At 46.1% G+C, this 57519-nt stretch carries 54 protein-coding genes, 1 tRNA gene and 2 pseudogenes (1 of these 57 only partly in view); 36 read left to right on the top strand and 21 right to left on the bottom strand.

Going from position 1 to position 57519, the window contains the following annotated elements:
* Window positions 1-2986 carry the 3' portion of a PAS domain S-box protein gene (locus QUA88_RS02290; protein ID WP_333270003.1) on the top strand. The gene continues 599 nt to the left of window position 1, outside the view, so only the last 2986 of its 3585 coding nucleotides appear in the window; its start codon lies beyond the left edge, outside the window; it ends in the stop codon at window positions 2984-2986.
* Between the two features lie 283 nt (window positions 2987-3269).
* On the opposite strand, the gene QUA88_RS02285 is transcribed toward QUA88_RS02290, so the two are convergent.
* Window positions 3270-4373: a site-2 protease family protein gene (locus QUA88_RS02285; RefSeq protein ID WP_333208807.1), complete on the bottom strand. Its 1104-nt coding sequence runs from the start codon at window positions 4371-4373 to the stop codon at window positions 3270-3272.
* Window positions 4374-5642: 1269 nt separating this feature from the next.
* On the opposite strand from QUA88_RS02285, the gene ggt reads away from it, so the two are divergent.
* Window positions 5643-7370 carry a gamma-glutamyltransferase gene (gene ggt / locus QUA88_RS02280; RefSeq protein WP_333055038.1) on the top strand — a complete coding sequence of 576 codons (1728 nt, stop codon included), beginning with the start codon at window positions 5643-5645 and terminating at the stop codon, window positions 7368-7370.
* A 527-nt stretch (window positions 7371-7897) separates the two neighbouring features.
* Window positions 7898-8779: a choice-of-anchor L family PEP-CTERM protein gene (locus QUA88_RS02275; RefSeq protein ID WP_333055039.1), complete on the top strand. Its 882-nt coding sequence runs from the start codon at window positions 7898-7900 to the stop codon at window positions 8777-8779.
* A 508-nt stretch (window positions 8780-9287) separates the two neighbouring features.
* On the opposite strand, the gene QUA88_RS02270 is transcribed toward QUA88_RS02275, so the two are convergent.
* The 4 genes from QUA88_RS02270 to QUA88_RS02255 all read right to left on the bottom strand — a co-directional run bounded on the left by QUA88_RS02270 (window position 9288) and on the right by QUA88_RS02255 (window position 12945).
* Complete coding sequence (locus QUA88_RS02270; protein ID WP_333055041.1) at window positions 9288-10490, bottom strand: pentapeptide repeat-containing protein; 1203 nt, start codon at window positions 10488-10490, stop codon at window positions 9288-9290.
* A 108-nt stretch (window positions 10491-10598) separates the two neighbouring features.
* Window positions 10599-11447, bottom strand: a complete 849-nt coding sequence (locus QUA88_RS02265; protein WP_333055042.1) for an alpha/beta hydrolase — start codon at window positions 11445-11447, stop codon at window positions 10599-10601.
* Window positions 11448-11642: 195 nt separating this feature from the next.
* The gene (locus tag QUA88_RS02260; protein WP_333055043.1) at window positions 11643-12368 is read right to left on the bottom strand and encodes a DUF3120 domain-containing protein; all 726 of its coding nucleotides are present in this window, start codon (window positions 12366-12368) and stop codon (window positions 11643-11645) included.
* On the bottom strand, window positions 12361-12945 hold the full coding sequence (locus tag QUA88_RS02255; RefSeq protein WP_333231875.1) for a hypothetical protein: 585 nt from the start codon (window positions 12943-12945) through the stop codon (window positions 12361-12363). Before QUA88_RS02255 ends, QUA88_RS02260 begins: the two co-directional genes overlap by 8 nt.
* Before the next feature lie 302 nt (window positions 12946-13247).
* Between QUA88_RS02255 and QUA88_RS02250 the strand changes: the two genes are divergently transcribed.
* From QUA88_RS02250 to QUA88_RS02225, 6 genes are all read left to right on the top strand, one after another.
* Window positions 13248-13403 (top strand): hypothetical protein, encoded by a 156-nt coding sequence (locus QUA88_RS02250; RefSeq protein WP_333231873.1) that lies wholly within the window; start codon window positions 13248-13250, stop codon window positions 13401-13403.
* A gap of 20 nt (window positions 13404-13423) precedes the next feature.
* The gene (locus QUA88_RS02245; RefSeq protein WP_333055046.1) at window positions 13424-14662 is read left to right on the top strand and encodes a ferrochelatase; all 1239 of its coding nucleotides are present in this window, start codon (window positions 13424-13426) and stop codon (window positions 14660-14662) included.
* Window positions 14663-14954: 292 nt separating this feature from the next.
* Entirely contained in the window at window positions 14955-15197 is a 243-nt protein-coding gene (locus tag QUA88_RS02240; protein WP_333055047.1) for an AbrB/MazE/SpoVT family DNA-binding domain-containing protein, read from the top strand.
* Window positions 15194-15538 (top strand): endoribonuclease MazF, encoded by a 345-nt coding sequence (mazF, locus tag QUA88_RS02235; RefSeq protein WP_333055049.1) that lies wholly within the window; start codon window positions 15194-15196, stop codon window positions 15536-15538. The genes QUA88_RS02240 and mazF overlap by 4 nt, the downstream gene beginning before the upstream one ends.
* 4 nt (window positions 15539-15542) lie before the next feature.
* Window positions 15543-15830: a DUF433 domain-containing protein gene (locus tag QUA88_RS02230; RefSeq protein WP_333055050.1), complete on the top strand. Its 288-nt coding sequence runs from the start codon at window positions 15543-15545 to the stop codon at window positions 15828-15830.
* Between the two features lie 26 nt (window positions 15831-15856).
* Entirely contained in the window at window positions 15857-16168 is a 312-nt protein-coding gene (locus QUA88_RS02225; protein WP_333055051.1) for a DUF433 domain-containing protein, read from the top strand.
* 109 nt (window positions 16169-16277) lie between these two features.
* On the opposite strand, the gene QUA88_RS02220 is transcribed toward QUA88_RS02225, so the two are convergent.
* From QUA88_RS02220 to QUA88_RS02210, 3 genes are all read right to left on the bottom strand, one after another.
* Window positions 16278-16682, bottom strand: coding sequence for a type II toxin-antitoxin system VapC family toxin (locus tag QUA88_RS02220; RefSeq protein ID WP_333055052.1), 405 nt, complete (start codon window positions 16680-16682; stop codon window positions 16278-16280).
* On the bottom strand, window positions 16682-16906 hold the full coding sequence (locus QUA88_RS02215) for a DUF2281 domain-containing protein (RefSeq protein ID WP_333055053.1): 225 nt from the start codon (window positions 16904-16906) through the stop codon (window positions 16682-16684). The genes QUA88_RS02220 and QUA88_RS02215 overlap by 1 nt, the downstream gene beginning before the upstream one ends.
* Before the next feature lie 144 nt (window positions 16907-17050).
* On the bottom strand, window positions 17051-18208 hold the full coding sequence (locus tag QUA88_RS02210; RefSeq protein WP_333269992.1) for an aminotransferase class V-fold PLP-dependent enzyme: 1158 nt from the start codon (window positions 18206-18208) through the stop codon (window positions 17051-17053).
* 160 nt (window positions 18209-18368) lie between these two features.
* On the opposite strand from QUA88_RS02210, the gene QUA88_RS02205 reads away from it, so the two are divergent.
* From QUA88_RS02205 to QUA88_RS02190, 4 genes are all read left to right on the top strand, one after another.
* On the top strand, window positions 18369-20219 hold the full coding sequence (locus QUA88_RS02205) for a TM0106 family RecB-like putative nuclease (protein ID WP_333269989.1): 1851 nt from the start codon (window positions 18369-18371) through the stop codon (window positions 20217-20219).
* Between the two features lie 213 nt (window positions 20220-20432).
* A complete protein-coding gene (locus QUA88_RS02200; protein ID WP_333269986.1) occupies window positions 20433-21560 on the top strand; it encodes an esterase-like activity of phytase family protein in 1128 nt (375 codons plus the stop codon).
* A gap of 56 nt (window positions 21561-21616) precedes the next feature.
* Window positions 21617-21690: transfer RNA gene (locus QUA88_RS02195), tRNA-Asp, on the top strand.
* Between the two features lie 78 nt (window positions 21691-21768).
* Window positions 21769-22431 carry a Uma2 family endonuclease gene (locus QUA88_RS02190; protein WP_333269983.1) on the top strand — a complete coding sequence of 221 codons (663 nt, stop codon included), beginning with the start codon at window positions 21769-21771 and terminating at the stop codon, window positions 22429-22431.
* 58 nt (window positions 22432-22489) lie between these two features.
* Here the strand turns inward: QUA88_RS02190 and QUA88_RS02185 are convergent, their stop codons facing one another.
* Window positions 22490-22699 carry a hypothetical protein gene (locus tag QUA88_RS02185; protein WP_006632034.1) on the bottom strand — a complete coding sequence of 70 codons (210 nt, stop codon included), beginning with the start codon at window positions 22697-22699 and terminating at the stop codon, window positions 22490-22492.
* A 97-nt stretch (window positions 22700-22796) separates the two neighbouring features.
* Window positions 22797-23345, bottom strand: coding sequence for a DUF393 domain-containing protein (locus QUA88_RS02180; RefSeq protein WP_333055059.1), 549 nt, complete (start codon window positions 23343-23345; stop codon window positions 22797-22799).
* A 297-nt stretch (window positions 23346-23642) separates the two neighbouring features.
* Between QUA88_RS02180 and gltX the strand changes: the two are divergent.
* Window positions 23643-25085: pseudogene (gene gltX / locus QUA88_RS02175) on the top strand (glutamate--tRNA ligase); the annotation flags it as partial.
* Between the two features lie 366 nt (window positions 25086-25451).
* Window positions 25452-25886 carry a CAAD domain-containing protein gene (locus QUA88_RS02170; protein WP_333055098.1) on the top strand — a complete coding sequence of 145 codons (435 nt, stop codon included), beginning with the start codon at window positions 25452-25454 and terminating at the stop codon, window positions 25884-25886.
* 135 nt (window positions 25887-26021) lie between these two features.
* Here the strand turns inward: QUA88_RS02170 and QUA88_RS02165 are convergent, their stop codons facing one another.
* Both QUA88_RS02165 and QUA88_RS02160 read right to left on the bottom strand, forming a co-directional pair.
* Window positions 26022-29678: a CHAT domain-containing tetratricopeptide repeat protein gene (locus QUA88_RS02165; RefSeq protein WP_333269978.1), complete on the bottom strand. Its 3657-nt coding sequence runs from the start codon at window positions 29676-29678 to the stop codon at window positions 26022-26024.
* A 620-nt stretch (window positions 29679-30298) separates the two neighbouring features.
* Window positions 30299-31570, bottom strand: coding sequence for an aspartate aminotransferase family protein (locus QUA88_RS02160; protein ID WP_333055062.1), 1272 nt, complete (start codon window positions 31568-31570; stop codon window positions 30299-30301).
* A gap of 128 nt (window positions 31571-31698) precedes the next feature.
* Here QUA88_RS02160 and QUA88_RS02155 point away from each other — a divergent pair, with 128 nt between their 5' ends.
* On the top strand, window positions 31699-32976 hold the full coding sequence (locus tag QUA88_RS02155) for a ribulose bisphosphate carboxylase small subunit (protein ID WP_333055063.1): 1278 nt from the start codon (window positions 31699-31701) through the stop codon (window positions 32974-32976).
* A gap of 419 nt (window positions 32977-33395) precedes the next feature.
* Here QUA88_RS02155 and rbsK read toward each other — a convergent pair whose 3' ends face one another.
* Window positions 33396-34316 (bottom strand): ribokinase, encoded by a 921-nt coding sequence (gene rbsK, locus QUA88_RS02150; protein WP_333055064.1) that lies wholly within the window; start codon window positions 34314-34316, stop codon window positions 33396-33398.
* 208 nt (window positions 34317-34524) lie between these two features.
* Here rbsK and nblR point away from each other — a divergent pair, with 208 nt between their 5' ends.
* The 3 genes from nblR to QUA88_RS02135 all read left to right on the top strand — a co-directional run bounded on the left by nblR (window position 34525) and on the right by QUA88_RS02135 (window position 37229).
* Window positions 34525-35220 carry a response regulator transcription factor NblR gene (gene nblR, locus QUA88_RS02145; protein ID WP_333269973.1) on the top strand — a complete coding sequence of 232 codons (696 nt, stop codon included), beginning with the start codon at window positions 34525-34527 and terminating at the stop codon, window positions 35218-35220.
* A gap of 478 nt (window positions 35221-35698) precedes the next feature.
* Complete coding sequence (locus QUA88_RS02140) at window positions 35699-36229, top strand: DUF192 domain-containing protein (RefSeq protein ID WP_333231918.1); 531 nt, start codon at window positions 35699-35701, stop codon at window positions 36227-36229.
* 784 nt (window positions 36230-37013) lie between these two features.
* Window positions 37014-37229 (top strand): DUF2949 domain-containing protein, encoded by a 216-nt coding sequence (locus QUA88_RS02135; RefSeq protein ID WP_015179531.1) that lies wholly within the window; start codon window positions 37014-37016, stop codon window positions 37227-37229.
* Between the two features lie 55 nt (window positions 37230-37284).
* Here the strand turns inward: QUA88_RS02135 and QUA88_RS02130 are convergent, their stop codons facing one another.
* The 3 genes from QUA88_RS02130 to trpC form a co-directional block, all read right to left on the bottom strand.
* Window positions 37285-38442 (bottom strand): alanine--glyoxylate aminotransferase family protein, encoded by a 1158-nt coding sequence (locus tag QUA88_RS02130; RefSeq protein WP_333055068.1) that lies wholly within the window; start codon window positions 38440-38442, stop codon window positions 37285-37287.
* An 83-nt stretch (window positions 38443-38525) separates the two neighbouring features.
* Complete coding sequence (locus QUA88_RS02125; RefSeq protein ID WP_333055069.1) at window positions 38526-38771, bottom strand: DUF5340 domain-containing protein; 246 nt, start codon at window positions 38769-38771, stop codon at window positions 38526-38528.
* Window positions 38772-39120: 349 nt separating this feature from the next.
* Window positions 39121-40020: an indole-3-glycerol phosphate synthase TrpC gene (gene trpC, locus QUA88_RS02120; protein WP_333055070.1), complete on the bottom strand. Its 900-nt coding sequence runs from the start codon at window positions 40018-40020 to the stop codon at window positions 39121-39123.
* Between the two features lie 154 nt (window positions 40021-40174).
* Here trpC and QUA88_RS02115 point away from each other — a divergent pair, with 154 nt between their 5' ends.
* The 4 genes from QUA88_RS02115 to QUA88_RS02100 all read left to right on the top strand — a co-directional run bounded on the left by QUA88_RS02115 (window position 40175) and on the right by QUA88_RS02100 (window position 41817).
* Complete coding sequence (locus tag QUA88_RS02115) at window positions 40175-40594, top strand: element excision factor XisH family protein (RefSeq protein WP_333055071.1); 420 nt, start codon at window positions 40175-40177, stop codon at window positions 40592-40594.
* The gene (locus QUA88_RS02110; protein ID WP_333055072.1) at window positions 40579-40971 is read left to right on the top strand and encodes a XisI protein; all 393 of its coding nucleotides are present in this window, start codon (window positions 40579-40581) and stop codon (window positions 40969-40971) included. The genes QUA88_RS02115 and QUA88_RS02110 overlap by 16 nt, the downstream gene beginning before the upstream one ends.
* 157 nt (window positions 40972-41128) lie before the next feature.
* Window positions 41129-41461 (top strand): DUF433 domain-containing protein, encoded by a 333-nt coding sequence (locus QUA88_RS02105; protein WP_333231853.1) that lies wholly within the window; start codon window positions 41129-41131, stop codon window positions 41459-41461.
* On the top strand, window positions 41458-41817 hold the full coding sequence (locus QUA88_RS02100) for a DUF5615 family PIN-like protein (protein WP_333055074.1): 360 nt from the start codon (window positions 41458-41460) through the stop codon (window positions 41815-41817). The genes QUA88_RS02105 and QUA88_RS02100 overlap by 4 nt, the downstream gene beginning before the upstream one ends.
* Before the next feature lie 215 nt (window positions 41818-42032).
* Here the strand turns inward: QUA88_RS02100 and QUA88_RS02095 are convergent, their stop codons facing one another.
* Window positions 42033-42308, bottom strand: coding sequence for a type II toxin-antitoxin system Phd/YefM family antitoxin (locus QUA88_RS02095; RefSeq protein WP_333208845.1), 276 nt, complete (start codon window positions 42306-42308; stop codon window positions 42033-42035).
* Window positions 42309-42336: 28 nt separating this feature from the next.
* Complete coding sequence (locus QUA88_RS02090) at window positions 42337-42486, bottom strand: hypothetical protein (RefSeq protein ID WP_333269966.1); 150 nt, start codon at window positions 42484-42486, stop codon at window positions 42337-42339.
* A gap of 190 nt (window positions 42487-42676) precedes the next feature.
* Between QUA88_RS02090 and QUA88_RS02085 the strand changes: the two genes are divergently transcribed.
* From QUA88_RS02085 to QUA88_RS02035, 11 genes and pseudogenes are all read left to right on the top strand, one after another.
* Window positions 42677-43438: a lecithin retinol acyltransferase family protein gene (locus tag QUA88_RS02085; RefSeq protein WP_333231851.1), complete on the top strand. Its 762-nt coding sequence runs from the start codon at window positions 42677-42679 to the stop codon at window positions 43436-43438.
* Window positions 43439-43667: 229 nt separating this feature from the next.
* Window positions 43668-44916 (top strand): annotated as a pseudogene (locus QUA88_RS02080) (ISL3 family transposase).
* A gap of 252 nt (window positions 44917-45168) precedes the next feature.
* Window positions 45169-45903, top strand: a complete 735-nt coding sequence (locus QUA88_RS02075; protein ID WP_333055077.1) for a glutathione peroxidase — start codon at window positions 45169-45171, stop codon at window positions 45901-45903.
* A 203-nt stretch (window positions 45904-46106) separates the two neighbouring features.
* Window positions 46107-47078 (top strand): sodium-dependent bicarbonate transport family permease, encoded by a 972-nt coding sequence (locus tag QUA88_RS02070; RefSeq protein ID WP_333055078.1) that lies wholly within the window; start codon window positions 46107-46109, stop codon window positions 47076-47078.
* Window position 47079: 1 nt separating this feature from the next.
* Window positions 47080-47391, top strand: a complete 312-nt coding sequence (locus QUA88_RS02065) for a P-II family nitrogen regulator (RefSeq protein ID WP_223300725.1) — start codon at window positions 47080-47082, stop codon at window positions 47389-47391.
* A 625-nt stretch (window positions 47392-48016) separates the two neighbouring features.
* A complete protein-coding gene (gene gap, locus QUA88_RS02060) occupies window positions 48017-49048 on the top strand; it encodes a type I glyceraldehyde-3-phosphate dehydrogenase (protein ID WP_333055080.1) in 1032 nt (343 codons plus the stop codon).
* 159 nt (window positions 49049-49207) lie between these two features.
* Window positions 49208-49573, top strand: coding sequence for a DUF1823 family protein (locus QUA88_RS02055; protein ID WP_333055081.1), 366 nt, complete (start codon window positions 49208-49210; stop codon window positions 49571-49573).
* A gap of 262 nt (window positions 49574-49835) precedes the next feature.
* Window positions 49836-50075, top strand: coding sequence for a helix-turn-helix domain-containing protein (locus QUA88_RS02050; protein WP_333055082.1), 240 nt, complete (start codon window positions 49836-49838; stop codon window positions 50073-50075).
* Window positions 50076-50091: 16 nt separating this feature from the next.
* A complete protein-coding gene (locus tag QUA88_RS02045) occupies window positions 50092-50829 on the top strand; it encodes a transposase (RefSeq protein WP_333269962.1) in 738 nt (245 codons plus the stop codon).
* Window positions 50801-51010: a zinc ribbon domain-containing protein gene (locus QUA88_RS02040; protein WP_333264283.1), complete on the top strand. Its 210-nt coding sequence runs from the start codon at window positions 50801-50803 to the stop codon at window positions 51008-51010. Before QUA88_RS02045 ends, QUA88_RS02040 begins: the two co-directional genes overlap by 29 nt.
* Before the next feature lie 117 nt (window positions 51011-51127).
* Window positions 51128-51394 carry a hypothetical protein gene (locus tag QUA88_RS02035; protein WP_333264273.1) on the top strand — a complete coding sequence of 89 codons (267 nt, stop codon included), beginning with the start codon at window positions 51128-51130 and terminating at the stop codon, window positions 51392-51394.
* 22 nt (window positions 51395-51416) lie between these two features.
* Here QUA88_RS02035 and QUA88_RS02030 read toward each other — a convergent pair whose 3' ends face one another.
* Window positions 51417-52571 (bottom strand): transposase, encoded by a 1155-nt coding sequence (locus QUA88_RS02030; RefSeq protein ID WP_333055086.1) that lies wholly within the window; start codon window positions 52569-52571, stop codon window positions 51417-51419.
* A gap of 56 nt (window positions 52572-52627) precedes the next feature.
* Between QUA88_RS02030 and QUA88_RS02025 the strand changes: the two genes are divergently transcribed.
* Both QUA88_RS02025 and QUA88_RS02020 read left to right on the top strand, forming a co-directional pair.
* The gene (locus QUA88_RS02025; RefSeq protein ID WP_333269959.1) at window positions 52628-52789 is read left to right on the top strand and encodes a plasmid mobilization protein; all 162 of its coding nucleotides are present in this window, start codon (window positions 52628-52630) and stop codon (window positions 52787-52789) included.
* A 12-nt stretch (window positions 52790-52801) separates the two neighbouring features.
* A complete protein-coding gene (locus QUA88_RS02020) occupies window positions 52802-53254 on the top strand; it encodes a CsgG/HfaB family protein (protein ID WP_333055087.1) in 453 nt (150 codons plus the stop codon).
* Between the two features lie 249 nt (window positions 53255-53503).
* Here the strand turns inward: QUA88_RS02020 and QUA88_RS02015 are convergent, their stop codons facing one another.
* Together QUA88_RS02015 and QUA88_RS02010 are read right to left on the bottom strand one after the other, a co-directional pair.
* Window positions 53504-54226, bottom strand: a complete 723-nt coding sequence (locus QUA88_RS02015; protein ID WP_333231847.1) for a glycosyltransferase family 25 protein — start codon at window positions 54224-54226, stop codon at window positions 53504-53506.
* A 162-nt stretch (window positions 54227-54388) separates the two neighbouring features.
* Window positions 54389-56704 carry a protein phosphatase 2C domain-containing protein gene (locus tag QUA88_RS02010; RefSeq protein ID WP_333231845.1) on the bottom strand — a complete coding sequence of 772 codons (2316 nt, stop codon included), beginning with the start codon at window positions 56702-56704 and terminating at the stop codon, window positions 54389-54391.
* Window positions 56705-57519: the final 815 nt, after the last annotated feature.

Here is a 57519-nt window from a genome sequence, read left to right as displayed (position 1 = left end):
TGCCGTAGACTTTTCGCTCTCGGAGCTTCAGCAATATCTCCATCGCATCAAGCTTAGCAAAACGGGACAAATTTTCGCGATCGAACGATCGGGCTTGCTGATTGCCAGTTCAAGTCAAGAATCACCCTTTAGAAAGATGTCGGGAAACCCGCAACTGCAGCGGCTGAATGTTTTAGACAGCCAAACTCCTATCATTCGCACCGCAGCTAAATATTTGTACGAACACTTCGGGGGCTTTGGCGACATTAAGCAGCGACAGCAATTGCAATTTAGCCGAGACGGGCAGGAATATTTTGTGGAAGTGCTGCCGTTTTCTGATGTTTACGGTTTGAACTGGCTGATTGCGATCGCAGTGCCCGAATCCGATTTCATGGGGCAAATTAACAAAAATACGCGCACTACAATTTTACTTTGTTGGGCGGCGCTACTGCTATCGACAATTGCTGGAGTGCTGACAGCTAGGTGGGTAACGCTGCCGCTGTTGCGGCTCAATGAAGCAGCTAAAGATATTGCCGCCAGAGAGTTCGATCGCGCTGTGGCTGTCAGTAGGCTTGAGGAAGTCGGCGAATTAGCCCAGTCTTTCAACGAGATGGCTGCTCAACTGAAAAAGTCTTTTCAAGCTTTGGCAGAAAGTGAAGAAAAATTTGCCCAACTGGTAGAAAATTTGCCTGTTGGAGTCTCGGCGATGACTCCGGGTGGCGCAGTTATTTTCATGAATTCGGCGGGTGAGCAGATATTGGGTAGGGGAGAAATGCCCGATGCTACCGCAACAGAGCTAGCAGAAGCTTATCAAACTTATATAACAGGAACCGATCAACTTTACCCGGCAGATCAAATGCCGTTTGCACGGGCGTTGAGTGGCTTCGAGGTGATTGCTGAAGATATGGATATTCGCCTGGATGGGAAAAATATTCGTTTGGAAGTGCGAGCGCTGCCGGTGTTTGACGGTGGGGGGAATATCCTTTATGTTCTTAATGTTTTTAAAGATATTACGGCTCGCAAACACGCAGAGCAAATATTGGCTGACTACAACCGTACCCTGGAAATTGAAGTAGTCGATCGCACGATCGAGCTAGCCTCGATCAATGCCCGCTTGCAGCTCGAAATTGAGGAGCGCCAGCAAGCTGAAAAAATTATCCGTCAAGAGCGCGACTTTAACTTAAAGATTATCGAAAATTCTCCGATTTTTTTTGTGGCGATCGACTCTGAGGGTAAAATCCTGCTGGCGAATAACTGTATGCTGGAAGCGGTGGGCTATACTGCCACAGAAGTTGCAGGCAAAGATTACTTAGCGACATTTGTACCCCCAAGCGATCGAGCCGGATTGCATTCGATTTTTACGGGCGTAACAGCGCGGGAGCAAACGGTTAACGAACATCGCATTCTCACTTCGGACGATCGGACTTTGTTAGTGGAGTGGCACGGCACACCGGTGCTCGACGAAGGTGGCAACCTGGATTTCTTGTTTGGATTTGGGATTGATATTGGCGATCGCAAACAAGCACAATTAGCCCTGCAAAAAAGCGAAGCTCTGTTTCACAAATTAGCGAACACTGTTCCGGGAGAACTTTACATATTCGTGCAGCATCCCGACGGATCAGTCAAGATGGAATATATCAGTCCTCGATGCCGAGAGATTCAAGAATTAGAGCCGGAGGAAATCCAGAACAACTCTGCTTTACTCTACGAACAAATGCACCCGGACGATCGATCCAGTCACTTCGAGGCAATTGTCAAAAGTGCCACTGTTCTAGAACTATTTTCCCACGAGTGGCGGATTGTGACAGCATCGGGAAAACTCAAATGGCTGCAAGGTTATTCTCGACCAGAATTGCGCGAAAATGGAGATATTGTCTGGCACGGCATAATTATTGATACGAGCGATCGCAAACAAGCAGAACAAGAACTTCAACAAGCCAAAGAAGCCGCAGAAGCTGCCAACAAAACTAAAAGCCTCTTTCTCGCCAACATGAGCCACGAATTGCGAACCCCCCTCAACGCCATTCTCGGCTTCGCTCAATTAATGGAACCCAGCACTAATTTAACTTTGCCGGAAAAAGAAAATATCAAAATTATTCGCCGCAGCGGAGAACACCTGCTCCAAGTGATCAATCAAGTCTTAGACTTATCTAAAATAGAAGCTGGCCGCATGACACTCAACGCCAAAACTTTTGACTTGTACCGCTTGCTGGGGGACGTGAAAAATATGTTTCAAATTCCGGCAAAAAATAAAGGATTGCAATTAATTATTGACTGCTCTTCCGATGTTCCCCAATACGTGCAAACTGATGATGTTAAGTTGCGACAAGTGCTAATTAACTTATTAGATAATGCGGTTAAATTTACCCCTTCCGGTTCAGTTTCAGTTACTGTGGAGCCGAATAAAAAACAAATAATTAAGCCTATATTGAACGAAGCTTTTGATTTTGTGGAAACTCAAAAGACAGTCATTATTTCCTTTGCCATAGCAGATACAGGAGTTGGTATTTTCCCGGACAAATTAGAAAGCATATTTGAATTATTGGTGCAAACTGCATCTGAAAAAAAAGTTCAAACAGGTACGGGTTTAGGATTAAATATCAGCCGCGAGTTCATAAGATTAATGGGGGGCGACATTACCGTCGAGAGCGAAGTGGGACAAGGGACTGTCTTCAAGTTTGATATTCAAGTTGTTACCGCAACGGGTGCTGGTGAAGTCATCAATAAATATGTTGAAGTCAAGGATTTATCGCCGAGTTCAAGTATGGTACAAGAAAAAATATCTGATAGTGCTGCAATATTTACGCTGGACTCCAAGCCGAAAGTTTCCCCAGAATGGGCGAGAACTCTAAAACAGGCAGTCCGTGAGGCTGACTTCGATTTGATTGCCACAACTATTGAGGAAATCGGCAGCGATAATGATGTTTTTGCGGAAGTTCTGAGGAATCATCTATATAATTTTGATTATCAAAAAATACTAGATTTGATGGCTGAAATTGAGCGATAGGGGGCTGAGCTTTCGAGTGCGCCGAAGCCCACCTTATCTATAAAGTAGCTGTTCTGCATAGATGCTCCCCGAACAGTTATTTTAGCTGCTGCCACAAGAGTCATGAGATGGCATAAGGTGTTCGTTCAGACTCTCAATACACTATGATAATCATGTTTGATTTACTGCTAATAATTGAGTGGTTGACTTGACTTTTTTGAAGCTAAAGTTAACCCCCCCGATCGCCCTTTTGGTAAGGGTAAATCGAGGGGGTTAACTCTTATTTGTCAAGTATCTGAGGATATCAAGCAGGGTTCGCTTCGGCTCGTCTTTGTAACAGGCGGGCAATTTCAGCTTTTTCTACAAGTCCTACTAGGACACCGTTTTCGCGAATGACGGGGAGTTCTTGTACTTTGAGTTGTTCTAGGAGGGTGACGACTTCAAGAAGGGATAATTCTGGTTTGACGGTGGTGGAAAATTCGATCGGCTTCAGGAGTTCTTTGACTAAAACTTCGGGCCAGCGTCCGGTAGGAATGGTTTTGAGGTCATCAAGGTCGATCGCCCCTACCAATTGTCCGGCATCATCTGTTGCCAGGAACCTGCGCCAGGTTTGAGCGCTACCGATAACGTAGTTGTTGGCAAATTCTCTGAGGGACAAGTCTTGGGAGACGATCGGACTTTCGGGGGTAACAGCATCTGCGGCTGTCAGGCCTGCCAGTTGATTTTGGACTGTGGCATATTGGGCCGATTGACCGGCATTTTGCAGTAAGAACCAACCGATTACTAAATTCCAAATATTGCCGAACACGCCTGTAGCAATGGCAATCCAACCAATTATTTGACCGACGCGGCTAGCAAAAATTACACCTTTGTAAGGGTTGCCAGTAATTTTCCAGACAATTGCTTTGAGGATGTTGCCACCGTCGAGGGGCAAACCGGGAATTAAGTTAAATAAGGCTAGAACTAAGTTGATGGAAGCTAAAAGTCCCACGATGGCTGCTGCGGGGCCTGTGAGTCCAGCACCGATGCCTATGGCTGTTAACAAACCGGATAAAAATAAGCTAACCAACGGGCCTGCAATGGCTACCCAAAATGCTTCGGCTGGGGTTTTGGATTCTCTTTCTAAATTAGCCAGTCCGCCAAACAGAAATAGCGAAATCGATTTCACGCCAATTCCCTGTTTAATGGCTACCCAACTGTGTCCTAATTCGTGGGCTAAGACGGAAGCAAATAACAGTAACGCTGTGAATAATCCCAGCATCCAGGGCGCTACGGGGCCCAATGTGGGAAACAGGGCAGCTAATGCGCCGCCGTACTGCCAGGTTACTAAACCCAGAACTAAAAACCAAGATGCGTTGACAAAGAAGGGAATCCCAAACAGGTTGCCGACGCGAAATGTACCGTTCATAATGGCTACCTCTGATTTTACGAAGGAGAGGTTTTTCTCTCTGTCTCCTTATCGTAACGAAACGTAACGGCGATGTTAATGCTTCCATTAGGGTGTTATCCGTCTGTGGAGGTTCGGTTTGCGGAATCATCATTGGCAAATGCGGTTGAGTCCGCCTGGGGTTAAAAATCCCTGTCTGAAAGCGGAAGTCCTCGCTATGAGGGCTGATGAGGATATTTTCTTTTATTTTCTGTTTGAGTTTTGAGTCGGTTTTAACTCAATAAGCTGTGGAGCATTTAAACCACTAACGAGTTTGTATGGTGCGTCAGGAGTGAACACTTACGCTTACAAGGGAAACACTTCTGTACGCTGGGCACCCTACTATCGTCTTTTAAATGCCGAACAGCTTACGCTTGGGTTAAAACTGTTTATTCCGGGCGAGATCCTCCTCGCATCCCCCTTGCTAATCAGGGTGAATTAATTTTCGGAAAAATCAACTAAGCTGATTGGAGTAATTGCTGACGTTACCTGAAGGATTGAACTGGTTTATCTCGGCACTGAAAACCGAAAAGCAACTCACTGATATTTTCAAGTTGGTTAGCCATCAATCTTAAAGCGCAGGGGTTGAGTATTCGTACTACTCATCCGATCTTTCGGGAGCATCTTAATATTTGTAAAAACACTTCTTCTGGCTCCTTCCTTCTGACTTTTTCCTCCTGCCCCGCAGCAAGATGGCCTCAAAACTCTAATTTATAGCTAGTCTGCTTTCATTGAGATGCTCCCTTGTCACCCTCCGCGATCGCAGAGCGTTATTATAACTTGATGAGGGAAAAGATCCCAAATGGCTTCTATAAATTGTACTTGACCACGAATTTCTTCATGTGGTACCCGCCACGTGATTTATCCGTGGAATCAATCCAAAATCGAAAATCCTCAAGCCCCCGCATTTATCTGGCGCAAGTCAATTCTTTAATCTAAAATCTAAAATCTAAAATCTAAAATCGATTGACTTTAAGGGCAAGATATAAAGGAGCATCCTGTCAATAGCGGTTCTTGTGAACCCATTTGAGATATTTATGGCGATCGACAGACAACGGGCGATCGACTCGCACCCTCCAAGATGTCAAATGGGTTCTATACCAAATTAGATGAGCTTACCGGGCTTATTGTACCATATTCATTTGTTTAGATGGATGTGTTACTTTACTTGGAAATGGAAAAAGCCGTCGTAAAAGGACGGGGTTTTAAACCCAATCTTCTGATAAAAAACCCTCGCCTCACCCGTAAAAAATGTTGCAAAATTTATTGATTAAAGTACGAATTTATACTTGTTGCCTAACAGTCTTGGTGTTGGGTGGCTGCCAGCAACAGCTACAGCCAACCTTGCAGCAGCAGCGCAGCAAACAGGGGATGGCAGTTTCCGCTCACCCTCTGGCGAGCGCTGCGGGGCTGGCCCTGCTGCAACAGGGCGGTAATGCAGTGGATGCGGCGGCTGCTACTGCTTTGGCGATTTCGGTGGTGGAGCCTTTTTCGGCGGGTATCGGCGGCGGGGGTTTTTTGCTCCTGCGGCGGGCCGAAACGGGGACTGTGCAAGCGCTGGATTTCCGGGAACGAGCTCCGCAACGGGCGGCGCGGGATATGTACCTCGACAAGCAAGGGAAGGTGCGCCAAAGGGCAAGTCTGGACGGGCATTTGGCGGCGGGTATTCCGGGCACTGTTGCTGGACTTTATACGGTGCACCGCGAGTATGGTAAGTTGCCTTGGGCACAGGTGGTGGCGCCGGCGATCGCCCTGGCTGAAAAAGGCTTTCCGGTAAGTTCGCGGTTTACCACGGCTACCGGGCGACGACAGGAGGTGCTCAAAAAAAACCGGGCGGCGCGGGAGATTTTTACTCGTGGTGGCATTTTATACCAGCCGGGTGAGCTTTTGGTGCAGCGGGATTTGGCGCGGACTTTGCGGCAGATTGCACAAAATCCCCAGAGTTTTTATACCGGGGACATTGCGCGGGCGATCGCCGCCGACATGGCTAAAAATGGCGGCATTATCACTCTCGAAGATTTGAAAAACTATACGCCGATTTGGCGAAATCCGGTTTGTGGCAACTTTCGCAGTTACGAAATTTGCGCGATGTCGCCTCCTTCTTCCGGCGGCGTTCATTTGTTGCAAATCTTAAATATTCTGGGAGATACGGATCTCAAGAGGTTGGGAAGGCAAAGTCCAGATACTTTGCACTTGCTGGCGGAGAGTATGAGGATTGCTTATGCCGATCGGGCTGAGTATTTGGGCGACCCGGATTTTGTGAGTGTACCAGTCAAAGCTCTAACTAGCACCAATTATGCCAAATTGAGACGATCGCAAATCCAAATGTCAAAAGCCAGACCCTCCAGCGAGGTAAAAGCTGTTGACGCTGAAACTTTGAACCGTCTCCTGTGGGAGTCTCCCGAAACTACCCACCTCACGGTAGTTGACAAAGAGCGCAATGTGGTATCTTTGACGTTTACAGTGAATGGCGGTTTTGGGGCTGGAGTCGTGGCTGCAGGTACGGGAATTTTGCTCAACAACGAGATGGATGATTTTGCAGCGGCGCCAGGAGTGCCGAATTTGTTTGGTTTGGTGGGCGGGGAGGCAAATTCGATCGCCCCTGGGAAAACTCCTTTATCCAGCATGACGCCGGTCATCGTGACAGAAAATGGCAAATTTCGCCTCGCTGCGGGGGCTCCCGGAGGCAGCACGATTATTACTACGGTGTTGCAAATTGTGCTGAATGTGTTGGTTTACGACATGAATGTTGGTGAGGCTGTATCCGCACCGAGGATTCACCATCAGTGGCTGCCCGATCGCCTGATGGTGGAACGGGGAGGTTTTGAGGCTGCGACGCTTTCGGAGTTGCGGCGGCGGGGACACCAGATTGTCGAAGGTGATGGCTGGGGCAATGCCAATGCGATCGTCCTGACTGCGGATGGTTGGTTGGAAGGGGCTGCCGATCGGCGCGGCGAAGGAGAAGCAAGGGGATTTTAGTCAACAGTCAGTCGATTAGAGATTTTAGACTTCGACGCGCCGTCGAGTCGCACTCAGTCGAAGGATTTTAGATTTACTCCAGAGATCAATCTGGGATATTGAACTAGGGTCAAAAATTTTGATCTCTCTACGACAGGAATCGGGGGCTTGTATGGTTTTTTTGGGCGAGGTCATCTTTCATGAGTCATGAGTCCTTAGCTATTAGTCATCTTTCATGAGTCATGAGTCCTTAGCTATTAGTCATGAGTCATTTTGGAGAGTCCCAACGGTATCAAAACCAGGTTTTTTGGGTTGCCAGTGCGTAAGGGATAAAATTATTAGTCTGTGTACTTGTATTTTTGCCTCCGTATTTTTGCGCTGAGGTTTATAGGCTGACAAACTGCCAATAACTACAAAAAAAAATAACCACACAAAGCGTAAATCTACTTATATGTAAAGTTATTGTAAAGCTACTAGACATTAATAGTTATATAATGTAAAAATTAAGGTGTGCAGAGAATCAGGTTTGTATCTTTTAGGAAAAATTTATGATAATTACTCACAAAAATGCTGCCTTAACAGCTACATTAACTACTGCTCTGAGTTTGTTGGCAGCGCCAGCCATGGCATTTTCGGTAGGGGCAACGAATAACACTGAGACTTTGAAAAATAATTTATTGGGAGCTAATACAGTCGGCTTGAGTAATTTTTCTGTTTCAATTACGGGTAATTCTGCTGCTTTTGGTACTTTCACTAATGACCCCTTCGGTTTGACATCAGGTGTTGTTCTGAGCACTGGTAGAGTCACCGATATACCGGGTCAGAATCGGAAAGATAACTTCACGACAGAGGACAGCGATTTAAGCACGGATTTTGGTGCTAAGGGTGAACAAGGGGATACGACTCAGCTAAACCTCAGCTTTTTTGCTAATAGCACTGTTCAAAAGTTATTCTTTCAATATGTATTTGCTTCTGAGGAGTTTCCTGAGTTCGGCGGTTCTAATAAATATAATGACAATTTTGAACTGCTGCTGAACGGCACTAATTTGGCAAAATTGAGCGACGGAAAAACTGTTACGATTAATAATCTTGTTCCCGATCCATATAATCGCTCTAAAGATCACCCCGACTATATTGACAACCCAAGTTGGACAGGTATTGCTGCTAACATCGTTAAGCTCGACGGTTTTACTAAAGTTTTAGGTTTTGAGGGTTTGCTCAAGCAAAATCAGACGAATGTTCTCAGCATCCGCATTAAAGATGTGGGCGATGGCTATTTAGATTCTGCTGTATTTATTAAAGGCGGTTCTCTGGAGACGGTTCAACCTGAGCCGGTTCCCGAACCGATGACTGTGGGGGGTTTGATGGCGGGAGGCGCTATGCTGGCTGCTGGACGAAAGTTACGCAATCGCCGTGGTGGAAGTAATTAATAAGGGAAGGAAGTTCGGCAACGGATTATGTAACGGATGTAACGGATATAACGGATGTAAAGGATAGAAGGAAGAAGGAAAAAGGAAGAAGGAAGAAGGAAGAAGGAAGAAGGAAGAAGGAAAAAACAGAACAGGAACCATGTTGGCGGTTGCTGTAATATGAATCTCGATTAGCCGTGTTGGAGACAGAAAGGGGGTTTGATGAACGAACAAACCTCGTTGCAGTTGTTGAACCGGGTAAAAAAACTCGGTTTGTGCGATCGCGATCGCGTAATATCATGTCAAGTAATTTAAGCATTATGGGTACGCAGCGAGGAATGCAAGTCCTCATAGAATTCTGACGACGAACCGCCTCACTACGAACCAATTTTCTTGCGGTTGTTCTAGCGGACAGTATATAAGTTTTTATCCCAAATTCGCAAAGGGCGGATTTTTTTGTATTTGGAGTTGCAGCAAATATTGCGGGTAAAACCCGCGTCTACCACCACTGACTAAAAACTAAATATATTTAGCTATGAACAGTACCGTCGGGTAAGATTGTACCTGTTAATGTAGTCCGGGTAAGTTTGACCATAACTCGATCGCCGTAACCAATTTTCGCTCCTGTCAAGTCAGCACCGCTCAAGTCAGCACCGCTCAAATCGGCTCCGATTAAGTTGGTTTCTCTCAAGTTGGCATTGATCAAACAAGCTCCTAACAAATTAGCCCTGAACAAGTTAGCTTGGTGCAAATTCGCGCCTGTGAGATTGACGTTGTGTAGAAAAGCATCACTTAAGTCGGCTTCACTCAGGTTTGCATTGCTCAAGTTTCTCCCTGAAAAATCCTTTTCTTTTAAGGAAGCTCCTTTGAAGTTGGAACCGCTCAAATCGGGAGCTTGGGGCCCCGCTTGGCGGTAAGACTGAGATGGCGGGGGCTGCGATTGGTAGCGGGAGGCCTCTGAATAGGGCCCTGCAGGGTTTCCCCCATAGTTTCCCGCATAATTTCCAGGATATTTCCCTGAAGAGGGTTCAGAAGAGTAGCGGGGTTCTTTTGGGGTGGCTGGTGGTGGCTGAGTGTTTTGCTGCTGGGTGTTTGGATACTGAGTATTTCTGTACTGAGTGTTTTGGTACTGAGTATTGGGTTGCTGAGCGTTTTGGTACTGAGTGTTTTGTTGCTGAGTGTTTCTGTACTGAGTATTTTGTTGCTGGGTAGTTTGTTGCTGAGTATTTCTGTACTGAGTATTTTGTTGCTGGGTAGTTTGTTGCTGAGTGTTTCTGTACTGAGCGTTTTGTTGCTGGGTAGTTTGTTGCTGAGTATTTCTGTACTGAGCGTTTTGTTGCTGGGTAGTTTGTTGCTGAGTGTTTCTGTACTGAGCGTTTTGTTGCTGGGTAGTTTGTTGCTGAGTATTTCTGTACTGAGCGTTTTGTTGCTGGGTAGTTTGTTGCTGGGTATGTTTGTGCTGGGTGTTTTGTTGCTGGGTGTGTTTGTGCTGAGTATGTTTGTGCTGAACGTTTTGATTCTGACCTCTTGGTTGAATCGATCGCAATTGTTCGCGAGCTTGATTAATTTCCTTAATCTTCTCTTCAGCTTTCTGTAGTAGTCTGGGATTGTCTTTGGGGATGCGATCGGGGTGCCAAATGAACGCTAAATCCTTGTAGGCTTGGCTAATTTCTTCTCTGGAAGCTCCCGGCAACAGTCCCAGCACTTTATAGTATTGGTCGAGGTCGTTCATTGTACCACCTTTCGCTTTAAGAAATTAGAAATTAAAAATTAAGATCGGAGCAAAAGCCGTTCTCAAAGCTTGCGTGTCCGATCGTACATTAGATGAACAATAACTCAGCTAAGCCGCTGCTGGCAAAAAGTCTCGAATTCGCTGCAAGTATGTTGCGGCATCCTCCAGCATCGGAAAGTGAGCCGTATTCGGAATTATAACAAATTCTACTTTTTTGCTGAGGGAGGCTGCTTGCTCTCCCATGGCGGCGGGAATAATTTGGTCAAATTCTCCTGCCACAAGCAGTGTGGGAACACTCAGCCGCGCAAATTCTTGGGGCATTTCCTCGGCTGCTCTTTTACTGACTGCCGTCACCATTGTACCAATAGCAGCTTGCTCGTCTGCCATTAAAAAATCCTTGAGAAACGCCAGACTGACCTCTGTGGGCAGGGAACGGCGCAAAAACCGGGCCATAAATAGCCGATCGGCAAAAGGGATCGATGCCAGCCAAGATGGTCTAAATTTTACCACATAGCCACCGAATTTGTGAAAAGTTGTAAAGGCTTTTTCGTCGTATTCAAAAATCCCGCTGCAAGTGAGAATTGCTTTTTCTACTTTTTCAGGGTAAAGGTTGAGAAATAAAGTAGCAATTGATGCACCTGTGGAGTGAGCATTGAGAAAGACGCGGCTTAAATTCAGAGATTCTAATAATTCCGCTAAGTCGTGGGCATAGGTTTCGAGTTCGTAGCTGGACTCAGGAGGCTCTTTCGGCAAGGGCGATCGACCAAAACCTCTCATATCGTAGAGCAAACAATCAAAATCATCAGCAATAGCCCGTGCCGTGCTTTCCCAGTAGCGCGCTGAACCCGCCCAGCCGTGCAGAAATACCATCACTGGTTTCCCGCTGGGTTGGGCCGTGTTATCTGCCGTTATCCACTCGTAATAATGTTCTACACCGCGAATTGAAATGAAAGACATGATATTGATTTTGGATTCTGAGATTTTAGATTTTAGATTTTAACTCATAATTGTTCCGTAAATACCAAAATTCCCGACTTCTTTAAAAAGTCAGGAATCTCAAGACTACATCCCTCAAAAAATTCTGCGTTAATCTGCGTCAATTTGCCCACATCTGCAGTCAAAAAATACCAACATAAAAACTAATCATAAATCTTAAGCAGCAGAAGCAGCCAACCAAAATAAACCATCTACCAAAAGCGTGCTTAACACCGCGCCGCTGAAAGCGCGCCAGTGCAGTTCTCGATCGCGCAAACTCAGCAAACCGACTGTTAGCAACACAGCGATTAGAACTAAAGCACAGCCTATGCCCCAAGGAGTTTCAATTTGACCGATCGCACTTTGAAAAATCGGCATAGCTAATTCCGGTTCCGCGTGCATCACTTGGCGCCAGTAGGGCATCAACCCAGTTAAATAAAAATATAAATCGGTAATAGCAGTGCCAAATAGGGAACCCAAGTAAAAATAGCTGCCAACTTTTCCCCAAGATTTGCCCAAGCACCAAATAGCAAAAGGCAAGCCAATTGCTTCTATAGGTAGATGTAAAATTGGTTCCCATCTAAACCAGCCCCAATAGATAGAACCTGCGAGCCAACAGCCGGCAAATCCTAATAATAAATCTCCCCAAAGTTGGGTTTTGGGGCGGAAAATTAGAATTAAACTCAGAACGAACCAGGGGATAGTTGACAGCAAACTGATGGTTGGATATAAACGCACTAACGGTGCTTGCACGAAGACGGGAATTGAGACTAAAAATGCTGAGGCGCTAAATATCAACCACTGTTTGATGGTGTTTGTTGTGGCTGAAGAGACAGAATTGTCGAGGCGGGCGATGGTGGCAATAGGTGCGATCGCTGAGGATACTAAATTTAGATTAAACAACTGATTGGACTCCGTATTGTTTCAATAGGTGGACTAAAAATTTTGCTGCGGTTGTGGGTGCGAGAGTCTCAATGCCGGCGGCGGTTTGGCTGAGGTGCCAGCCTTTTGCCGTTTGGGGAGCTCGCCATAAATCCAAATGTTCGATCGCGGGATCTGCATAAAAGCTTTCTCCACCGCCACCGAGAATTGCCGAACTCCAGTGCGTAAAGCGATCGTGGCTGATGCGGTGGATGGGAAAATTTCCCACCAGAGGTACTCCCCAACCGTCTAAGGCAAAAAAAGCCCCGACTTTGCCACCGAGTTGCTGCCACAGAAGAGCCGCCCCGATCGCCCCGGCTACTCCTGCCGAAAAGCTGACAAATACTAGACTTTCTCCTGCTAACTTTTCGCTGCACAAAAATTGCAATATGTCAAGAGCTGAGAAAGGCGGATATTTATGAGCGGGAAAAATCTTGACACGATCGACTATTTGCTGGTTTGGGCGATCGGCTGCCAGTCCCCAAAGCCCCGAAAGTCCCGTCAGGAAACAGTCGGTTAGCTTTGGTTCGTGAACTCCGGGGCAAATTACCAGTCTCATAGTTCGTCAAGAAAGTTAATATAGTTCGCAACATAACTTTATCATATACCTACTATATCATATACTACCCCAGGGGATAGGGTGTTAAACTTATAATAGAGTCAAGTTTGAAGAGTATCCCCCCAAGTTAAAAGCTGGGAACGCTCCAAACCCCATTAATCTGAGGCAAGGTCAGGGAGTCTTAAGAAAACATGAAACTTATCCCCCCCCGCCCCATCTCCTGTCAAGCTTAGCAAAGGCTGATTCTAGTTCTAGCCACCCTACGAATTTCGGGTCAGGGTCAAAAAACCGACTTAGGACTGATGCCCATCAATCCGGTTTCTAGGATAAATAAGAGGTTTGACCGGGAAGTAGGGGCGCAGAAACCGGGAATCAGCCCAGCACGCAACCGTCGTGCGATCGCACACAATGAAAAATCTCCGATTCACCCTTCATCCTGTTTGGATCTCTTAGAATAAATAAAATTGAGGAATACAAAGTGGTTGCTTCTCCAGAAAAAATCGAGTACAAAACATCTGCAGCACCCGCAAGTAACGATCGCGTTGCTGTATTGCTGATGGGTTATGGCGAAGTCGAAAGCTACGACGATTTTGCCAACTACAACGAACAAGCTTTAAATTTGCTTACGGCAAAGTTTGCGCCAGTACCGCTGTGGATTTATCCGCCGCTGGCGAAGATTTTAGCAATCTTTGACTTGCACGAGTGGAGTCACCAACACGGTAAATTCGTTTCGCCGCACAATGCAATTTTTGAACAGCAGCGCGCCGGGATTGAAAAGAATTTACAGGAGAAATGGGGCGATAAAGTAAAAGTGTTCAAAGCTTTTAACTTTTGCGCGCCGTTTTTGCCGGAACAAGTAATTCCGCAAATTCAAGCAGAAGGATTTGACAAAATTCTGATTTACCCGCTGTTGGTAGTTGATTCTGTTTTCACCAGCGGCATTGCAGTCGAACAGGTGAATAAAGCTTTAGCACAAACCTTTGATGGTAAGGAACATTGGGTAAAAGGACAGCGCTACATTCCTTCTTTTTACGATGAACCTGCTTACATCCAGCTAATGGCGGATTTGGTAGAAGAGGAAATTAAGAACGATTTAGCTGTAGCGCATTTGCCTTCTCAGATTGGGATTGTGCTGATGAATCACGGTTGTCCGCACAAGGCGAAGGGCTTTACTTCGGGAATTGTGGAAAGTCAAGCTTTGTACGATCGCGTGCGGGAACGTTTGATGTATCGCTATCCTTTGATTTCGGTGGGTTGGCTGAATCACGACACGCCGCTGATTGAGTGGACGCAGCCGGATGCGACGTTGGCTGCGAAGAATTTGATCGATTTGGGTGCAACTGCGATCGTCTTTATGCCGATCGGATTTGCGACAGAAAATCACGAAACATTGTTAGATGTAGACCACATTATTGAGTCTTTGCAGAAACAGCGTCAAGGAGTTACTTACCGCAAATTGCCTTGCGTTAACGACCATCCAGAGTTTCTGAAAATGGCGGCCGAGTGGGCAAATCCGCAGATTGAAGCGTTGTTGAGTGAAACTGCGGTTGCTGTTAATCCGAGTTTGGCTTCCGCGCACCGCGAGCACAGCCATTCTCACGGGGAACACGGGCATTCTCATGGCGATCGCGGACACAATCACGGTGGACATTCTCACGGTGGGCATTCTCATGGTGATCGCGGGCATTCTCATGGCGGGCACGGGCACAGTCATTAATAGGACTTAGGCCTGAGAGCTCAGAAACCGGGTTTTTTGCGAAGATACTGCATGGAAATGGCAGATTTAGTGAAAAACCCGGTTTCTTTTGTTGGGGTGCGTAGGTCGAAATTTGGGCGAAAAGGGCGATCGTCCTTTGTTGTTTTTAGGGAAAGGGCGATCGGCTTTTTTGTCAAATTTTCTGTGCTTGTCAAACATCCGCTTAGTCGCTACACTGTAGATACTCTGTATATACTTTCTCTGAGAAAGGGTAAATTCCTCAGAGTGATATCACTAACTAGAGGTTCAGGCTATGGTTGCGACGATCGCAAAATGGGGAAACAGTCTTGCTATTCGGATTCCACAAAATTTAGCTAAAGAGATTAACTTGACTGAGGGTTCCGAAGTGAAGCTTGTCTTGATAGATGGCAAGCTGACAATCGAGCCTATCGTTCGTCGGCGGTATTCGCTTGAGGAGTTGATCGAGGCAATGACGCCAGAGAATGTTCATACTGAGATTGATACTGGAATTGCTGTGGGGAACGAAGTTTGGTGACACAATCAAATCCCTACATTCCGAGTCGAGGCGATATCGTTTATTTAGACTTTGACCCAACTAAGGGACACGAGCAAAAAGGACTTAGACCTGCTTTTGTGCTGTCGCCTCGCTCCTACAACGAGAAAAGCTCCTTAGCTCTATTTATGCCGATTACAAAACAACAAAAAGGGTATCCTTTTGAAGTTATCCTACCCACTGGATTAAAAGTTCAGGGAGTAATTCTTGCCGATCAAATTAAGTGTTTAGACTGGAAAGCTCGCGGTATTCGATTGGTTGAGTCGGTATCTCAAGATGTAATTGAAGAGGTACAAGCTAAAATAGAGCCGTTGTTATTGTAAAAGCATGAAGTTCACGGGGCTGGATAAATCAGACGATCGCGCTTTTCCTGAAATTACCTATGTGCGGGGCGCTAGCGGCGAACTCGTACCCGTTTTGCGCGGCACTCGGTTGCGAGTGCAAACAGTAGTCATCGCAGCCCAGAAATGGGGTTTTTCGCCAAACCAAATTTCCGCTGAGTATGATTTAAGTGAAGCTCAAGTGAACGATGTTTTCGCTTTTTATGCGGCCCACTCTCAGGAAATAGACGCATCTATTGCTGCTGAGCGAATTATCGAAGCTGCCAATATATAAACCGCTATTGCATCTGGATATCGATTATGACCATCAAAGAACAACTTCTCCAGACCATTGAAACACTGCCGGATGACTTGCTAGCACAAACGCTGCAATTCGTTCAAACCCTTCAACATCCCATTCACAAAACTCCAGGAATTTGTGGCGGTGCAGCGCGAATTCGCGATACCCGCATTCCCGTCTGGACGATTATCGCCTACCAACAACAGGGCGCAACTGAAGCCGAACTTCTCTATAATTATCCAGGACTCACCCTTCAAGATTTGCAAGCGGTTGCGGACTATTACGAACATAACCGAGAAGAAATCGAGCTGTGGCTTGCTGAAAATGAATAACTGCCGATGCTAAAGTTTTACTCAAATGAAAATTTCCCGATCGCAATGGTTGATTTACTGCTCTCTCTCAAAAGGCACAAGAAATATTTCGCTACTATTCGATTCATACTCACCAAATTGTTTGAATAGTGGTTAACGCTTGAATTTTTGCGTCGCGAGTAACTAACGGAAGACTCAAAGATAAAGCAGTAGCCGCAATAATCCTGTCTGGCATATCAGGAACTGTTGCCCTGTCAATTTGTTGAATAGTTGCCGAGATATTGCGATCCAAAGGTGCTAGCAAAATCCCCACATTTGGATCGTCCGCAGCATTTAAAACTCGTGTCAGCACTTCGCCTGCCAAACGCCCTCGCTCAATCAAGTAAGCAATTTCTACAATTGAAATTGCGGAAAAGTAGATAAAATTTCCCTCGTTAACCGCTTGTTCTAATGCTATTAATGCTGCTGGCGACAATCTTGGTAGTTCAAAAATGTACCAAATTAGGGTATGGGTATCTGCTACGACTGAAGGCATCAAACAATCTCCCTGGGAAAATTTCCCCACATTTCTTGTCGGGCTTGGGCGATGTCTTCTTCCGTAATATCTACTTTTAAGTCAGCACACAACCCTTTGGCACTCTTTAGGGGTCGTTTAGCCATAGTTTTTTGTTGAAGAAACTCAGCAAAATCTAAAACTTCTTGCTGCCTCTCTGGTGGCAATTCCCGCAACTTATCTAAAACTGCTTGCTCTAAATTCATGGTTGATTTTCCTCCGCGATTTATCCCAAATAATCTTCACGTCTTTGATTAGCAAATATCCTTTTTTATCAAGATGATTATTGTAACACAAGTATCTTGATTTGTGTGGTGGCGGTTTTAACAGCCGACTCTTATCAGGAATTTTTAACTAACTTGACGCAAAATACCCTCAACTAACTTATCAATCTCCGCCTCCGTTGTAAAATAGTGAACACAAGCCCGCACACAATCAGGATTAAGAATAGTCCTTACCATACTCCCCTGCTTCTCTAACAAATCAACTAGCTGCTTGTGCGGCATCCCGTTAGTTAATCGAAACGAAACCAAACCAGCTTCCGGCGCCAATTTCCGCAAACATTCCACATCAGGAAGTACCGACAAACGCTGCCAGAGATACTTACTCAAACGGCAAATTTCTGCATACCTTTCCTCGATCGTACCCCATTCATGTTGCAGGGCGATCGCACTCCGCAAACCCGCATACAAAGGATAAGCCGAAGTCGCAATTTCATAGCGCTGCGATCCAGGCTTCCACCCAAGGACCTTAGCATTAGCATCCGTCACAATTCCCCGCCAACCTATAAACACCGGATGCAAATCTGCCAAAGCTTCAGCACTCACATAAAGCCCCCCCAAACCTTCCGGGCCACACCACCATTTGTGACCAGTAAAAGCATAAAAGTCAACCCCCGATTCAATCAAATTTAAAGGCAAAACCCCCACAGATTGAGCAGCATCAACTAATACTTTGACTTTTGTTTGATGACATACTTTCACAATCTCAGCCAGAGGCAAAACTTGGCCAGTATTCCACAAAATGTGACTGATAACCAACAAGCGAGTATTTGGCCGCAAACTATCAGCAATCACCGCCACCGCATCGCCCTCATTCAAAGTAGCCGCCAACGGACAAATCGAAACCTCAATGTTGAAACGGCGCTGAAGTTCCATTACACTAGCTACAATGCCGGGGTGTTCGCAATCAGAAAGCAGCAAATGGTCGCCCGCTTTCCAGTCAATGCCCCACAGCGCAATATTGCAGCCGACGGTGACATCTTCAGTTAGGGCGATCGTTTCAGGAGGTACGGTCAACTCAGATGCGATCGCCCGTCGCGTCAGCATCGCCTCCTGAACCACCCAAGCCCCCACCTCCCCCGAAAACGGCCCCCCAAGCTGCACCCGTTTGTAAGCCTCATAAATCGCGTCTAAAGCAGGCTCAGGCAGCGGCCCTTGTCCGCCGTAGTTAAAATAAGCTTTATTGGCCAAAGCTGGGAATTGTTGCCGGTGATTGTCCTTTGTCATTTTTTCTGGCGAATTATTGATAGCGTTAATATTGAATAACTGATGGTGTGAACTTTATATCCTGTGACTTTTGCCTCAAGCTAAATAATCAATCTGTGTATCCGTGTCAAAATCCGTGTCGTGCTTTCCTTCTAATTATTCTATGCCTTGCGAATACTAAATGTTAATAACTGACAAACTGCTACTTTCCTATCAGCGATGCCATCTCCGAGCATTTTTAGACACCTGCGGAGACTGGAAACAACTAGATCCCCCCAGCGACTTTTTGCTGAAACTGATGCGCGACAGCGCCGCATACCAGCAGCAAGCTTTGGAACAGGAGACTTACCAACAACCATATTATCCGAGAGGGGATTGGGAAGCCGGCGCGGCCGCTACATTGAGTTTAATGCAGCAAGGGGTCGATCGCATTTACCGAGGAGTTCTGATCCAGGGCGAATTCGGCAAAACCAACGCCGCAACAACTTCTCTAGTAGGAATTGACAGTCAATATTTCCCCGAATTTGGCGAAATCCCCGAAACTCCCGTTGATATTTCATCCTCCAACCTTCACTCTTCAAACATTACCCTGATCAGCCGCCCCCATTTATTAATCAAACAGCCGGGACAATCAAAATTTGGCGATTGGAGTTATATTACTGCGGATATTTGGCTTAGCAAGCGACCAAAACAAGAGTATCAAATTATCGCAGCTTTTCACGCCCAAGTTTTAGCTTCCGTACAGGAAACAATGCCAGAGACTGCGTGGCTGATGCTGCGAAAAAAAGGGCTATACTCCGTGAATCTCGACCAGCGAACTCCTCAGATGTTCGAGATTTTAGATGATTGCATTCGGATGATAGAAAATCGGGATAAACCAGAGGTGTTCATTTCCCGGCAAAAGTGCAATCTTTGCGGTTGGTATACTATCTGTCACGCCGAAGCCGAATCTATTAAACATCTTTCGTTATTGCCGGGAGTTACTGCCAGCCGCTATGCTAGACTAAAAACTCTCGGAATTACTGATGTACAAGCTCTCGCTAATGCTAGTTCCAAACTGCTGGCTGAGTATCCCGAATTCCCGGACAGAGTGGCTTTTGATGTCGTGCAGCAAGCTCGATCGCACTTGCTAAATCAACCGCTGTTGCGAGAAGAAGGAAGTTCGGCAACGGATTCTGTAACGGATGTAACGGATGTCAGTCCGATGGAAGTCGGAAGAGGGAAGAAGGAAGAAGGAAGGCACGACACGGATTTTGACACGGATACACGGATTAATGATCGAGAAGAAGGTAGAAGTGAGAATTCAGAAGAACTTAACTCATCTGAAATAGTACCAGATATTGTAGACAATATCTTGAATTACACCGCAGTTGAGGAATTAAAAATTAGAGAAAATAAACCTGCGACATCTTCTATACCTGCGCCAATTCTCCGCAAAAAACCAATTCCGTATTCCCAATCTGTGTTTTTGCCGATCGCCCCAATCGAACTCTACTTTGATATTGAAGCCGAACCAGAGTTAAACTTGGATTACCTCCACGGAGTCTTAGTTGTTGACAGGTACAACAATACGGAAAAATTCCACGGTTTTTTAGCTGAATCAGCAGCAGAGGAAGGTGCAATCTGGGAGCAATTTTTAGAATTAATGTGGGCTTATCCTATTGCTCCGATTTTCCATTTTTGCGACTACGAAGTCAAGACTTTTAAGCGACTGGCTAAACTTTACAATACTCCAGCTTATTTGTGGAAACCCGTGCTGAAACGGTTTGTAGATATTCACAAACAAGTGACGCAAAAAGCGATTATGCCGGTGGAAAGTTACGCACTCAAACCAATTGCCCGTTGGCTGGGTTTTGACTGGCGAGATGCTAAGGCGAATGGTGCTCAGTGCGTCTGCTGGTATGACGATTGGCTCAAAACCGGCGATCGCTCGCTCTTGGAGGCGATCGTCCGCTACAATGAGGACGACTGTCGTGCTACTTATGTCGTTAAAGATTGGTTGACCAATTTTTTGCTGAATCAGAAACAGTGAATTTATGATTTAACGAACCGCGAAGGCGCAAAGGGCGCGAAGGAAGAAAGAGAAGAAGAAGGTAGTTAAGCTAAAAAATATTTGCTTGGTCTTTTGAAAAATATTACACTTCTTGTATTCGGCCTCCTGTGAAATTATTGTGGGGTGGGCATCTTGCCCGCCCCAATATGCAGGCTCAAAGTGAAATAGTTTAATAGCCTACTTATTCATCAAATGCGAAATCTAATAAAAGCAACTATATTTATTGTCTGTTTTTTGATGGCAGCAAGTGTTGCTATTTGGGTAAATCAATCAGCTCAATCTTTCGCTGTTACGAAAATAAATTTTATCGGCAGAGCAATATTTCCTACAGGTTCTCAGTTTCAGGGGACGGAAATTGGCGGACTTTCGGGCATTACTTATGATGGCGATAAACAAGTTTATTATGCCATTTCTGATGACCGCAGCAGCAAGGCTCCGGCGCGCTTCTATACTCTCAAAATTAACTTGCAATCTGGTAAACTGGAAAAAGAGCAAATAACTTTTACTGGTGTCACTACTTTATTAGATGAAAACGGCAAAGGTTTTCCTGAATTAAGTTTAGATCCCGAAGGGATAGCTTTTACTGGCAATAGCGTGTTTGTTTCTTCTGAGGGAGATGTCGATCGCCAAATAAATCCTTTTATCAAAGAGTTCTCTCTAGATGGTAAACTCCTGAAAACGCTGGCAATTCCAGAACTATTTTTGCCCGACGACAAAGGCAGTAAAGGCATCCGCAACAATCTATCATTTGAAAGTTTAACTTTAACGCCCGATCGCAAACACCTATTCACCGCTACCGAAAACGCCTTGGTACAAGATGGCGCCGCAGCTTCCCTGGAAACCGGGACTCCGTGCCGGATTTTGCGCTACGATGCGGTGAGCGGCAATCCAGAAGCATCGTTTCTCTACATCACCGAACCGCTACCCGCTGGCGCGAATCCTGTGGGAAAATTAACTACTAACGGTTTAGTAGATTTGTTGGCGATCGACGATAACCGCTTGCTGAGTTTAGAGCGTGCTTTCTCCCTGGAAACCGGCACAACTATCAGAATTTTTGAGATTTCTCTGGAAAAGGGCGATCGTATTGAAGCACTCGAAAGCCTCCAAAGCCGTCTGGGCGAGGTTTCTCCCGCTCAAAAACGCCTGCTGCTGGATTTGGAAACGCTGAAAATTCCCCTAGACAACATTGAGGGGTTGACATTTGGCCCCGCCCTGGCGGATGCTAGCAGAGGTCTGATTTTGGTGAGCGACAACAACTTCAGTCCGCTGCAAGAGACTCAGATTTTGGGCTTCCAAATAAAAGTTCAAAAAACCTCTTGACAAAAGGTGAAGTGATAGGCATAATAGAAATTGTGCCTGAAAAAACGGCAAAACGAGGGACAGTAGTTCAATTGGTTAGAGCACCGCCCTGTCACGGCGGAAGTTGCGGGTTCGAGCCCCGTCTGTCCCGTTCTCTCGTAAATCGAAAGTTTAAAATACAAAGTTTAAGCTTTTGGTATTTTATTAATTGAGTAAGGAGGAGCGAAATATGACTGTTACGCTCATTAACTTCTCACCGGAAAAAACTACACAACGGGTAGTATTATCTAATATCAGTTGGCAGACTTACGAAAGCTTATTAGCAGAAGCAGGAGACAAGAGAGCCTCGCGATTTTCATACTCTCAAGGAGTCTTAGAAATTCTCATGCCATCCGACTTGCATGAAACTATTAACTGTTTGCTCAAACGGATTGTTACAGCTTTGACTGAGGAGTTGGACTTGAAGATTAAGGGATTTGGTTCGACGACTCTCAACCGTGAAGATTTAGAACAAGGTGCAGAACCAGATTCCTGTTTTTATATCCAAAATGTCGATCGCATTCTAGGGAGAAGGCTTGACATCTCAACTGCTCCTCCCCCTGACTTGGTAATTGAAGTTGATATTACCAGTCCTTCTTCTAATAGATTTGTCGTTTACACACAGCTAGAAATCCCTGAAGTTTGGCGGTATCGGGGACAAACTGTACAAATTTATCAATTGCAAAATCGGGAATATATTACCTGCGATCACAGTCCGACATTTCCCATCCTTTCTGTAGCAATGCTCAATCAATTCTTGCAGATGGCAGAAACTCAAGATGACAATGCCATAATTCGGTCTTTGCGTCAATGGGCGAACGAGCAGTTGCGATCGCCCGAAAGCGAGCAATAATACTAAACTTAATTTAACTAATTCCTTTCTCCCACGGACGATCGACTCCCAGCAGCGATCAAAGGTGCGAGGAAATAAACGGTCGGGCTATCTGATATGTCAAAACCAGGACGATGGGCACGAGAATCGGAATCGCCACAAGTAGTCCCCATTTGCCAAACCTAAGTTTTTGACCGTCGGATTTGAAGAGGAAAATCACAGCGGCAATTCCCATAAGTATCCAGAGACCACCGAAGCCCATGAAGACTGTATAGCCTGCATCTTGCATTTTTTTTGACCTTTAATAGTAGTCGATCTTTAAGCTTAGTTGCAGTCTGTTTCTGCTGACATCTTCTGATAGGTCGATCGAACTTATTAAATATGACTCATTTTGAGTTGGGTTGGCAGCGGCCCTGACTTTCGCACTCGATCCGCTGAGTTCGATCGCTCATAATTGTTGCTAAATCCGGCCTTCCCGTCAACATCAGCCGCCAGTGGGCCCAAATTCCGTACAGCCAATTGGCGATCGCCCCGATCGCTGGTAACTTAGTCACAGCATAAACCCAGCCCATACCTAAAATCTCGTAAGTGCGGCGAAAAACCTCCACATTTTTAATTGCCGTACCGTCGGGTAACACCGCGTGAATCCGCCCCATCGCCGTTTCGTAGTCGATTCCGCCGTGGGCCTTCGGGTTGTAGCCATCATCCGCGATATCCACAAACGACACTAAACCTCGCCCTGCGTCGCGTTTTTTCAAGAAATTAACCTCCCGCACGCACAGAGGACACTCACCATCGTACAGCAGCTCAATCTGCCAAGCAGGCGCAACAGACTTGGGTGAGGGCGCAACAGATTCGGAAAACTCGGTTTTAGCAGCAGACATAGGGAAATCTATTTTAATGTCGTCGATCGCACACAAACATTTTACAAGCATCCATAGTTATCAGGTGCGCCTTCGGTACTCCTAAAGCAGTTATTTGTGGTGTGAAAAATAGTCCCAAAGGTCAATCCAGTCTTGGCCACCCGCAAGCTATTATCATCAAGATGCCCTCTGCTGCGTGGCCGGAGACTGTAGCCCGATCGCTCGATAGTCGAATATCAAACAAATCGAGGCAAAGTACCTGCCAAGCACAACTATTAAGTCGGCAACAAAATATAATAAAATTTGAAGTCTTAAACATCAGCAAATCGCCCAACCAGCAAATCGCCCAATCTAAAAGCAAAAATCTACATGAATGTCAGAGTCCGTCTAGCCCCCAGTCCCACCGGAAACCTACACATCGGTACCGCCAGAACCGCCGTATTCAACTGGCTGTTTGCCCGCAACCAAGGCGGCCAATTCATCCTGCGGGTAGAAGACACAGACGTAGAACGTTCTAAAAGCGAATACACCGATAACATCCTCGAAGGACTCACCTGGCTGGGTATGAACTGGGACGAAGGCCCGAGTTTTCAGTCCCAGCGTCTGGAAATATACCGCCAAGCAGTCCAAACCCTTCTAGACAATGGACTCGCCTACCGCTGCTACACCACGTCGGAAGAACTCGACGAAATGCGGGAAGCACAAAAAGCCAACAAACAAGCCCCCCGCTACGACAATCGGCACCGCAACTTGACAAGCAAAGAGCGCGCAGCTTTTGAAGGCGAAGGGCGACAAGCTGTGATTCGGTTTATCATCGACGACGATCGCACAATTTCTTGGAACGACATGGTGCGCGACACCGTAACCTGGAAAGGTAGCGACCTCGGCGGCGATATGGTGATTGCCCGTGCATCCAGCGGCGGCGTCATCGGCCAACCCCTCTACAACCTCGCCGTAGTTGTCGATGACATCGACATGGGCATCACCCACGTCATCCGCGGCGAAGATCACATCGGCAATACTCCGAAACAAATATTGCTGTACGAAGCTTTGGGCGCGACAATCCCAGAATTTGGCCACACGCCGCTGATTTTAAACTCCCAAGGACAAAAGCTTTCTAAACGCGACGGCGTAACCTCGATTTCTGACTTCAAAGATATGGGCTACCTGCCCGAAGCTTTAGTTAATTACATGACTTTGCTCGGTTGGACTCCGCCGGATTCAACGCAGGAAATATTTACACTGTCGGAAGCAGCAGAATTATTTACATTCTATCGAGTCAACAAAGCCGGTGCAAAATTTGATTGGGATAAACTCAATTGGCTAAACAGTCAATACCTGCACAAAATGCCAGTGCCGCAATTGACAGATTTGCTGATACCTTATTGGTGGCAGAAAGGCGGTTATGAGTTTGACTCAGAGGCCGATCGCCCTTGGCTCGAACAAATAGCTGCTTTAATCGGCCCGAGTCTCGTTCGCTTAACCGATGCTGTGGATATGTGCAAGGTTTTCTTCTCCACCACGGTGGAATACGAAGAAGAAGCACTCGCACAATTGCAGCAACCAGGGGCTGCACAGGCTTTACAAGCAGTTGTAGAAGCGATGGAAAGTCATTCATCCCTGACATCAGCGGAAGCTCAGAAAATCACTAAAAAGCTCAGTAAAGAGAAAACTCTTAACAAAGGGCTAATTATGCGATCGCTCAGAGCAGCTCTGACAGGTGCAATGCACGGCCCCGACCTGATAGAATCTTGGGTAATCCTTCACCAGCGAGGAACGGCTAAAACCCGTTTGCTTGATGCCATTAGCAACTTGAATTTGCCTGGTGTTGGTGTGGCGGCCGAAACTCCAACCCCAGAACAACCAAACGCAGAAACAGTCGCCGAAACCCCTGCTACAGAACAGCCAGCAGTCGAAACACCGATTGTTGAAACAGCAGCGGCCGAGGTGACAGCAGTCGAAATATCGCCTGTGGAAACAGTCGAAATATCGCCTGTGGAAACAGTCGAAATATCGGCTACCGAAATACCCGGAACGGAGGTTTTAGCAGTCGAAATATCGCCTGTGGAAACAGCCGGCACCGAGGTTTCAGCAGTCGATATTTCGGCAGTTGAAACAGCCGCAGCAGCAGTTGAAATACCTGCAGCCAACCAGCAAAAAACTATTGCGAGTGGAGAAATGACTTCATCAAACGAACCAGAAACAACCGTTATCATCACCGAAATTCCTGCCGGAAATGAAGCAGACAGTTCCAGCGGTACAACAAAAGTCATAATTACCGAAGAACCGCCAAGTCAGGGCCAGCAGATCAAAGAACAAATTATCTCAATTTTGTCCGAGTTTCCCGCTTACATCGGCAGCTTTTACGAGCAGTACAAAAGTCCCCTGACTGTTATCGGTGTAATTATAGCCTCGATTGTCTCTTTGAAAGTGCTTTTGGGCGTAATAGATGAACTCAACGACATCCCCTTGCTAGCACCGACATTCGAGCTAATTGGTATCGGATACACCGGGTGGTTTGTCTACCGCTATTTGCTGCGATCGTCCAACCGGCAACAATTAGGTCAAGAAATTCAAGCATTGAAAGAACAAGTTTTCGGCAAAAAGTCCTAAACTTTTGCGGGTAGTTTGTTGAATTTGTGCCCGACATTGATAACTTTAAATAAGTTGTTAGTGTCGGGTTTTTAAATGACTAATAACTGTTGACTGTTGACTGTTGACTGATGACTAATCACTAATCACTAATAACTAAACCCCAGCCGCCGTAAAAGCCGCCCAATAATAAGGATTAGCAAAAGGATAGGGTTTGCGGTTGCGAATTTGCTGCAAAGAAGCCTCCGCAATCAGGCGAGAACTTTGAGAAAGCCGATCGAACATTTGCGAAATTTGAGGTTGAAAATCCGCCAACAACACCTCCAATTCCTCGCTAGTCAAATCCCGCAGCCACCTTTGAGCGTCCCCCAGGGCGATCGCCACATCTCCCACCTGCAACCGAGAAAACCGTCCCAGATTTTCATAAAACTTGCTCGTCAGCAGCAGCGTAGAAACATCATTCACCTTCCAAAGACTGCTAACCACACTAGACGTGCCAGCATACAACAAACCCGCCGACAAACCCACAAAATCTCCTCCAGCACCGCTAACTCCGCCAGCGGCAATTTCGCAACCAGATAAAGTAACTAAAAAATATTGTCTAAAATCCAGATTTAAAATTTCCTCCAAACTCAGAGAATCATTCCTCAAAAACACTGCAGATTTCAGTGGCCAAGCCAAATTAAGCAAACTAAAACAAGCAAAATGAGCGCATTTTTTCTGCTGCCAATGCCCTATTTTTTGGGGCAAATCCCCATTATTAGCAGACATTTCTTGGGAAAAAGCCTCTTTAATTGCCGGCTTATGGCGCACAACTTCTGTACTGGCAAAATACTGGGAAATAGTGCCGATTTCAATGTTGCTGTAGAACGCATCTCTGGTGAAAGTTGGAATGGCCAAAAGCTGCTGCAAACGGGGTCTGTACCGACCAATAGCCGCTCCGTGTGCACTTTGTCTCAACAGCAATAGCTGACAGCTAGGAGCATAGCGAATTCCTCCGGGAAATCGATCGAGCAAATAAGTAGCAGGCGCTGCAACGTCGCCAAAAGACGAACTTTGAGAAAAATCCGAAAGGCTGTAGGTTTCCACCTCAACAAAACCGCTGCGATCGCTCCACCCAGACCTAAAAATTCCCCCACCATCCTCAAATCCGTCTCTCCCCGCCAAAGGCAAAGCGTGGAGTGGCAAAGCGTGCAAAAATCGGTGCGGCACAAAAATCAGCCGATCGCAATTATCGGGAATCAGCGCCACCACTCGATCGATTTCCAGCATCGTAGCCAAGCGTTTGAGGCGAGTCTGGAGATGATTGATCCAGCGACCTTTTTGTTCAGAATAAGCGGTGAGGTACTCCTGGCCCCAACTTTCGGCAGCCAAAGCATTTTCCGGCGAACACAGGTGAACGGCGGGATATTGTTCACTCTTTACCACCACAAAAGCAACCAGCAACTCTCCCAAACTCGCCCACACCACAGCAGCGCAATTGTCATCAGGCAACAATTGGCGAATTTGCTCGAAAGCGATCGGTTCAACTTTGTGAGCTAGGCTGAAGAAAGGGTCGTTTGCCTGCACCTCCCGCGCAATCAACCTATCAAACTGCTTCCACAATTGATTTAAGTGCATGAAGTCCAAGTTCGGCATTAGAGAACCGCTGTTCAAACCTTGGCTATCGCCCTCAGAAATCAAAGTCGTGTTCGGCTCAGGTTCTCCCTCTTCTTGGTGCCGCTGTTCCCCTGCTATTTCCAGTTGCAGCGACTCCAACTCGCTTCGCACCGCTGCAGGAATTTCGGCTTTCGGAGTCAAGTGGCATTTAAGCAGCAGTTCTACCAAATTCCGATTTTTGTGGCGTTCGGCGTATTCCAGAGCCTTAGCGTAATATTCAGGTTGGCTGGCGCCTAGTTCCAGGCAAACTTGCACCAGGCATTTATAGAGTCCAGCCCAGGTGCGGGTTAATTTGACTTTTGCGGTACTCGTCCGTGAAGCGTAGCTATCCCGTAGGGAATCGCCAAAATCGACTGTATCAACCCCAACTTCGCAGCGCAAGAATTCAACAGTATCGACAGCAGCAGTAAAAACCCCGTAAGCGCGAAGCAAGTCGCCTCGAACTCGGTAAGCTTGACCCAAATAAAATAAAATTTCAGCCCAGCGGTGGGGATAGGTTTCGCGAGTGTAGACTTGGGTGGCGCTGTGATAGCAGCCGATCGCGCTTTCCATGTGCGACAAGTTTTCCGCCTCCGTCAGTTGCGAATAAGCCCTACCGAGATAAATTTGCAGCATTGCCCAGCGGTTGGGATATGCCTGCCTGGTGTAGACTTCGCCCGCATTTTGATAGCAGGCGATCGCGCTTTTGAGGTTGCGATTTTTTTCCCCTTTCACGTGTTCGCAGAAAGCGCGGCCGAGGTAGGCACACAGCATGGCCCAGCGTTCGGGAGTTTTTTGGCGGTTGCAAAAGAGCAAAGCATTTTGATAGCAGGCGATCGCCATTTCCATATTTTCGGCTTTTTCCCCTTTCACCCGCCGACTGTAGATCCTACCGAGGTAAGTTTGGATCGAAGCCCAGACTTCGGGAAATTTGATGCGGGTGTAGACTTGTAAAGCATTTTGATAGCAGACGATCGCCATTTCCAAATTTTCCACCGGATCGCCTTTGATGCGATCGACAAACACCCGGCCCAAATTCCTTTGAGTCGTCGCCCACTGCTGCGGAAAAGCTTCCCGAGTCCGCACCTGCAAAGCTCTTTGATAGCACGTAACCGCATATTCGAGATTTTCAGCTCGGTTGCCCCGCAGCAACTCGCAGTAAGCATTTGCCAAATTATTTTGAGTTGTGGCCCAACGCCGGGGAAACACCTTGCGGTTGTAGACTTGCAAAGCATTTTGGTAGCAAGCGACTGCCAGTTCCAGATTTTGGGCTCGGTTGCCCTGCAGTCGCCGACTGTAAGCACGGCCGAGATTGTTTTGAGTGCTCGCCCACTCTTCCCCAAAAGTTTCGCGGGTGCGAACTTGCAGCGCGTTTTGATAGCAGGCGATCGCGTGTTCTAGATTGTCTGCCGGATCTCCCCTGAGACGCTCGCTGTAAGCGTTGCCCAGATTATTTTGCAGCGTCGCCCACTGTTCCGGGTACTGTTCGGGCGTGCGTACTTGTAGGGCATTTTCAAAGCAAGCGATCGCCTGTTCGATATTTTGAGCCTTATCACCTTTGGGGCGATCGCTATAAGCGTTGCCCAGATTGTTTTGCATCACCGCCCATTCTTGGGGAAAGTCTTTGCGGGTAAACACCTTAGCAACTGTTTCGTAACCTGCAATTTCGATTTCCAAGTTATTAGCCTTGCTGCCGAGGGGAAACCGCCCAATTTTGTTGCTCAGATTGCCGATTAACGCTGCAATGCGCCTTCTCTCGGATTCTTTGGCAGCAGAAAACACCAAATTTGCCCAGCAGCGCAGCAGTTCTGCGAAATTCTGGTCGAGTTTGTCTAAATTGTTTCTCAGCAGCGAGTACAGGTGCTGCGAATCAGCGCCGCGCGCCACTGCTTGCAATACTTCTGCTAAAAAAGCCAGATATGCTGCCCCGGTTGCGGGCAATTTATAATTCCCTTTTGCAGATTCTAAGGGTGCGATCGCCCTTTGGAAAAATTTTGCAGCTTTCAGCAAGCTTTCTCGCGTCAGCGCCACTTCTTCCACATAAAGCGTTTGCACGAACCCAAAGTCGATCGATTTTGAGTCAGTCCTCAAAATCAAATCTATTCCTAAGTCCACAGGATTTTCCAGCAGCGCTTGGAGCATATTAACATCAGTTTTGCGACGCTGTTCATCCATCGTGCATTCCGCCGAATTATTAACGATAGGATCGCTGCTTCTGTGCAGCAATTAAATCACTTCCTGGTTTAAATTTCAATCTCTAACCGGAGGTACGAGTCGCCCAGGGGATTAAACCAACCTGATTTTTCCACCATACACATTGCCACAACGTATTTGCTTAAAAAAACAGGCTTCGGCACAAGTCTTAAACTTAACAAACCCGCCCCGACAGACGTGCAGCGGGGCGGGTTTAATTTTACCCTGATAGATTTTAGACTAAGAAAGCGGATTTCTGGGAAACTATTGGGTGTGATAACGAGAAATCTGGTAATGAAACCGGCTTTCTGAGGAATAGTGGGTCTAGATATGGCAATCGCCATTGGTATCAAATTAAGCCTGAAACCCCTGATAAATGTCGCTTTTAGGCAAAGTCTAGATCCCCCTAAATCCCCCTTAAGAAGGGGGACGAAAGAGAATACTCCTGTCCCACCCCCTACTCCCTTTATTAAGGCAGGCGCCAGGGTGATCTGGCCTTAATAGTCAAACATCAGTCTATAAATGGGTTTGAGGTTAAGTTGACACCAATGGGCAATCGTTAGTTACAGCGCTACAGCTAACAAAAATCAACTCAGTAGATTTTACTGTACCGCTTGAGAGCGCAAGGCTGACTCCACGGCCAGCAGAGATCGATCGACTTCAGCAGCAGTGACAATCAGCGGCGGGACAAATCTCAGCACTTTCGGCCCTGCTGGAACCAACAAAACTCCTGCGGCGATGGCAGATTTGACAATATCAGCGGATGTAAGTTCGATGTCAGCTTGCAATTCCATCCCGACAATCAAACCCCAGCCCCGCACCTCGGCAATTAAATGCGGATATTCAGCCGCCAACTTGTTGAGCCCTGCTTTCAACTGTTCCCCGCGCTGCTGCACGTTTTCTAGAAGGTTTTCCCGTTCCAAAGTTTGGCAAACGCACAAAGCTACAGCGCAAGCAAAAGGATTGCCGCCGAAAGTGCTGGCGTGACTTCCCGGTTCAAATACATCGCAGGCAGATTTGCACAGCATAGCGCCGATCGGGATACCGCCGCCCAATCCTTTGGCAGATGTAAAGATATCCGGTTCAATGCCGAGGTTTTCGTAGCCCCAGTATTTGCCACTGCGTCCCATCCCGACTTGCACTTCGTCGAGAATCAGCAAAATGCCTTTTTCGTCGCAAATTTCCCGAATTCGCTGGAAGTAGGCGATATCTCCGGGGCGAACTCCGCCTTCGCCTTGCAGCGCTTCCAACATAATTGCAGCTACTTGGCGTTCGTCTTTGTCGAGTTGCTCGATCGCACTTTCGATCGCACTAATATCGTTGTAGGGCACATAGTGAAATCCCGGCACCAAGGGGCTAAAACCCTTCTGGTATTTAGGCTGTCCCGTGGCCGTAATTGTCGCCAAAGTCCGCCCGTGGAAACTCGCAACGGCGGTAATGATTGTCGGATTCGAGATATTTAATTTTTCGTGGGCGTATTTGCGGGCGAGTTTAATTGCCGCTTCATTAGCTTCCGCGCCGGAGTTGCAAAAGAAGGCTCTGTCCGCGCAAGAATGGTCTACAAGCCACTTCGCCAGCTCGCCCTGTACGGGGATGTAATAAAGGTTAGAAACGTGGTGCAGGGTCTGAATTTGCTGAGTTACCGCTGCAATCATTGCCGGGTGGGCGTGTCCGAGAGTGCAGGTAGCAATACCAGCCACAAAATCGAGATATTCGCGGCCCTCGGTATCCCAAACGCGGCAGCCCAGGCCCCGTTCTAGGGCGATCGCAAAACGCCCGTAAGTTGTCATTACATAGCTGTCGAAGCTCTCAGAACTGAAGAGACTGGCTTCGGCTTGCACGCTTGGTTCTTTTAATAAGGTTTCTGGACTCACGAATCGCTCCTTAACACATAATATGTAGACCTCGATTGTACGGTAAAAATCCAGGTTAGCGGTGCAGGCTGTTAGTTTTGTCATAAAATCATAACAGTAACCTCAATTAATCCCTTACAAATCTACTGATGAGTTATTACATTTCTCCTAACTTTCTCGATAAAGTTGCGGTGCACGTCACTAAGAACTTTTTAAATTTGCCCGGGGTAAGAGTTCCCCTAATTTTGGGAATTCATGGCCGCAAAGGAGAAGGCAAAACTTTTCAAACCGAACTGGTTTTTCGGCGGATGGGCTTTGAACCGGTGATGATATCTGGTGGGGAATTAGAAAGCCCGGATGCAGGAGATCCGGCGCGTTTAATTCGCTTGCGCTACCGGGAAGCTGCGGAGCAAATTAGGGTGCGGGGCGAGATGTGCGCTATCTTTATTAACGATTTGGATGCTGGTGCGGGCAGGTTCGATACTACTACTCAATATACTGTCAATACTCAGATGGTCAATGCCACTCTGATGAATATTGCTGATAATCCAACTAACGTGCAGTTACCGGGAAGTTATGACAGTACGCCGCTGCACCGAGTGCCGATTATTGTCACTGGAAATGATTTTTCTACGCTTTACGCGCCGCTGATTCGCGACGGGCGGATGGAAAAGTTTTATTGGGAACCCAGCCGGGATGATAAAATTGGCATTGTTGGGGGAATTTTTGAGTCGGACAAATTGTCAAAAACCGATATTGTGGCGTTAGTGGATAATTTTGCCGATCAGGCGATCGACTTTTTTAGTGCTTTGCGATCGCGCATTTATGACGAACAAATCCGCGAATTCATTCACAAAGTAGGAATCGAGCGAGTTTCCAAGCGTTTGGTAAACACTTTGGAAGCAGCGCCAGATTTCCATAACCCGAATTTCAGCCTAGCTCATTTATTAGAAATGGGTAGTTTGATGGTGGGTCAACAAAAGCGGATTAAGGAAATGCGCTTAGTAGATGAATACAACCAATCGCGCCTGTTCAACGTTCAAGGAACCCCCAATGCCCCTGCTGCTGCGCCCACGCAAAGTGAATTAAACGACCCGTCATCCAAATATTATAAGGCTTACGTTGAGCCAAGTTCTGAAGCGGGTAACGGTCATGGGGCGCGGCTGAGTTCCGAGGTATTGGAACAAGTAAAGCAGTTGTTAGCAAGAGGCTGCAAAATTGGCATGGAATATGCAGATAATCGCCGATTTAAAACTGGTTCTTGGCAAAGTTGCGCGACGATTAAAACTGCACAGGAAAAAGATGTGGTTGCATCTTTAGAAACTTGTTTGGCGGAACACGGCGGCGAATACGTGCGGCTGATTGGTATCGATCCAAAAGTTAAGCGGCGCGTAGTTGAAACAATTATTCAGCGCCCGAATGGTTAAAGTTAAAGTCCGCCAGGGAATGAATTCCCTGTCTAATAGCTAAAGTCCTCGCTATGAGGACTAATGAGTTTAAAAATTTTTATTCTCATATCATGTCCGGTTGGATTGGAATGATTAAACCGCAGAGTACGCAGAGAACGCAGAGGAAGAGAACAGAGAGATGAATACAGGACGATGCTAACGGATTTGATATCAGTCCTCTTGAGAGGACTTTAGCTTTGAGGCAGGGGTTTCAACCCCTGTCGGACTGTCGGACTATCGGTTTAATGTTAAGTTGATACCAATGAAGACAGTTGTGTCCCTACAGGCAATATCTTCTTTATCTCGCCCTAAACTACAGGACAGACAGAGATTATGCAAACCAGCGGCGAATTAGCTTTACAAGTTAAAGTAGGGTGCGCCTTCGGCACCTGACAAATTCAAATTAAATTCTGCAAAAATTTATCAAAAGTTGCCCGATCGCACATAGCAACTTGAGCACCCACTTTAGTTGTGCACAGAGCCCCCGCTGCTGCGCCCCACCGCACCGCCTCTGACAAGGAAAGACTGGCATCTAATGCAGAGGCCAAACCGCCGTTAAAAGCATCGCCAGCAGCCACAGTGTCGATCGCCTCCACAGCAAAAGCCGGTACAAAAAAGGTTTCATCCGCCGTAACAGCAACAGCCCCGCGATCGCCCAATTTGACAATAACATTCTTGACCCCACGCTCCTGCAAGTGTTTGGCAGCTACAATCGCTGTTTCGGTGTCATTCACCCGAAAACCGACTAACTGGCCCGCTTCCACTTCATTCGGCGTGATAATGTCAATTAGCGGATAAAGTTCCAGTGGCAAATCCGCCCTAGCCGGTGCTGGATCGAGAATAACTCGCACGCCCGCTTGACGAGCAGCTTTCGCAGCTTTTTGGACAATTTCCAGGGGAATTTCTAACTGTAACAGCAAAGATGTAGCTCCTGTTAACAGTTTTTTGAGACGTTCTATATCTGCTTCACCGACATTGTTATTCGCGCCCGGAATCACAATAATATTATTTTGACCTGTCTCGTCTACGGCGATAATTGCCACCCCTGAATGAGTGTTTTGGTCTATTAATACATTGTCTGTACTTAAACCATAAGATTGTAAATTTGTCAATAATTCTTCAGCAAATTTATCGTTGCCGACGCGGCCGATGATGTGGGTGGAAGTGCCGAGACGGGCGGCCGCTACGGCTTGATTTGCTCCTTTGCCGCCGCCGGCTGTGAAAAAATTGCTACCGATGATAGTTTCCCCTGGCTGCGGCAACCGGGGAGTTTTTGCTGCTAGGTCGATGTTGATACTGCCGAATACGATGATGGTCATAGGGCATGGGGCAAACAGGGCATCGGGAATTGTAACTAACAAATCACAGGACTTACCCAAAGAAACCGGGTTTCTCTGAAAAATCTTTGCTTTCTCAACTAGAGATATACGAAGAAACCCGGTTTCTGGCCTCGACGTGCGTCCAAAACTAAAATAACCAATAACAAATAACGTGCTAGAACAGTTATGGTCTCCATCGGTCAATTCAATGGCTGCAATTACTCTCGATCGCAATCCCTGTGTCCTGCTAGTTGAAACAGACGAAGTTCTCGCCGGACACTTGAGTCTCGACTTAAAATCCTCCGGCTACGAAGCGGTAGTGGCTTCTAATACCGCCACAGGCCAACATTTAGCCCGTGAATTGCAGCCAGCTTTGATTGTAATCGATCGCATACTTGGCGCTGAGTCGGGGCTGTCACTGTGTTCTCACCTCAGAAGTATTGGCAATCGGGTGCCGGTGCTGCTATTGGTCGGTCGCGATACAGTTGACGATCGCGTAGCTTGTCTGGAAGCTGGGGCGGATGATTATTTTCTTAAACCTTACCGCACTGAGGAATTTTTGCAGTTGGTGCGCTTGTATTTGCAGCCGGATAACACCAGCAACGAACAATTGAGGTTTGGCGATTTAGTTTTGGATTTGGCCTCTAGGCGGGCATTACGCAATGGACGGGCGATCGACCTGACGATGAAGGAATATGAGCTGCTAAAGTATTTGATGGAACATCCCCGCGAGGTTCTGACTCGGGAACAAATTCTGGAAAATGTTTGGGGTTACGACTTTTTGGGTGAGTCGAATGTAATTGAGGTTTATATCCGCTATCTGCGGCTCAAGATTGAAGATGAGGGCGAAAAGCGTTTGATTCAGACGGTGCGCGGTGTTGGCTATGTGATGCGGGAAGCTTGAAGAAGTTCGGCAACGGATTTTGTAACGGATGTAACGGATGTAACGGATTTCAGGAAGAAGGAAGTTCGGCTGCGGATTTTGTAACGGATGTAACGGATGTAACTGAAATCTTGCACCATTCTCAACAAGCTGTAGGGGCGGGTTCACTCTTGAGCCTCGGAAAGTAGCAGACAGGTTAAAAAACCCGCCCCCACCCCACCCAAAAGCCCCAATTGACATTGCTGCAAGATGTCAGATGTAACTGACATCTTGCACCATTCTCAATTACTTGTTTAGGAACAGGCTTTTCGGCCTGTTCCACAAGAAAACTCATTCTTTGTGGAACAGGCCGAAAAGCCTGTTCTTGAGAATGGTGCAAGATCTGAGATGTAACGGATTTCAGTCCGAGGGAAGTCGGAAGGAGGAAGAAGGAAGATTTTGCCAATTCTCAATGCCCAATTCCCAATTACCGATCGCCAATTTAAAATCTAAAATCATTATGAGTTATTTCGCTAATTTGCTGAGTATTGGGGTAATTCTATTTTTGCTGGGATGTTCGCCGAGTTTACCTGCGGCGGATGTCGGTGCTGCGGGTACTTTGGCCTGGCAGTCTGCATTGGCGGCCTCGCAAGGTCAAGTGCTTCCTGTTTCTGCTAGAGCTCGGATAGGCGATCGCCCCATCGAACTCGAAGTGGCGAAAACACCGGAACAGCAGGCTATGGGTTTAATGTACAGAACTTCTTTGCCGGATGACAGAGGAATGCTGTTTGAGTTTAAACCGGCGCGACGGGTCAATTTTTGGATGAAAAATTGCAAGATTTCTCTGGATATGATTTTTGTCCGGGATGGGGTGGTTGAGGCGATCGAAGTTTCTGCACCTCCTTGTACTGCCGATCCTTGTCCTACCTACGGGCCCAATACTGCTGTCGATCGAGTTATTGAACTCCGGGGCGGGCGGGCTGCTGAACTCGGTGTCAAAAAGGGCGATCGTATTGAAATCGAGTTTTTTAACGAAAACCTCGATCGATAAACAATCCCCCGGTTTCCATCGCCCAGAGATCCCCCTGCCTTGGGAATACCGGAGAAAATTTAGAAACTTTACAAAAATTGATAAAATCTATTAGAATATTAATGTAAGATTCAGTACAAACACCGGAAGATTTGCTACGATGTCGATCTCAGTCAGTCAGGACTTGAGCTTGTTTCCGGAAGCTGTAGATGGTTGGTCGCAGGTATGAGACGAGTCAGCGACTCGTTACCAATCCTGAGAGACGATACTCAGCCTCAAGGTGTAGCAACACGAAAAGAAATTCTCTGGAAGTTCTGGCGATCGAGCTAAATCTACTAAACCTATCTAAAGTAATATGCTACGAGCCAAGTTAATTGGCGGTAATTGGCAAACTTAACTTCTGGTAGCAGTTTTGGGTTTGATCGAAATATCTAACTAATTTTGCCGAAGTAGATTTGCGGATTCTGCATTTCGGCAGATGAAGTTAAACTCTGAACTTGGTTTAGTAGTTTTAGGTAGCAGAATTTATTCTGATTCGCGCTGCAGAGATGCCGAGGTATTCAGTTTAGGTTCGATCGCGATTACCAGTCGATCGGGCAGACATCAGCAAAATTGCAAAACCTTTCACTTTTTGGGAAAGGTTAGCTTTACAGTATCACTCAGCATTACGTTTGGCAGTTCAACCGCTAATAGCGTTTTAAAAGCTATCCACGGTAACAAGACAAATTTAAAACTGGCTTATTACTCATCACAAACATCAGGTTCACATCAGAAAATGGTGTCCTATACTTAGAGGTGAAATCACATGGCACCCGCTAAATACACTCGATTGATTCGATTTTTACAAGAAGATTTGGCAATTTCGCCCGCGTCAATTGCTGTCGCCGAACGTGTCGGCGATAACAAACAGCGGCAGCGCGATAGAGACCCGAATTCCTTGCCGATGGTTCTGTGGCAATACGGTTTAGTCACTCTCGAACAGTTAGATAAAATCTTTGATTGGTTATCCGAAGCATATTAAAAGGATTTTAGATTTTAGAGATAATCCAAAATCTAAAATCCTTTAACAACTGAGATTAGGATTCAGCCAAGAATTTGGCAGCCGCGGCAACGCCGGCCCCCGGAGTGTAGCCTTCATGACCCAATTCGCTCAGCACAACTTCTAAAGAGGAAATTGCTGCTAGAATATCGCGATCGCACACAAAGCCCAAATGACCGATTCGGAAGATTTTACCTTTCAAATGGTCTTGTCCGTCGGCGAGAGCAATGTCAAATCTCTTTCTCATCAAAGTCCGCACTTTTTGAGCATCTACGGATTCTGGCGGCATCACCGAAGTAATCGCAGGGCTGGCGGCATCGTCAGCAGCAAACAACGGCAAACCTAAAGCTTTTACAGCAGCGCGAGTAGTTGTCATCAACCGTTTGTGTCGCGCGAAAACATTTTCCAACCCTTCTGTTTTCATCATCTGCAGCGATGCTTGCAGGGCAAAAAACATATTGACAGGAGGAGTAAAAGGAGTGGTATTTTTGGCTGCGTCTTTGCTATATTTGCCCAAATCCAAATAATAGCGGGGCAGTTTCGCAGTTTTGTAAGCTTCCCAAGCTTTGGGACTGACGGCCACAAAACCCAAACCTGGAGGAATCATGTAAGCTTTCTGAGAACCCGAAGCAATGACATCGATGCCCCAAGCGTCCATCGGAATATTGACAGCGCCTAAGCTAGTGACAGCATCGACCATAATTAAAGCTTCACCGTGGGCCTTAACGTGGCGGTTGATGGTTTCGAGGTCGTTGAGGACGCCGGTGGAGGTTTCCGAGTGGGTGATGATGACAGCTTTGATTTGCTTCTCTGTATCTGCTTCTAGTTTTTCGCGGAAGTTTTCGGGGTCTAAAGGTTGGCCCCACTCGGCTTTAATAATTTCGGCGTTTAAACCGTAAGCTTCGGCGACTTCAGCCCAACGTTCGCCAAATTTGCCGTTGCATCCGACTAAAACTCGATCGCCCGCACTCAAGAAATTAATTATCCCAGCTTCCATCGCGCCGGTACCAGAAACCGTTAAACTCAGCACGTCACTTTTAGTTTGGTGCAGCCATTTCAAGTTTTCGGTACATTCTGCAAAAATCGCGTCAAATTCCTTGCTGCGGTGGCCCATCGGGTGTTTTGCCATCGCTAACAATGCCGCTTCAGGCACCGGCGTCGGGCCCGGAATCATCAGCATTAATTTGTTGTCCATGATATTGTCCTAAGTTTTTCTGTGGGAGTTCTATAGAATAAATCAAATACGATACGTCACGTCGCGTCGATACTCTAAGTTTTTTAACTTTTAACTCCCTTGTGGTTAATTTCATTTAGAGCCCAGCGATGTTCTACCGCTAAGTTCGATCGCTCGCAGCTTTGTTCTAATTGCTTTTGAATGGCAAGGGCTTTACGCAATGTAATAATAAGTTGGTGAACTTGTTGCTGCTGCGGCGATTGTGGACTGACAGCAAACATCGTTTTGCGCTCTAACAATTGAAGTAGCAATTCATAATGAATGTACGAAGGAAGGGGGATTGGCTCCATGAAAGCTAACATACCTCAGCGAACCGATACCCCATTGCAATTGCATGAGGCATCACGGTGAACATTAGATGCCCGATTTTTTATTTGTTTTCTAACCGTCCAATAACCTCTGCTTTGCCGATCGAATATTCGGGGCTGGGGGCGTTGGACACGCTAAATCTTGCGATCGACAGGCTTACAGAATAGATTTAATTGCTTTCTGGCAAAATATTTCTATGCAATATAGCTTTCAGTGCTATTTCTTTTTTACAGTAGCGCTTGAGTCGATGCAGGCTAGAAATTCTCATTATTTACCTACTTAATCACTTTTTATCAGAATTAAGGGTGCTTTGTCAAGCGGTCTCGCCTTTCACAGGCTGGGAGGGCGATCGGCAAGGGAGGCTAAAGCTGCACCCGGATCGGGCTGTTTGACCAGAGATTCGCCGATGAGGACGGCTTCGGCGCCTGCGGTGGCAAGTTTAGCTAGGTCGTCGGGAGTGTGGATTCCTGACTCGCTGACGATGAGGATGCCTTTTGCTTGGATTTCGGTTTGTCGATCGGCTAATAGTTGACCGGTAGTTTCTAGGCTGACGGAAAAGTCTGCTAGGTTGCGGTTGTTGATGCCGATTAGGCTGACGCCTTCTAGGGTTAATACTCGATCGAGTTCTTCGAGAGTGTGAACTTCTATTAAAGCTGTCATGCCCAATGTCTTGACAATTTTAACAAAGTATTGTAAGTCTTTGTCAGATAGAATGGCTGCGATTAACAATACAGCATCTGCGCCGTGAATCCGGGCAAGATAAATTTGGTAGGGATAGATAATAAACTCTTTGCAAAGTAAGGGCAAATCGACGGCGGCACGGATTTTAGCGAGGTTGTCGAAGCTGCCTTGAAAGAACTTTTCATCTGTGAGTACGGAGATGCAACTGGCGCCGTTTTGTTGGTAAGCTAGGGCGATCGCCACTGGGTCAAAATCTTCGCGAATTACGCCTTTGCTGGGGGAAGCTTTTTTGACTTCGGCGATGATAGCGGGTGTGGTTTTGCCGTTTTTAAGGGCGGCAAGAAAGTCGCGAGTAGGCGGTGCAAAGGGGAGTTTTTTGTGAAGTTCGGATAAGGGAGTGCGATCGCGTTTTTGGGCCACTTCAGCTTCTTTTTCCCAGACGATTTCTTCGAGGATGTGCTGGGGTTCGGCGTCGGGTACGGCGATTTGGTAGCTGAGGTAGAGGACTGAGACTGATGTGCTGGGGGGACGGCGGCGGATTTGAAGCATGATAGGGGGATAAACAGTTGACAGTTGACAGTTGACAGTTGACAGTTGACAGCGAGGTTTTTAGGCTGGGGATTTATACCTTACCGCGATCGTAACAAGTTTCAACGTATTATATAATGGTTACAGTAAATCCTCCTAGCCTGAGAGCTAATGCGTGCCAGCTAAAGATATTTATCACGATACAGTTAAGCGTGCCTTACAAAAAGATGGTTGGATAATTACTCACGATCCCTTTCCCCTGCAAATTGGTCGCAAGCGTTTATCTGCCGACCTGGGTGCAGAGCGTCTAATTAATGCCGAAAAAGGAACCCAAAAAATTGTTGTTGAGGTCAAGAGTTTTGTAGGACGATCGGATGTAAAAGATTTGGAGCAGGCTTTGGGGCAGTACGTTCTTTACCGCCAAGTGCTTAATGAAATGCGGATCGATAGAAGTCTCTATTTGGCAATTTCTAAGCCTGCTTTTAAGAGCGTATTTACCATAGAACTAGGGCAAGTGTTATTAAAAAATCAAATTGTTAAACTGATTGTTTTTGATGTAAAAAGTGAGGAAAGACTTCAATGGATACCCGATTGAGATACCAAGAAATTATCAAAAGCATACTTCAGGAACACGCTAAATACCGCAATACTATACCTGACGGCTATCATTCTCAACTGTTATTTGATGAGGAACGAGGAGGATATTTAGTTTTGGATATAGGTTGGAATGATGACAATTACCTTCACGCCACACCAATCCACATCAATTTAATCGGCGATAAAATCTGGATTCAATATGATGATACCGAAGAAGGAGTGGCGACGGATTTACTGGCCGCCGGTGTTCCTAAAGAAGATATTGTACTCGGTTTTAGGCATCCTCAAGTGCGGCAGTACACTGAATTTGGAACTGGTTTGAGTGAGAAAGATGAAGAAATTGTTGCTGAATCTGCTGCTGTGCGATCGGCCTAAGTAGAGTACGGAGACGAAGGTGCTGGGGGGACGACGGCGGATTTGAAGCATGATAGGGGGATAAAGGGCGATCGTAACAAGTTTCTATTATATAAGGTCGATCGCCCTTTTCAATTTATGATAAGATGCGATTAACTAAGTATTCGGAGATAAACCGATGCAACTAGAAGAATATTTTGAATTTCTCGACCCCGATGACATCCGCATCAAAGGACATCGGATCGGCATTGACGATGTAATTAAATATTACTTGGATGGATATTCGCCAGACCAAATTCTGGAAGAATTACCAAGTTTGAATTTAGAGAAAATTTACGCGACGCTAACTTATTATCTGCAAAATCGGAGGCAGATGGATGCTTATATGTTGCGGCTGGCGAAGTGGCGGGAAGAACGCTATCAGGAATGGTTGGCTAATCCATCTCCTCTAGCATTGCGTTTGAGAGCAATCAAAGCACAGCGAGAACAGGAGTTACTCAACCTGAAGTGAAAATTCGTTTTTTACTCGATGAAAATTTGCCACCTAAGCTCAAAAGTGCTGTTTTAAAACTTCAACCGGAGATAGATATTTTACGGGTGGGTGATTCAACTGCACCGCCATTCGGAACTTTAGATCCAGAGATTCTCATTTATTTGGAATCATCGAAACGACTATTGGTGACGGATAATCGCAAAAGTATTCCCGGACATTTGGAGGAACATTGGGCGGCTGGGGGACAAAGTTGGGGATTAGTTTGGGTGCGTCCAAGTGGAAGTATCGGCAGATGGGCAGAAACAATTCATTTTATTTGGGATACTACTGAAGCGGAAGAATGGATCGATAAGTTAGATTGGATTCCATATTAGAGAATGATGTGGAAAAAGTACGCGCGTGCGTAGCTATCCCGTAGGAATCGCACTTTTGGGCCGCCAAAATCTCTTCGCTAACCCGCAAGTCCGCCGGGGGTTGAAAACCCCCGTCTCATAGCAAAAGTCCTCTAAAAGAGGACTGAAAAGTCAATTCAATAAACAAAGGTCGATCGCGCATTCCCAATTTTTACCAAAAGGTCGATCGCACATTTCTAAGTTCCCGATAATTCACTGACAGTCTGAGTTTTGACTGTTCTATCTTTTGCGTGTTTCAGGGCACTTAACAAGCGATCGGCATTTTTGGGCGATCGCAGCAGGTGCAATGTCTCCAATAAGCTTGCCAACTCGTCAGCGGCAATTAAGGCTACGTTTTCGCCGTCTTTGCGGGTGATGATGATGGCATCGCGATCGCTGATGACTTGTTCGCACAGTTCATCAAGATTTGCCACAGCTTCAGTATAGGTTACTTGGGTTTGTGTGAGTGACATGGTTTTTGGCTTCCCAATACTAAGGATATTATAAGGGCGATCGGGCTTCTTTTTCTATGTTTGGGCGGGAATAGTTAGTTTGGACATACTCTTTTAGTACCGGGCAAAGGGTAAAAAATGTGCGATCGCCCTCCGGGATTTTTTCAACAAATGAACGCCGTCCCAAGGATTGCATCACTTGCAAAAATTGCGATCGAGATAATTGCAGATTCTCTCAAAAATTTCGCTAGAATGCCATTAAATAAATCTTGAATCATTGTTGCCACTATTTTTAACTTCTTGCAGAGCGTCTAAGTGTTTTCCCGTATTGACTGAGCCTGGTTATCTGTGATATTCAATACTTATTGAACCTCACGTAGTTACAAGCTATGGCAAAAGGCGATCATATCTACATTCAACACGTTGGATACACTCATCACGGTATCGACTGTGGCGATGATAGTGTTATTCATTTCGGAAGGCGTGGGGGTGAAAAAATTTGTCGTATTTCTAAAAAAGATTTTGCATCAGGAAACAAAATTAATGTAAAGGAGTATGGAAAATGTTATTCAGATGATTCAGTAGTCAGACGAGCAGAGGGCAGGTTAGGCGAAAAAGGATATGACATTTTCAGCAATAATTGTGAGCATTTTGCTTATTGGTGCAAAACAGGAAAATATAAGAGTGAACAAGTAGCACAAGCTCAAGCTGGAGTTGCTGGTTTAGTTCAAGGAAGCGCTATTGGCGCAGGAACCAAGTTTGCAACTAAAATCGCCACTGAAGCTGCTATTAAATCTGCTGACCCTATATCTAAAGTTCTCATCAATGTAGGGCTTAAACAAGCGCCTGCTGTAGCGGGTAAAGCGGCTGCTGGTATTGTAGGTGTGGGTGGCATAGCCAGTGGATTAGCTGCTGATTTCATAGTTGGCAAGATACTTGAAGATGATGAAGCTTTGACTGAACGCGAACGTGAAGCACGAAAAAATGGAAGAATAGCAGGACAAGTTGCATCAACAATTGGAGGTGTTGGCGGAGGTATTGCTGCTGCTACGGTTGGTGGTAGCGTTGCCATTGCTGCTGCTGTTGCGGCTCCCGCAGTATTAGGTATAGCAATTGGTTTAGGTGCTTATCACCTACTCCAAGGCGAGTGAAAATTGATTTAGCTGCTGAAAGAGCGATCGCCCTTCTATTGTTGAAGTGCGATCGCTCTTTTTTTGGATCTTCAGTAGTTAATATGCTAAATGAATAGCTGGCGCCAGGAAAGAAAGACAAATGAAGCTAGGAAAATAGCTGGGAGAGTCATTACCGGGGTTGACAGAGGAAGCTCATTTATTATTAAATATAAGCAAAAGCTAGAGGGGTGAGGTGGATTGAACAGCCATGAGAACGAACAAGGAGATAAAGTTTTTAACAGAGCTGTTGAATATAGAGGAAATAAAAGTAATCTCACATCGCCAGTATGAAGGGATTGGAATAATTTTACAGGTGGAAGGAATCGGTAAGGAAAGTAACTGTCCACGTTGTGGAAAAAAAAGTCATAGATTACATCAAAATCATAGATACCTAGTCAAAGATTTACCTTGGGGAGAGAAGTTCGTATTTTTAGAAATCAACCGACGACAGTTTAAGTGTGAAAAATGTGTCAAGCCATTTAGTGAAGAGTTGGAGTTGGTCAAAAAAAGAAGAACCTATACGAAACGGCTAGCAAGAGCAATAATCCAAGAAGTGTTAGAGAATGATATCCTTATTCGTAGCGAAAAAAGGGGTCGTGACAACAGAAGAAATAGAAAGGATGTTAACAGACGCATCGAAAGAATACTTAAAAGCCCAGCCGAGCGAGTTGAAGAGATTAGGGATAGATAAAATAGCTCTAATTAAATAAAAACGAAATTACTGTGCAGTATTAATAGATTTAGAGAAGTCTAAGCTAATCGCGATATTGGCAGGAAGGAAACAAGAAGAAATTAAGGAAGTAATGCTCGGATGGGGTAAAGAAGTATTAGAGCAAATAGAAGAAGTAAGTATAGATTTGTGGAAAGGTTACAGAAATGTAGTGAGAGAGTTGATGCCAAATGCTCAGGTGGTCGCCGACAGATTTCATGTAATGGCACAAATAAATAAGGAATTAGATGCCCAAAGGAAGGGAGAGAAGAGACAGGTAGAAGATTTAATTAAAAAAGCAGAATCGTCAGAACAAAAAGCAGCCCCGGAGAAAGTTTTAGAAGCATTGAAGAAAAGTAAATATGTGTTATTGAAGAACCAATCAGATATAAATGAAGAGCAAAAAGCTAAACTAATGCAAGTTAAAGATGTATCTTCTACTCTCAAAACTATGCTTGAATTAAAAGAAGAAATTAGAAGAATTTTCGATCGGGCTAATAATTGGTTAGTCGGTTTGTGGCAAGTGGGAAGATGGTTGTCAAGAGCTAAAAAATATTTTACCGATAGTCAGAACACTATTATTCGTTGGCTAGATGAGATTATTGCTTACTTCGATTATAAGACTACCAGTGGTGTTGTCGAAGGCATCAACAATAAACTCAAGTTGATTAAACGTTCGGCTTACGGATTTATAAACTTTGAAAACTTCCGAGTTAGATGTTTGCTTACTTGGCAGTTTGATTGTTAGTTTAGCATACTAGCTAATGAAGAGCCAAAAATCCTCACCCGTTAGCAGCAGCAAAGGAATGGAGACAGAATTGCCGACTTACTTAAACAGCAAGTTTTAAATCTGCTAGCTGTCGCAAAGACAATGAACTGAACTCGCGCGCGCGCCCAAGTCCGAGAAAAAAAACTCGCCTCCCCTTGACAAGTCATACTCGTTATGAGTACGCTATAATAAGCAAAGGAATTGAACCCAAGTACCTAAGAATTTAAAATCATGCTGACGAACCAAGAAGGTCAAAGAGTACCCAAAGTCACCTTTCGCACTCGCAAAGACAACGAGTGGGTGGATGTCACCACCGATGATATATTTGCAGGTAAAACCGTAGTAGTGTTCTCGCTGCCGGGAGCTTTTACTCCCACTTGTTCGTCAACGCACCTCCCCGGTTACAACGAATTGGCGAAAGTTTTTAAAGAAAACGGCGTAGATGAAATCGTTTGCATTTCCGTCAATGACACCTTTGTGATGAACGAGTGGGCAAAAGACCAAGAAGCAGACAATGTGACGTTAATTCCCGACGGTAACGGCGAGTTTACTCAAGGCATGGGAATGCTGGTAGACAAAACAGATTTAGGTTTTGGGAAGCGGTCTTGGCGTTATTCGATGCTGGTAAAAGATGGCGTGGTGGAAAAAATGTTTATTGAGCCAGAGGAACCGGGCGACCCTTTCAAAGTGTCCGATGCCGAGACGATGCTCAACTACATCAACTCCGCAGCAACCAAGCCGAAGGTCGTTTCGCTGTTTACAAAAATGGGCTGTCCCTTCTGCGCTAAGGCTAAGGGAATGCTGAGTCAAAAGGGCTTGGATTATGAAGAAATCGTCTTGGGTCGGGATATCACAACCCGATCGCTCCGGGCTATGACTGGGGCTACAACTGTGCCGCAAGTATTTATCGACGGCAAGTTGATCGGTGGTTCCGAAGCCCTAGAGTCTTATTTGGGTGTTGCTTAGTTAAACCAAAATACTTAGCTTGCAGGTGCACAGTGCACACCTTACTCGTTGTACGGTGTCTACTGTGCGCCTTTGCCGTATTTGGGGATATTTAGCCTCAGCAAACTTCTGAGTCAAAAGTTCGATCGGTCTATTGATCCATTCTCGTGCAACAATTACTGGGGAAGTCATATTAAAAACGCAAGAAATGGGAGTGACCGATCGTGGATTTGAGTTTAGTATCGTCAAATATCTTAAATCCCCCAATATTAGCTTTTTTCATGGGAATGCTGGCAATTTTTCTCAAATCTGATTTAGAAATTCCAGCCCCCATCCCCAAACTGTTTTCGCTGTACCTGCTGTTTGCGATCGGATTTAAAGGCGGCGTCGAACTATCCAAAAGCGGCATTGACCAGCAAGTTGCCCTGACAATTTTGGCAGCGATGCTGATGTCAATGCTAGTACCAATTTATACTTTTTTCATACTGAGGATAAAACTCGACTCTTACAATGCCGCAGCGATCGCAGCCACCTACGGTTCCATCAGCGCCGTCACATTTATCACCGCAACCTCCTTCCTCACAGCACAGGGCATCGACTTTGACGGTTACATGGTAGCCGCGCTAGCATTAATGGAATCCCCAGCAATTATAGTCGGTCTGATTCTAGTCAGTGTATTTGGCGGGGAAGAAGGAAAACGCGAAATAGTTTGGTCAGAAGTGTTGCAAGAAGCATTCCTAAACAGTTCTGTTTTTCTGCTGATTGGCAGCCTAATTATGGGCGTACTGACAGGAGAACATGGTTGGGAAGTTATGAGTCCGTTTACTCAAGACTTGTTTTACGGAGTTCTGACTTTTTTCTTGCTAGACATGGGGCTGGTTGCGGCTAGCAGAATTAAAGATTTGCAAGAAGCAGGAGTTTTTCTGATCGGCTTTGCAATCCTAATTCCCATAGTCAACGCAGTAATTGCTTTGCTAATAGCCAAATTAATCGGAATGCCGCAGGGAGACACTTTGTTGTTTGCCGTATTGTGCGCGAGTGCTTCTTATATAGCAGTACCAGCAGCCATGCGCCTAACTGTTCCCGAAGCGAATCCAAGTCTTTACATTTCAACGGCCTTAGCAGTGACATTTCCATTTAATATCATTGTAGGCATTCCCCTGTATCTATACGGAATCAATATGTTTTGGAGGTGAGATGATGGAGTCAGTCAAAAGAGTAGAAATCATAGCCCACTCAGTAGAACTCGGCAAGATTTTAGACGGTTTAGACAAAGCTGGCGTACCCGGTTATTCGGTGATTCGTGATGTCGCTGGAAAAAGCACTAGGGATCACGTTTCCCGCGATTCATCAATGACGGCGCTAGATAACATTTATGTGCTTGCTTTTTGTTCACCAGCTCAAGTTTCAGCAGTTGCAGAAAACATTAGACCCGTGCTCAATAAGTTTGGTGGGTCGTGTTTTATTTCAGATGCCGTGGAATTGCTAATTACTAGGTGCGTCGGGTAGTGATTAGTGATTAGTGATTGGTGATTATACCAATTCGGAAAATTTGAGCTACACCTATAGCAATCCTCGCATCATTTGTAAATTTCTTACTCCCTCCCTGCGAGTTCGGGGAGGGTTGGGGTGGGGTAAAAAAATTACGACTCCTGCAAGGATTGCTATAGATTGTACGCCATAAGTGTATGGACACGGCAGTGCTGTGTCCATACGCGTATCTGCGACTTTAATCCTAGGCTTTGGTTCCGACAATCGCCATTAGTGAGAATGCTAATCCGTTTCTCCTTTTGGATAAGTTTTTTATTATTACTTTAGGCTGATTGAAAAAATGCAATTTTGAAAATATTTTCTGTCTATTATAGCACTTTTACAAGTTGACAAAAATCAGCCATTAGCCATTAGTCAGCGGTCATTTCAGGATGAATTGCCCTTCCCAGCCGGGGGAGAATTCAGAATTCTTAAGAGATAGAAAAGAATCAGTTGCAAAAATCCGTTAGCGTGGTAAATTCTAAGCCACAACAGGCGATCCTCTTCGTTGGCGTAGCCCCCGTAAAGGCGGGCTTTCCTTCGGATCGCGAAAGCTAACGCTAACGCCCGATCGACTAACGATATTTTCAATAGGAGTTTAAACATGGCTGCATTAAAAGTCGGCATCAACGGATTTGGTCGCATCGGACGGCTAGTCATGCGTGCCGGCATCAAAAACCCCAACATCGAATTTGTCGGCATTAACGACTTAGTTTCGCCAGAAAACCTGGCTTATCTTTTCAAATACGACTCCACCCACGGCATTTACGACGGCGAAGTTGAAAGCAAACCAGACGGGATTGTCGTTGACGGAAATTTTATCCCCTGTACAGCGATTAGAAATCCTGCCGAATTGCCCTGGGGTAAATCCGGCGCAGATTATGTTGTAGAATCTACCGGATTGTTTACAGATTTTGAAGGCGCATCAAAACACTTGACAGCGGGAGCAAAACGAGTAATACTTTCAGCACCGACAAAAGACCCGGAAAAAGTTCCAACTTTTCTAGTAGGCGTCAACCACCACAAATTTGACCCGACAAAAGATACGGTTGTTTCTAATGCTAGCTGTACGACGAATTGTTTAGCACCAATTGCCAAAGTTATTAACGATAACTTCGGATTGGAAGAAGGTTTAATGACGACAGTTCACGCAATGACAGCTACTCAACCAACTGTAGACGGGCCCAGCCAAAAAGATTGGCGGGGAGGACGCGGTGCGGCTCAAAATATTATTCCATCTTCGACCGGTGCAGCGAAAGCTGTTACTTTGGTGTTGCCAGAATTGAAAGGAAAATTGACGGGAATGGCTTTGCGGGTGCCAACTCCCGACGTGTCTGTAGTTGACCTTACTTTCAAAACAGCGAAGGAAACTAGCTATAAAGAAATTTGCGAGGCAATGAAAAAAGCTTCGGAGGGCGAACTCAAAGGCATTCTTGGATATACTGAGGATGCGGTAGTTTCGACAGATTTTCAGGGCGACGCGCGATCGAGCATTTTCGATGCAGGTGCGGGAATTGAACTGAATTCTAAGTTTTTTAAAGTGGTTTCCTGGTACGACAACGAGTGGGGTTATTCTAGCCGCGTAATTGACTTAATGCTTTCTATGGCCCAGAAAGACGGAATTTTGAATAATTAATTTTTTTGGGGTGGCATTTTGGGCGGGGTTCGCGTGCCCAACCCCTACTCCCCACAAACAAATTCCTAGGATTTTTTGTGGAACGGGCCGGAGAGCCCGTTCCTGATAATGTTATCTAATGTGAGTTAAACTTTTTTTATTTCCGATTCGATCGCGCTCATGTCTGAATTACCACCGCTGAATAACGAAACTATTTGGGCTATTCTCAACGAAGAAATCGACGATGCTGCTGTCAACCGATTAGTTTGGCAGTATCTGGGCTACCGCTGGGATGCCGAGACTGGCAAGTGGAACAGTGCAGGTGTTGCAGCCGAGTGGCGGCAAGAGTACCCGGAACCGCCGGATTTTATCGATTCTAGGCCGGCGACAGTGAAATTGACTCGATCGACCCCTCCAGAAAACAAGCAGTTGCTGAAGGAAAAATTAGGCTTTAAAGGCTATAAAATTGGGGAATTCGGGCCCCGACAGACTCGCAGGGCGACGATGGCTAATTGGTTGATGGGTTTTATGGAATCTGGGGTGTAAGAGGAATTTTGGATGGCTGTGCGGTTCTTGCCACCTTTAGTCTGTGTCCTCTGCGTCCTCTGCGGTTCATTAACAAAAATTAAGCCTGTTGAAAGTCAAAAAACACTAAAACCCGCCAATTCCAACCTCCTCACCCCCAACCCTGACCGAAAATTTGGGTGCTGTGCCCAGTCCTTTTAGGACGGCTTTAATTAGAGTTCTTGAAAAAGCGTTCCTACGTTCGCTCATGGTTGTGATATAATCAGGTAGGAGGATAGAGCAAATGTTTCATTTAGTCTACGAATTCAAACTCAAACCAACGGCAGGACAAATAGCAATCTTTGAAGATTGGCTAGAACAATGCCGTCGCGTATACAACTACGCATTGGCCCTGCGTAAACATTGGTTTGAGTCTCGTAGTTGTCGAATTAACGCTTGCTCTATCCGATCTGAGTTCATCATTCGGGCCGAAACTTGCGCGACCAACTTATGCAAGCCAGTGCAAAAGTTTAACTACGGCTAGGGCAAACATACCCACTTTGGCTGCCGTCCAAGTACACGTCCTACAGCAAACACTCAAAAGGCTTGAAAAAGCGTTTGTGAGTATGTGGGAACAAAAACACGGTTTCCCCCGCTTTAAGAAAGCAGGAACAATGCGATCGTTTGTATTCCCGCAATTGGGGGTTAACCCTGTCCAAAATCAAGCGGTGAAGCTCCCTAAAATTGGTTTGGTTAAGTTTCATCAATCACGTCCTATCCCTGATGGTGCAACGATTAAGCAAGCAAGGATAGTCCGTAGGGTTAGCGGTTGGTACGTGATGTTAGCCCTACAATGGGACGTTTCAGTACCCACTCTAATGCCCCACGGTGAAGGTATCGGAATTGATGTGGGACTAACTAATTTTCTAGCAACTTCTAACGGTCTTTTAGTCAAGCGCCAAAGATTTTTTAAAGACGCAGAACGCAAGCTTAAATTGCTGCAACAACGTGTCTGTCGTAAAAAACTAGGTTCTAACAATTGGCGTAAAGCTCAAAAGAAAGTCGCCAAACTGCATGAATACGTTGCTAACAGTCGGAAAGATTGGCATCGTAAATTATCTCATCAAATCTGCCAAAACGTGGGAATGATTTTCGTTGAGGATCTGAATCTGATTGGGCTGTCTAGGGCGATGCTAGGGAAACACTGCTTAGACGCAAGCTGGGGTCAATTCTTCACAATCAAGCGAGCAAAATTGTTTGAAATATGGCGTGTACTTTCAGAAGGTAAGTGCTCATAAAACGAGTCAAATTTGCCCCAATTGTCTAGCAGAAACAGGAAAAAAACAGCTTGATGAGCGTACTCATTCATGCTCGAACTGTGGCTATACAACGGACAGAGATGTTGCAGCCGCTCAAGTAGTTCTAATTAGAGGACTTGCAGCCGTAGGGCATACGGTCAAGATGCTTGCCTGCAAGTAAATTCATTGGAATCCCTGCGAATCAAGAATCCCCTCGCCTTTAGGCAGGGGTATGTCAAATCGGACTGTTCCGTAAAGTATTCTAGAGTCGGCACAAAACAACTGTGAGGTAAGCTTTATGAAAAGAACCACCATATCTCGCTTAACCAGCATTTCCCTCGCTACTCTAATGCTAGCAGGCGTTTCATTAAGTGCGATCGCCACACCAGCCAGCACCCAACCAGCAACCCAACTCGCCCAAGCAACTGCCAAAAAGCGCCTCGTCGTCATGGACTTCGACTACGGCCCCACCAACAGCTATTACACTTCCTACAGGGGAGTCGGCGCCGCCAAAGGCATCAGCGAACTGTTAATCAACGAACTCTTGACATACTCACCGTCGTGAACGAGCGGTGATTCTTTACGCTTCATTGACGGACGCTACGCCCGGTAGTCTTACTCTGTCTCGACGTACATTTAGAGTCGTGCCGATGCCCCGTGCCGACTTTTTCTATATTTATAGATGCGTTTTTGTCTCTATCATGTTCGCTGCCACAGCCTAAACAAAGAATAGAACGCACCGATAAATCAACTTTGCCCCATCTGTAACCACAATCAGAGCAGGTTTGGCTGGTAGGTTCCCATCGGCTAATGACTACAAACTTCCTGCCATACTTCTCGGATTTTGCCTCAACCAATACCCTAAACTCTCGCCACCCTTGCTGACTAATTACCCTGGACAGTTTGCGGTTTTTAACCATCCCTGACACGTTCAAATCTTCCAGTACGATAGTTTGGTTTTCGCTAACGACTTGGGTTGATAATTTGTGCAGGAAGTCTTTACGGGTATCAGCAATTTGGTTGTGCCGTTTGGCAATCTGAATCCTAGTTCGGTTTCGCCTCTTGGAGTCTTTTTGTTGTCGAGCCAACCGCCTCTGGAGTTGACGCACTCTACGATCTAGCGCTTTGTAGCTGGGACTCACAGCCTTTTCACCGTTGCTCATTACCGCAAATGTTTTGATGCCCAAATCAATGCCGATGCTTTGGTTCTTAGCTTCAACACTTATTGGTTCAATATCTACGACAAAGCTTAAAAAATAACGGTTAGCGCAATCTTTGATAACAGTTACAGAGCTAGGACTTGCAGGGAACTCTCTTGACCAGATGGGTTTAACAACACCTATCTTTGCAAGATAAACACCTCCGTCTTTAATAGAGAATCCCCCACGGGTAAGCCTTGCTGATTGGCTGTTAGTCCGTTTTTTGAATTTAGGATAGCCAACTTTCCTCCCTTTTCTCTTTCCCTTACAGGAGTCGAAAAAGTTCTTAAAAGCTATCTCTAGGTCGGCTACAGACTGCTGTAATGGAATGTTTGAAACTTCGCTCAACCACGCCCTTTCTTCAGTCTTTTTTGCCTGAGTGATGACTGTTTTTTGAAGCTCTGCGGACTTTGGCTTCTTTTCGGATTGTTTGCAGATCGCAAGAGCATCGTTATACACAACGCGGACGCAACCAAACAACCGAGCTAAACTCTGCTGTTGTTGGTTTGTTGGATAAAAACGATACTGGTATCTTGCTTTCAAGTCTTTTCCTCCTTGCTTCAATTATAGTGTATGTATTGCCATTTGACAGGACAAGCATGAAAACTAAAAAAATATTTTTGAGGGTAACAAAATCCGAAAAAAAGCAACTTGTTGATGAAGCTGCTAGGCGAGGTATGACTCAATCCGAATTGATTAGGAGTATGATTGCTCGATTGCCGGAACTAAATAAAAAGCCGTCCTATAAGGACGGGGCTTGAATCCCATTCACTATGGTCAACAACGGCACTTATACAGTAGTCGATCGCAGCAAACTCGAACAAGTGCTCAAACAGCAAAATCGCAGCGGCGCGATGGATGCCGGGACAGCAGCCGAAATTGGCAAACAATTAGGAGTTGACGCCGTGCTCATCGGCACCATTACCAAGTTTAATATCGACAAACAATCCGGCGGCGGCAGTTTCATGGGAATCGGCGCCGGTTCACAAAAAACCAAAGCTACCGTTCAAATAGATGTGCGGTTAATCGGTACAGCTTCGGGAGATATTCTTGCCACTGCCAAAGCAGTAGGAGAAGCAGATCAAAGCGCTTCTAATATTTCCGTTAGGGGTATTGGCGGCAATTCTGGCAGCAGCAATGAAGACTCACTTTTGAGCGAGGCAGTTGACAAAGCCGTATCCCAAATGGTGACTAAACTGGCAGAAGTATCTAACAAATTAGGTTAGAATCAAGCATCATATCAAATATGCTGATACCAAATCCGGCTTAAATATCCCATCGATCTCGCTTGTCTGTTTGAGGCTACGTCGTGTCGCGTAAACTCCGGCAGACTTTATTTGTAGAGTTTGAGGTCAAAAGGTTTCAACCGCCGCCTTCATAAAGGGACTAATAAACCCGGATTTGGTATTAATTATTTTCCGGGCGATTGTGCTAACAGATTTGATATAAGCGAAGGATTTTAAAATCGAATTCAATTAACTAGAAAGCCAACGCTTCAGCCTTGTTTTGCTGGTTCTTCCTGCACCTACCAATCGACTCAACCCAGGTACACGGTCAAACCACTTAGGACTGATGTCACTACGGGAACTCCTTTGCCACCCCAGGTTTGGAGAAGCAATCAAGGTGACAACATCGGGATTTTGAGATCGGAAAGTAGAATAAGCTCCGTCGAGGTGCATCGGGCCGCCGTCGGGATGTCCCGGAGGTCGCTGTTGCAGTTCTTCCAGAAACCGCAGGAGGCGATCGAAAATCCTGCCATTGACAGCGTAAAAATGAGCGGTCATCAGCCCCTCAGAAAAGGGTACGAGGGCGACAGGAGACTTTTGTTCAACCTCTTCGACGTGTCCGAAGTAGACGAAATCCCAATCTTGCTGACAGAGTTGTTCGAGGATAACAGCTTGGTCTGTTGTGAACTTTGCTGAAATTTCTAGGTCGTCTTCTACAATCAAAATATTGCTCAACCCCTTGTCTTTTGCCTGCTTGAGGATAGCTAAATGACTGTAAAAGCATCCCCTCGCCCCAATGCTGGGGAAACCTCCAGCTTCGTCGGGGCGGATTGCGGGAAATATCTCAACCTTATGGGGCGTGAGGGGCATTCCTGCTTTCTCTAATTCCTTGACTATGAGTTGCCGTCGGTCTTTCCTTTCAGGGAGATTTACCGCATAAACTCCCTGGAAATAGTCTGTAATTTTCGTCATAGTTTGATCGGGAATCAAGAAGTTGATGAATCTTCGGCTTGAGCGGCCTCAAATTTTATTTGAACTCTGTGTATGCCTTAAACTATTATATTTTTAGCAAGCTGCATCTTCCATTTTCCTAAAGTTACTCAAATTACCTCGGTCGGAGCTAGCATTAACAGTTTAATTAGCATTGGGAGTTGAGTCAGAATTAACGCATTTTCCCTGTTGATTAAGGTTGGGGGCTGGGTTGGAGAGTACCTTATCAACAGCAGCTTGTTCTTGAATCCATCCAATTTCTCCCGGTTGCAGGTTGGCGCTTTCTACTTCAACTGTTGGCTTAACTGGCGGGGAAGGCGAGGGAGTGGGAGTTGCCACAGCGGGAGATGGATTCAGTGTCGGTTTTGAAACTGTAGAAAAATCTTTATTTGACTCGGGTTTGGGAGAGTTCGATCGCACTATTTCAGGAATCGAACAAACTTTCAATTCCAGCCAATTGCCTTGAGGCGTAAGCTGTTTGTTTGTCACCTGCAAAACGCTGCCGGCTGGGACTGTTCCTTTGACAGTCAACTCACCGATTGCGCCTCGCAAATCCAAGCGATCGCCCTCTTTTCCCAATTCCCCAGCCGCAGAACTTTTAATCTCTATAAACGAGCCGATTTCTAAAGATTTGACCGGAGAAGCTACAGATTCAACTGTTTTCTCCGGCGTCTTTCCAGCTTTAATTAAACCGCGTTTCCCGAAAATCGACTCCCCGGCAGTATCGATCGCGCGACCCACCGGAGGGATGAAAAAATAAGCAAATACACCCCCCAAGCCTAATAAAAATAAAATTTTCAGCAGCAGCGAAAATAAACTTTTGCTTTTTTCCGGCGGTAACAACAGCGTTTTTACTTCAGAATTCCCATTGCCAAGGCTTGTGGGCCCATTCAAATCCGTTGGCAAATCCTCGCTATCGGAAATTAGTTCGATCGGCGTATCTAAAGGTGCGACAGACAGTTCTGTAAAAGTATTACCGTCTTCCCTCAAATGCGCTTGACAGTGAATTAAAGCAACAGTGACGTTATCGTGACCGTTTCTAGTATTAGCAATCTCAATCAGTCGATCGCGCGCCTTAGCCAAACTAATGCTACCGTCGAGAATTGGCAAAATCTCCGCTTCCCAACATTCCTCAACCCGGTCTTTATCACTCAAACCGTCGGAACACAGCAGCAAAACGCAGTCTTCATCCACTGGAAAACGCTGCACAGTCGGGTGCAAAGTGTTGGACGAAGTAATCCCCAAAGCTTGAATCAGAGCTCCGGCGGCGACTTGTTCCAAAGCATCCCGGTAGAGAGAGTAGCCCAAACGCACCTCGCGGCAAGCCACATTATCATCGAGAGTAAGTTGATAGCAGCCAGTGCGGGTAATCCAGTAAGCCCGACTGTCTCCGACGTGGGCGACGTAAAGCTCGTGAATGTGGGCTAAACCCATAACTAGCGTAGTTCCCATCCGCTGGCGGCCTTGGCGGTGTTCGCTGTCGTTGCGACTGGCTATCTTGTCGTTAGCAGCACAAGCTGCCCGTTCCAGCTTGGAAGTCAGGCTCAACGGGTCCCAATTAGCTTGATGTAGGGGCATTTGCTGCAACTTTTCGCGCAGCACACCAATTGCTTCTTCCGAAGCGACTTCGCCCCCGTCTTGTCCACCGATACCGTCGCAGACGATCGCGCAAGCTTCCGCACCCGGGCTTCCTGCCAACAGCGTACCGCTGGGCGGATAGCAAGCATCTTCGTTGTGAGCCCGGGATCTGCCTACATCCGTGCCCGTGGCAATCTCAACGTGACGATCGTAAAATCGGCCGCACTTTGCCAAAGCTTTATCCAACTGGCCCATCAGTTGTTCGCCGTGGCGCACTTGGCCGGCAACCATTTGCTGGCAAAGTTGCCTCAAAAAATTGGCAATAGTTGGGTGAGCATCTTCAAGCCACTGCTGCCACAATTTGCCCAACTGCGACAAATGAGGCGGTTTGCGATCGGGCTGCAATTCCAGAAACCGCACCAATTGCCCTTCCACCCGTAGCAGTTCGGGAGTCAGCAGCGTCGAAGCCACGCCCTGAGCGATACAAGGCTGCCACAACTGGGCTATTTGCCACAGCCAATTGAGTTGGCGCATCGCTGCGGCTCCTTTCCAGGAATCCGCCAATTCCGGCATTAAAGATTCCGTCACCTTCAAAATAGGCACGTTTTCCAGTAGCCAGATATCTCCCGATAGCTTGCTCATCTTGGACGATACCAGGCCGTATACTTGAGGTACGTGCAACTGATAGGCAAACAGTCTCAGATAAGGAGTGACAACACTCGGAATCTCATCGGGCAGTTCCGGCAAGTGTTCGGGTTGAGTATCGACAAGAAGTCGATCGCGCTTGACCAAGTAGCGACCAGCGATCAGATCGCCTGGCTTACACCCTTTGATCCCTTCACCTAAAGCCCATAAGTAGTGTTTTGCCACAGAGTTTTGCATAAGGGTTCCTGACGCCTTTGGGCAAGCGTGCTGATCTGAACTATTTTAGCGATTGAACCTCGACGGGTTGATACGTGGCGATTATTTGACACCCCCGCTTTCTCAACAGACGGAGATTCTTAAGACTTCGCAGTCCTAATATCCTGATTTTTCAGGTTCCCTGGCTCACCACGTTTGCACTGTTGTGTGCGTAGCGATATCTCCTTACAATGTTTTAGGCGTGACTTTCCCCCAGTCCAGGGGTAGGTTTTAATGTCTTGTACTGACACGAACAGTTTACCATTTTGTTGACTGCCGGATGAATCTTACTATGAGCTTTCAGGGTTAGACGATCGCGCGACACCCCAGTCATCGGCTGGAAATCACGCTGTTTTCAGCATATTCATGATAGCGGCAATTTCCGAAGAAATCGCAGCACTCAAGGGAATTGAGATTTTAGACTAACTCTAATGGTATGATGCAGCTAGGTAGAAATCACCTGAGCCGACAGATATAAATAAATATCAATTGTCGGTTTTCTCGCGAAGGGTCATCTGTGCCTCGCGCCCTAGTTTCGCAACAGAAGTTAAATTTAACCCTACCCAAAGACGGATACAAGCCCGCAGATTCATCTGTCGAGTCAATCTCAAATCTAAAATCTAAAATCCACTGACGGATGCCAGCCCCCGACAGGAATTGTGGACAGCAAAAAAATTAGATATTAGTTCCAGCCCCCAAATTCATCTGTGGAGTAAATCTCAAATCTAAAATCTCAAATCTCAAATCGACTGATGGACGCAAGCCCCCGACAGGAGTCGTGGAAAGCCAAAAAAATT

Origin of the sequence: Microcoleus sp. D3_18_C2 (genome assembly GCF_036702395.1) — a bacterium.
Classification (GTDB): Bacteria; Cyanobacteriota; Cyanobacteriia; order Cyanobacteriales; family Microcoleaceae; genus Microcoleus.
Note: the sequence above shows the minus strand (reverse complement) of the source record. Positions and strands in the feature narration are given on the sequence as shown.

Excerpts from the sequence above, each read along its gene's own strand:
- QUA88_RS02170 (WP_333055098.1), top strand. The coding sequence starts at position 25,452 with ATGACTTCATCAAACGAACCAGAAACAACCGTTATCATCACCGAAATT.
- QUA88_RS02035 (WP_333264273.1), top strand. The coding sequence starts at position 51,128 with ATGAAAAGAACCACCATATCTCGCTTAACCAGCATTTCCCTCGCTACT.
- QUA88_RS02285 (WP_333208807.1), bottom strand. The coding sequence starts at position 4,373 with ATGAACGGTACATTTCGCGTCGGCAACCTGTTTGGGATTCCCTTCTTT.
- QUA88_RS02165 (WP_333269978.1), bottom strand. The coding sequence starts at position 29,678 with ATGGATGAACAGCGTCGCAAAACTGATGTTAATATGCTCCAAGCGCTG.
- rbsK (WP_333055064.1), bottom strand. The coding sequence starts at position 34,316 with ATGACCATCATCGTATTCGGCAGTATCAACATCGACCTAGCAGCAAAA.
- QUA88_RS02015 (WP_333231847.1), bottom strand. The coding sequence starts at position 54,226 with ATGACGAAAATTACAGACTATTTCCAGGGAGTTTATGCGGTAAATCTC.
- QUA88_RS02110 (WP_333055072.1), top strand. The coding sequence starts at position 40,579 with ATGGATACCCGATTGAGATACCAAGAAATTATCAAAAGCATACTTCAG.
- QUA88_RS02075 (WP_333055077.1), top strand. The coding sequence starts at position 45,169 with ATGCTGACGAACCAAGAAGGTCAAAGAGTACCCAAAGTCACCTTTCGC.
- QUA88_RS02215 (WP_333055053.1), bottom strand. The coding sequence starts at position 16,906 with ATGAATTTAGAGCAAGCAGTTTTAGATAAGTTGCGGGAATTGCCACCA.
- QUA88_RS02155 (WP_333055063.1), top strand. The coding sequence starts at position 31,699 with ATGAGTTATTACATTTCTCCTAACTTTCTCGATAAAGTTGCGGTGCAC.
- gap (WP_333055080.1), top strand. The coding sequence starts at position 48,017 with ATGGCTGCATTAAAAGTCGGCATCAACGGATTTGGTCGCATCGGACGG.
- QUA88_RS02010 (WP_333231845.1), bottom strand. The coding sequence starts at position 56,704 with ATGCAAAACTCTGTGGCAAAACACTACTTATGGGCTTTAGGTGAAGGG.
- QUA88_RS02220 (WP_333055052.1), bottom strand. The coding sequence starts at position 16,682 with ATGCCTTCAGTCGTAGCAGATACCCATACCCTAATTTGGTACATTTTT.
- QUA88_RS02125 (WP_333055069.1), bottom strand. The coding sequence starts at position 38,771 with ATGGAGCCAATCCCCCTTCCTTCGTACATTCATTATGAATTGCTACTT.
- QUA88_RS02270 (WP_333055041.1), bottom strand. The coding sequence starts at position 10,490 with ATGAACGACCTCGACCAATACTATAAAGTGCTGGGACTGTTGCCGGGA.
- QUA88_RS02135 (WP_015179531.1), top strand. The coding sequence starts at position 37,014 with ATGGCACCCGCTAAATACACTCGATTGATTCGATTTTTACAAGAAGAT.
- QUA88_RS02085 (WP_333231851.1), top strand. The coding sequence starts at position 42,677 with ATGGCAAAAGGCGATCATATCTACATTCAACACGTTGGATACACTCAT.
- QUA88_RS02205 (WP_333269989.1), top strand. The coding sequence starts at position 18,369 with ATGTTAATAACTGACAAACTGCTACTTTCCTATCAGCGATGCCATCTC.
- QUA88_RS02140 (WP_333231918.1), top strand. The coding sequence starts at position 35,699 with ATGAGTTATTTCGCTAATTTGCTGAGTATTGGGGTAATTCTATTTTTG.
- QUA88_RS02020 (WP_333055087.1), top strand. The coding sequence starts at position 52,802 with ATGGTCAACAACGGCACTTATACAGTAGTCGATCGCAGCAAACTCGAA.
- QUA88_RS02130 (WP_333055068.1), bottom strand. The coding sequence starts at position 38,442 with ATGGACAACAAATTAATGCTGATGATTCCGGGCCCGACGCCGGTGCCT.
- QUA88_RS02065 (WP_223300725.1), top strand. The coding sequence starts at position 47,080 with ATGATGGAGTCAGTCAAAAGAGTAGAAATCATAGCCCACTCAGTAGAA.
- QUA88_RS02230 (WP_333055050.1), top strand. The coding sequence starts at position 15,543 with ATGAAGTTCACGGGGCTGGATAAATCAGACGATCGCGCTTTTCCTGAA.
- QUA88_RS02225 (WP_333055051.1), top strand. The coding sequence starts at position 15,857 with ATGACCATCAAAGAACAACTTCTCCAGACCATTGAAACACTGCCGGAT.
- QUA88_RS02055 (WP_333055081.1), top strand. The coding sequence starts at position 49,208 with ATGTCTGAATTACCACCGCTGAATAACGAAACTATTTGGGCTATTCTC.
- ggt (WP_333055038.1), top strand. The coding sequence starts at position 5,643 with ATGTTGCAAAATTTATTGATTAAAGTACGAATTTATACTTGTTGCCTA.
- QUA88_RS02025 (WP_333269959.1), top strand. The coding sequence starts at position 52,628 with ATGAAAACTAAAAAAATATTTTTGAGGGTAACAAAATCCGAAAAAAAG.
- QUA88_RS02185 (WP_006632034.1), bottom strand. The coding sequence starts at position 22,699 with ATGCAAGATGCAGGCTATACAGTCTTCATGGGCTTCGGTGGTCTCTGG.
- QUA88_RS02250 (WP_333231873.1), top strand. The coding sequence starts at position 13,248 with ATGCCCATCAATCCGGTTTCTAGGATAAATAAGAGGTTTGACCGGGAA.
- QUA88_RS02180 (WP_333055059.1), bottom strand. The coding sequence starts at position 23,345 with ATGCTTGTAAAATGTTTGTGTGCGATCGACGACATTAAAATAGATTTC.
- QUA88_RS02210 (WP_333269992.1), bottom strand. The coding sequence starts at position 18,208 with ATGACAAAGGACAATCACCGGCAACAATTCCCAGCTTTGGCCAATAAA.
- QUA88_RS02200 (WP_333269986.1), top strand. The coding sequence starts at position 20,433 with ATGCGAAATCTAATAAAAGCAACTATATTTATTGTCTGTTTTTTGATG.
- QUA88_RS02050 (WP_333055082.1), top strand. The coding sequence starts at position 49,836 with ATGTTTCATTTAGTCTACGAATTCAAACTCAAACCAACGGCAGGACAA.
- QUA88_RS02105 (WP_333231853.1), top strand. The coding sequence starts at position 41,129 with ATGCAACTAGAAGAATATTTTGAATTTCTCGACCCCGATGACATCCGC.
- QUA88_RS02240 (WP_333055047.1), top strand. The coding sequence starts at position 14,955 with ATGGTTGCGACGATCGCAAAATGGGGAAACAGTCTTGCTATTCGGATT.
- QUA88_RS02255 (WP_333231875.1), bottom strand. The coding sequence starts at position 12,945 with ATGAGACTGGTAATTTGCCCCGGAGTTCACGAACCAAAGCTAACCGAC.
- QUA88_RS02265 (WP_333055042.1), bottom strand. The coding sequence starts at position 11,447 with ATGTCTTTCATTTCAATTCGCGGTGTAGAACATTATTACGAGTGGATA.
- QUA88_RS02275 (WP_333055039.1), top strand. The coding sequence starts at position 7,898 with ATGATAATTACTCACAAAAATGCTGCCTTAACAGCTACATTAACTACT.
- QUA88_RS02095 (WP_333208845.1), bottom strand. The coding sequence starts at position 42,308 with ATGTCACTCACACAAACCCAAGTAACCTATACTGAAGCTGTGGCAAAT.
- QUA88_RS02190 (WP_333269983.1), top strand. The coding sequence starts at position 21,769 with ATGACTGTTACGCTCATTAACTTCTCACCGGAAAAAACTACACAACGG.
- trpC (WP_333055070.1), bottom strand. The coding sequence starts at position 40,020 with ATGCTTCAAATCCGCCGCCGTCCCCCCAGCACATCAGTCTCAGTCCTC.
- nblR (WP_333269973.1), top strand. The coding sequence starts at position 34,525 with ATGGCTGCAATTACTCTCGATCGCAATCCCTGTGTCCTGCTAGTTGAA.